This is a genomic window from Maribacter spongiicola (assembly GCF_052119685.1).
In the GTDB taxonomy this organism is placed as follows: Bacteria; Bacteroidota; Bacteroidia; order Flavobacteriales; family Flavobacteriaceae; genus Maribacter; species Maribacter spongiicola_A.
Genome location: NZ_JBGQOO010000012.1, coordinates 57672 through 115342 on the forward strand (window position 1 = coordinate 57672; position 57671 = coordinate 115342).

The following is a 57671-nucleotide window of genomic DNA, read 5'->3' on the forward strand; positions in this document are numbered from 1 at the left end:
GGTCGCTCCAGGTCCAGAAGTTGCTATAGCAACCCCGACTCTACCAGAAACACGAGCATAACCTTGAGCAGCATGTGTAGCACCCTGTTCATGTCTGGTTAGTATGTGCGTTAGTTTATCTTGAAATTTATATAGCTCGTCATAAACGGGCATAATAGCACCACCTGGGTAGCCATACATTGTTTCGACCCCTTCGGCCAACAAACAATGAATTATTGCCTCTGCTCCAGAAATCTTTATAGCTTTCTTGGAATCTGTACCTTTTTTCTTCTCTTTTACTGTTTCCATAATTAATGATCAAATTCAAGCATTGCATTCAAGAGTTACAAATACCTGATATTATATTTCGCATAGAATCTAAATAAGATCTAGCGCGGTTATTTAAAACTCATCGGTTACACAACCTTTAGAGGCAGAAGAAACTGTACGAGCATATTTATACAAACTACCTCTTTTTACCTTTAATTCTGGCTGCTTCCAATTCTTTTTTCTTTCAGATAATTGCTCATCCGTTAGGTTGACCGAAATTTCATTTTTTTCGGCATCTATGGTAATGATGTCTCCGTTTTCTAGAAGTGCGATAGCACCACCTTCTTGTGCTTCAGGAGAAACGTGACCTACTACGAAACCATGTGTACCACCTGAGAAACGACCATCTGTAATCAATGCCACATCTTTACCAAGACCAGCACCCATTATGGCTGCAGTTGGCTTCAACATTTCTGGCATACCTGGACCGCCTTTTGGACCTTCATAACGAATAACCACAACATCACCTTTTTTCACCTCACCTCTACCGATACCGGCATTAGCAAGAAACTCGTCATTATAGACTTTAGCCGGACCAGAGAAATACAATCCTTCTTTACCAGTAATTTTAGCCACAGCACCTTCAGTGGCTAGGTTGCCATAAAGAATACGTAAGTGACCTGTTGCCTTAATAGGATTGCTCAATGGCTTAATAACTTGCTGATGTTCTAATAAACCTGGAAGCTCAGCTAAATTTTCAGCTATTGTTTTACCAGTAACGGTAAGACAATCGCCATGTAACATTCCGTTTTCAAGCATAAACTTCATAACGGCAGGCACACCACCAACACGGTGAACATCTTCCATTAAAAATTTACCGCTTGGCTTTAAATCTGCCAAGAATGGCGTTGTATCACTAATTTTCTGAAAATCATCTAAGGTGAATTCTACATCTGCAGCTTTAGCAATTGCCAAGAAATGTAGTACGGCATTCGTAGAGCCCCCTAAAAGTGTAAGCAAACGAATAGCATTCTCCATTGATTTACGGGTAATAATATCGCTTGGCTTAATATCTTTCTCTAAAAGGTTTCGTAAAGCCTTACCAGAGTTTATAGCATCGTACTGCTTATCTTTTCCTATAGCTGGGTTAGAAGAGTTATAAGGCATTGCCATACCCAAAGCTTCAATAGCCGATGCCATTGTATTAGCTGTATACATACCACCACAAGCACCTGCACCAGGGCAAGCGTTTTGAATTACACCTTTGTAATCCTCCTCATTCATAGTCCCTGCAACCTTTTCACCCCATGCTTCAAAAGCAGAAACAATATCTAAGGTTTTATCTTTAAAACAACCTGAAGCTATGGTGCCACCATAAACTAAGACAGAAGGTCTATTTAAACGAATCATTGCCATAAGTGCACCCGGCATATTCTTATCGCAACCAACAACAGTAACCAAACCATCATAATTCATTGCCTGCACCACAGTTTCCATAGAATCTGCGATAATATCTCGAGAAGGTAATGAATAACGCATACCATATGTACCCATTGATATACCATCGCTAACACCGATAGTATTAAAGACAAGACCAATTAAGCCACTGCTATTGACACCAACTTTTACCTCTTGGGCTAAATCATTTAAGTGCATATTACAAGGATTTCCCTCATAACCTGTACTACCAATACCTATTAATGGTTTCTTTAAATCTTCTTCAGTTAAACCAATAGCATATAGCATTGCCTGTGCTGCTGGCTGTGTTGGATCTTGGGTTACATTTTTACTATGTTTATTCAATTCCATAATATAATTCTCGTATGCTTATCTTGATTTATTGTGTACTACTTAACCAAAGATAAAAGTTTATAAAAATTTCTAATTTTAACAATAATTGACAATACAAATTCACTTTATAGAAAAACTACATAAATAACTGATTTAAAGACACTTAAAACAATGTTTTATCCCATATTCAATACTTCAAAAACAGTCTTTAATTATGCGTAAAACATAAAAAAACCTGCATCAAATATATCTGATACAGGTTTTTCTACATAATGAAAAGCTATATCATCCCTGATTAGGAATGACCATGACTACATCAATAAATAAATTCGGTAATTTCATGATACAATAGTAGTGAAAATATAGATAACAAAAAATACATTCACAAAATCGCTCAAAAAAGCATCAAACTACAACAATTTGAAACTTATAGAATCCCCTCCTTTTTTTTGAGCCAAAATACAGATTGATTTATCGGTCAATTGAATTACCCTAGGATAACCACCAGTAGTTTGCCCATCTTTCATGAGCACCATTAATTTACCTGCAGGTGTCAATTGTACGGTACCTGGTATCGTAGCAGATGTCAGCATTGAAATTGAATGCGTTTCTATCGTCTCGGTAAGCTGATACGCCATTCTATTATTTTCGTGTGCTACGGTAAACGTTTTAGAAAAAATACCTTCTAGTTGCTTATCATTTAACAAATCGAACTCCGGACCCTTACCTACTTCTAAAACTGAATCATCTAAAAATGAGGAAACCTTTATTTCTGATATTTTTGGTTTAAAAAGCTTTTGCACTTCAAAAGGAACCATATCATTATCTGCAAGTCTATTTGCCTTTGTGATTGGCTTATAAAATGATTTACTACCTAAGACCTCTTTTGTAGTAAAACCGTCTTTTACCCCTAGATAAGCCCGAAAGCCCTTTTCTAATCGACCAAAAGATAAAATATCGCCCACATTTATCTCATAAACCTTATAATTCTGAATAGGTAGATTATTAATAGTTGCAGACATTTTTGCACCACCAAGCGCCATATATGTTTCTTCTTCAAAAATAAGCGTTGGTCCGGTCATGGTAATTTCTAACACGGCAGCAGACTCTTTGTTTTCTAACAATGAGTTTATTTTAAATACAGACATTTCGTCCATTACCCCAGAAACGGGTACTCCTTTGTTTCTATAATGAAATCTGCCCGAATCTTGTACTGTGGTATAAAAACCTGCTTTTAGAACTTTAAGCATCTATTTTAATTTTTTCAGGTTTGTAAATTCCCACTTCTGCCTCAATTTTATGCAGGTTATGTTCTGCTTTTGATATTTGATAAAATTCAATTTTATCGCCAACACTTACAAAACATGGATTCTCTTTCGTAGCATCAAAAATGGGTACTGAGCAATTGCCGATAATATTCCACCCACCGGGCGATTCTTGTGGATAAATACCTGCCTGCTTACCTGCAATACCAACAGCACCCTTAACCACTTTAGGTCTAGGTGTTGCTTTTCTTGGTAATTCTAGATCTTTATGTATTCCGCCTAAATACATAAACCCTGGTAAAAAGCCAATACCGTATACCGTATATGTTACTCCTGTATGCAAGGCTATGATTTCTTCTTTTGTTTTATGTAAAGTATTCGAAACTTCATCAAGATCTAACGCATACTCCACATCATAAGAAACGGGTAAACGCCATAAGTATCGATCAGGCTTCGGTGACTCTTTTAATTGTGTATACCAATTATTGATATCATTTGAAATTTTTTCAAAATCAATCTGTTTCGTCCTATTAATTAACAAAAGAGAATTATAGGCGGGCACTAACTCCCACTCCTTATTAGTAAACACCTCTCTGCTTAAAAACCGTTCGAAGTGTAATATTTTTTCTAAGATGAGCTCACTTACCTCGTTTGGCCATTCAATTAAGACGGAATGTACTCCAAATGGCTTGATATGTATTTTAGGGGAATTCACTATTTTACTTGTAAATTATGTTCAGAAAGATGCTTTGTAATATACGTCAAAATTTGCAATGCCGACGGTGTATCGCCATGAATACAATAGGTATTTGCGATAATAGGAATTTTATCTCCACTAACCGTTTTCACCTCATTTTCTTTATACATTGTTAATAGATGATTTAGCACCTCTTTACCATCAGTTATTAGGGCATTGCTCTCTTTTCTAGAAACCAAACTTAAATCAGTATGATAATTTCTATCTGCGAAGGCTTCAACTAAAACTTTAAATCCATTTTCTAATGCCAATGATTGAATGACACTACCATAAGGAACATATAATACTACCCCTTTTTTAAATTCTTCTATACCAGTTAAAAACGTTTTCGCTAGATGTTCATCTTTTGCAATATCATTATAAAGTGCCCCATGAGGTTTTATATGATGCAATGCTACATGCATCTGATCACATAAAGCAGTAAATATTTGCAATTGTTCTTTTATACTTTGGATTAATGCTGCGCTGGATATATTCATAGAAACACGACCAAAATTTTCCCTATCAGGATATGATGGATGCGCACCTACCTTTACACTATACTTCTTTGCTAACTCTAAACAGAATAGTATACTCTCTCTAGAACCGGCGTGACCACCACAAGCAATATTACAAGAACTAATAAGCGGAAATAACTCTTCTTCATTCCTTACACCTTCCCCTACATCACAATTAATATCAATAGTTCTTTTCGCCATTTACAAAACACCTAATACTGTTAGTATACTTTTAGCACCCAATAAAACAGAAAGCAGAATAATTAATCCTCCGAATATATTCTGCATCATGTTATTCTTATATTCTCCCATAACTCCCGCTCTATTTACAACCCATAGTAAAAAAACCGCTATTATAGGTAGCAACAAGCCATTAGTAATCTGTGCAAATTTTATTATCTCAATAGGTTTAATTCCGAAGGATAAAAAGAATACCCCTAAGATTAGAATCATTATCCATATCATTCTAAACTTGGCATCTTTAAAGCCTACATTCCACCCAAAACAACTATTTGCCACATAGGCAGCAGCTAAAGGTGCTGTTATCGCAGAGGTGATCCCAGCAGCAAACATCCCTATTCCTAAAAAATACAAAGCCGCAGTACCATATAAAGGTTCTAAAGCCTTTGCCATATCCATAACATTATTAACGTCCTCAGAATTGATGGCAGCAGCAGATATAATTATACTGACAGAAACGAGTCCGCCTAAAATAATTGAAACTAGTGTATCTCGCTTAGCTAATTTTAAATCGTCTTTAGATTTCCATTTCTCACTTACCAATGCAGCATGTAGAAAAAGATTATATGGTACTACCGTAGTACCCACCAAAGCAATTATGGTTAAAATGCTCTTCTCAGGTATGGTCGGTATTAATAGCCCTTTAATAAGTTCCCATATATCCGGCTTTGTTAAAATAGCCGTCATTACAAACGATAAACTCATGACAAGTACAAGTACTATAAATACCTTCTCCAAAGACTTATAACTACCCAAGTATAATAATATGAAAGCCAAACCACCCAATATTAAAGGGTACAGATTACTATAGGTCATACCAAATAAAGCTTCCATACCCAAAGTAGCGCCACCTATATTACCCGCTTCATAAGAGGCATTACCTATTATAATGGCAGAAAAGATAAGCGCTATGACACTATTACGAATCCAAGGGTTATGCAGTTCTTGTTTGATAACATCTGCCAATCCCTTCTGGGTTACGATACCTAAACGGGCAGACATTTCTTGAAGAATATAGGTTGCTATGATAGATAACAACATGGCCCACAGTAAACTAAATCCAAAATTGACTCCTGCCAAGGTACATGCCGTAACCGTACCAGGACCAATAAACGCTGCGGCTACCAGTACACCCGGACCTAATTTCTTAAACATCTAGTAAAATTATCGTTCTGGTAAATATAATTGGATAATCTGAATTTTCTCACCATACCCAGAATCAATTTCACCACAATTTTAACATTTCAAAATGCAGTTTATCTAAAAAAATGCAGTTCGTCTAAAACTTGGATGTCATTCATCGAGATTACATACTAATCCAAAAATAACAGGGTTATAGCTATCCCCAAACCTTAAACTTAACCTATTAATGATTTGCTTAGAATGTAACAAAGAACTCGGTTATTTAGATCACAAAAATGCAATGGAGAGTGCTGGCGTAGAGCTTTGCATGAAGCACCATGAACGTATTAAGTTATTGATCAATAAACACAACACACCCTTAGAAGCTATTCAGCTTTATTATGCGCTGAAAGAAGCTGGTGTAAACCCCATGTTAGAATGGTGGGATGGTAAAAAATCTATCGATATCGCCATTTCTCGTGTAAAACTTAATATTGAAATTGACTCTGAATATGATAAGCTGACCGAACATGAGGCTATCAATAATTTAGAAGAAGCGATGCACTCCTTTAAAAATGGATTTACAACCATTAGAATTCCGCATATCGTAGTACGGTATTACCTAAATGAAACCGTAAACAATATCATCGGAATAATGCAAGGTCTAAAAGCCAACATTAAAGTTATTAATTAAAAAACCAGATATGGAAAATTCTAAAAAAGCATTTAGAAATCCGATTAGAGCAGCAATAGCCAGCCTTTTAATAGGTATGGTGATGCGAATACTTGACTGGCCGTTTTCTAAAGGAATAATTTTCATCTCCTTTGCAGCGATTCTTATTCTATATGGATTGCGCTTTTTGAAAAAGGAAGAAAAAAAGACCGTCGATTTAATTAAAATGGCATTGGTACTTTTTTGGACGACCAACGGACTATTAACCATTTTAGATTTTACCCATACCCTATTTTTTCAAATCGGTACCGCATTTACTTTCATTGCATGGTTTGCGATGGAAGGCACCTCTTACTTTATGTCTAAAGAAGATGGTGTTAAGAATAGTACCACCGAAATTATCTGGAATTTCGTAATGGTAATTGGTGTAATTACCCTAATCTGTGGTGGTCTCATGAAGCTTTTAACATGGGATTACGCAATACCGACCCTTACACTTGGTCTTACCATTGTAACCAGTTACATACTTAAAGATATTTTTACGGCTCCAAAAAATAACGAAGACGATATTAATAATGAGGAGTTATATTCTTAAATGAATATCTCATTACAATAGAAGATTTTACCCCAACCAACCCTCTCTGTCGAGTGATCGATATTGAATGGCTTCTGAAATATGATCTCCGTTCAATTCCGTCTCATCGGCTAAATCAGCAATAGTTCTTGCCACCTTTAGAATTCTATCATACGCACGAGCCGATAGATTTAAACGCTCCATTGCATTTTTCAACAAGGCTTTAGACTTATCGTCCAACTTACAATATTGACGAATCTGTTTCGTATTCATTTGAGCATTGTAGTGCACATTCGCCATTGCTTCAAATCTAGCAGTTTGCAATTCTCTTGCTGCAGTGACCCGCTTTCTTATATCAACACTGCCCTCACCTTTTCTTTCTTCGGATAACTTTTCAAACGGAACCGGGGTAACCTCAATATGAATATCGATACGATCCAAAAGCGGACCAGATATTTTACTCAAATACCTTTGCATTTCTGCAGGTGATGAAGTTACGGGAGCATCGGGGTCATTGAAATACCCACCCGGACTAGGGTTCATACTAGCCACTAACATAAAACTACTTGGGTAAGTTACGGTAAAACGAGCTCGAGAAATTGTCACCTCTCTATCTTCTAACGGTTGGCGCATAACTTCTAAAACACCACGTTTAAATTCTGGCAGCTCATCTAAGAATAACACTCCGTTATGAGAAAGAGATATTTCTCCCGGTTGTGGGTATGAACCTCCGCCAACCAAAGCAACATCTGAAATTGTGTGGTGGGGACTTCTAAATGGTCGTTGACTCATTAATCCCATATTCTTGATTTTACCAACTACACTATGTATTTTAGTGGTTTCCAAAGCTTCATGCAAAGTCATTGGTGGTAAAATAGAAGGTAAACGCTTAGCTAACATAGTTTTACCAGCACCTGGTGGACCAATTAATATAATATTATGTCCGCCTGCTGCTGCAATCTCCATACAGCGCTTAATACTTTCTTGTCCCTTAACATCTGAAAAATCAAATTCTGGGAAATCTAAATTCTTATAAAATTCTTCTCTTGTATCAATTATAGTCTGCTCAAGCGGTGTGCCTTGATCAAAGAAATCTAAAACTTGTTTGATATTATCTATGCCGTAAACTTTCAAATCTCCAACAATAGCAGCTTCTTTTGCATTTGCCGTTGGTAAAATAAATCCGGTAAATCCTTCTTGTTGCGCTTTTATAGCAATTGGTAGTGCACCAGTTATAGGTTGTAAGCTACCATCTAAAGACAGTTCGCCCATGATGATATACTTCTCAATATCTTCAGATTTTATTTGACTAGATGCCGCTAAAATTCCGATGGCCAAGGTAAGATCATACGCAGAACCTTCTTTTCGAAGATCTGCAGGCGCCATATTTATAGTGATTTTTTTACCGGGAATTTTATAACCGTTATTCTGTAATGCAGCTGCTATTCTATAATTACTTTCTTTAATAGCATTGTCGGGCAACCCTACTAAATGATAACCGATTCCCTTATCAATATTTACTTCAACAATTATTGTTGTTGCCTCCACGCCAAATACTGCACTCCCGTAAACTTTTGTAAGCATTCTAAAACCTTTTAGGTTTTTAAATGTAACGTTTTTATTACAAAGGTTTCAACCATACTAATTAACCGTGAATTTCTTTTTTAAAGAAACAGGAGTACCTTGGTCTGTAAAACCTTCTAAAGAAACCTCGAATTCACCAGTGATATCAGAACTGTAAAATTCAATATGCTCCACTTTTTCGGTCATTTTAAAAGATGGCAACCAAACTAGCTGATATCTAAAATCTGGCAAACGTGCATACTTTTCAGTAAAACTACCATTATACGATTGTTGATAGTAATTTTTATTCTCTCTAGGCTTAAATAATTTTTGAGTCAACACATTTGAGTTATAATAATTCTCAAAATAATTTGCTTTAAATGTCATTACGTCCACCACACCCTGAAAAGCCTTGGTACCATAAAAATGTTGATTTCTTGAAATATTTATAAATGCTACCTGAGCAGAAGAAAGATTAATTAGTCTATCATGGTCTTGAACTAAAATGCCATCTATAAATACCAAAGGCAACTTACCTGTGTCAATGTATGGTAAAAGTGGGCGTACATGAAATTCATTTTCGCCTTCTCTATTTTGCTGTATCCAAACATGTTCGACCACCTCAACGAAAGTTTCCTTAATTGAAGAAAACCTTGTATACTCATCAAGCACATAATTCATAGTACCCTCACCATAAAACCTTTTATTAGATTTACCAATTAGTATAGTATCTGGCTTACTACTATAATATGCATTCTCTATTTGGTTGAATATACTCCGTTCTTGAATTATATTTTCCATATCTCTAATGATATAAAATTTATCAAATTTTAAATTCGACAAATTTAAATCAGTTTCTGTTTGCAGTCCGATTTCATAATTCTCAGGTGTTTCATCAATTACCTGAGCATAAACATCTTCGGTAGTATAATCTTCAGCAACACTGGTATAAAAACGCCCATCCTTATCTGTCGTTGCTATTTTAAAAAGATAATCCTCTCCTGGAAACGAAAGACCTACAGTTTTATTCTGAATGGATATTGAATCACTAGTACTCGATATTTCACCAACAAATAACTCTCCCCTTAATTCTGGTAAAATAATAGTATCAATTTTATTTTTTTGTGGATATACTTTCTTATAATCGACAGTAGTCACACTATTCTTTGTTTCAAGCTCATCCAATTTACGAACTGAAATTGAGTAACTACCTAAACCAGCTGAAGATTTCGATTCAATTGCTAAATTTATAGGCTGACGCGTTGAAAAACTAGTTTGGTCTAGCTCTAGTTTCAAAGGTGCATTACCAATAGTATTACTTGTATTTTGCTTCGGCACATTAATGGAGTTTTCTGACAATTCAGTACTCTTGCCTCTAAATACAGCTTGGTCACTCGTATATGGGTTCAACACAGTGATGTCAATATTATAAAAGTAATTATGCCCATTATTAAGCATCCACTGAGTATAGGCTATTAACTTATAATTTCCTGAAGCTATTGTTGAGGGTATAAAAAAGTTACTATTCCCCTTACCATTAATCAGCTTTATTTTTTGATTTAAAACGATTTCTTGATTTTCGTTAACTAATTTTAAATAGGCAATTTTACTAACATCACTCAGTACCCCTGTATTATCTTTTAAGCAATAAATGGAGTAGTAAATATATTCCCCCACAAAAGCCAATCTAGAATTAGCATGTACAAATACTTGTTCTTGATGTGGAACCAGCATATTATTTTTAACAATATTAGTTGCCGTACCTTGCGAATTCATCTGTAAATATGTAAAATGAATTACAACGAATGTTATTAAACTAATTATTTTTTTCATATCTAAATATTGTTATACTCTATTATTCTACCCAAAACTCTGGCACTTCAGCACTACCATAAAATGTGCTATTACCACATGGTGCAGCAACCATTAAAAAAGGACCAAATTCACTTAAACTTAAAGGATTGGTTTCTTGGTCATAATCTTCAACATACTTTAGTATCTCCAATTCTATTGCAACAAGTAATGGCGAAGCACCTGCTTCATTTATAATAGGTGGTGAAACCAAGGTACAATCTACTGGATATTTAGGTAAATTTTCTCCAGGGAAAAAATCGGTGTAATTAAAAAATATTCTTTTCTCAGTAACGGTACTTACTTGAAAAAACCCAACAACATCTTCATCCGCATTGGTATCTGATTTTATGTTGCCTTCTAAAAAACCTGATTGTCTTTGGGAAAACAAACTTTCCGTTCCAGAGAGTAATTGAAGTGTTTCATAATAAGAATATGCTGCCCTATTCTGTACAAATTGTTTAACTAGAATACTATACCTGTGTGATAATATAAAATTCTCGCGATTTATAAAACGAACTGGAAATTTGTTAATGCGATCTTCTCCTAAGTCAGTAGTGTTTTCCTGAATAATTGAATTTGATAAAACAGTATTATATGCAACTTGCTCCTCTTTTGTTTTTGATCTTGTTGCAACTTCGGGAGATGGCAAAGGAGAAACAATATATGCATCTGAAGCGCTCCAATTAGGGGCTATAATCTTATATGTTTCTTCATATTCATATCTATAGTATTTAGATTGACCAGTAGCGTCGTAACTATCTACATATATAAACATACCTTCTTCTGCACCATTATCTTTAAAATCTCTAACGGCATACAAATTATCCAAGTTTGTCTTTGCTGGAACTGCAGTTTCTTCTGATGTATAACTATTACCATCTGCTGTTTCAACTTTTAGAGTATAAGAAACCCCAGATATTGCTGCAAAAGGACTGTTAGACTCATATTCCCCAGATGATGCTTCACTAAAGCTAAAAACCCCACCATTGCTATCTACCACATTAACTTTCGCTGAACTTAAACCTGTCATTAACACCGTATCTAATGGAAAAGTTCTAGAAACCAAAATACGCTGTGTTTCCAACTGGTCAGTAATGGTTCCTTCAATTACCAACGCACTTTTAAATTCTGTAGTTTCTATTTCAAACGGGTCTATACAATTCTGCATCAATAGTCCCATAATCAACATCACAACTATTTGTTTAATTGTTTGCATGCTTCCCTTTAATATCATTCTATTTATCATCTCTATTCAACAACATTATCTTCAATTAATCCATCCAAAAATCTGGTTTTATAATACTTCCTAATTTAGTACAATCTCCACATTGCGAGTCTACGAATATCCAAGGCGCCGGCTTCAAGAAAGCCCCATACTGACCGTTGTTTTCATCCCAATACGTTGTCGCATCTCTTTCAATATCTGTTACTAATGCCGCCACATTGGATAAATATGGGCATTCAATTACAAAAGGAGGTAATTCTTCTCCTTCAAAAAAATCAGTATAATTAAAAAATATTCTCTTCTCAGAAATCGAACTTATCTCAAAGTAGCCAATTACCAACTCTTGTCTATTATTTACCGATATAATATTCCCTTCCAAAAAACCTGTTTGTACTTGGGAAAATAAACTTTCTGAACCTGACAGTTTTTCAAGATCTTCATAATAATTAAACGCCTGTAATGATTGCACATACTGCCTTACAAGAATACTATATCGATGCGATAATATATAATCATTTCTATCAATGAACCTCACTGGAAATTTAGAAATACGATTTTCAGAAAACTGAACTGTACTAGCTATAATTAAATTGGTTGAATAACTGGTATTGTAGCAAACTTCCTCTTCTTTTTCTCGTAATCTTACATCTACCAATCCCTCATCAGTTAAATAAGTTTCTTTATTGGTCCAAAATGGAGCAATAATCTTGTAAGTTTCCTCATATTCATATCTGTAATATTTATTATCTCCAGTTGGGTCAAAATTATCTATATAAATGAACATACCTTCATTAACACCATCATCCTTAAAACCGCGCTTAGCATAGAGGTTATCAATTTTTGTTGGGTTGGGAGTTACAAATACATCTGATGAATAAAGATTACCATCTGCCGTAGTTACAGATAAGCTATAGCCTAAACCTGCCTGTGCTGCAAATGAACTATTAGAAACATACTTACCCTCTTCTTTTTCTTCAAAATCATAAACGGTGCCATTGGTATCGGTTACTGCTACTTTTGCGCCACCTTCACCATAAATACCTGTAGTATCTAAAGCAAATGTTCTAGAAATCAAAATCTCTTGGTATTTGTTCTCGTCGGTAACTGTAGCTTCTATCACTATGGCACTTTTAAAATCTATAGCTTCTGGTTCAAATAGGTCTATACAACTAGCCATAGAAAGCCCAATGATCAATGCCATTAGCCCTTTTTCTATTATTGCTGTATACACTTTCATTAAAAGATTAAAATTTAAAATTATAGGTAATCGTAGGTACTGGAATTGAAAATATTGAACTTTGATATGCTTTCAACTCGCCATTTTCTGTAACAAAGAAAACCGAATATGGGTTGTTTCTACCTAAGACATTATAGACAGAAATATTCCAAAAACTATGGGCTAACTTGTTTTTCTTATGGTTCCCTTCTATATTCACACCTAGGTCTAATCGATAATAATCTGGTATTCTAAACTCATTACGGTTACTATACACTACATACTCTGAGTTATTAAAATTATAGCGTGCTACTGGGTATGTTACAGGTCTACCTGTTTGGTAAGAAAGATTTGCAGAAAAACTATATCTCTTTGTTAGTTTATAGTTCATTACTGCGCTAAAGTCGTGAGGCTTATCATAATTGGTTGGAAAGTACTCTCCGTTATTTACACGCTCTTCAGCAAAATCACTATCTAATTTTAAGAAAGATCTAGAGTAAGTATACCCTAACCATCCATTAAGTTTACCTGAATTTTTTCGAATTAGAAATTCTACCCCATATGCTTGACCATCGCCTTGCAGGGTTTCTGTTTCTATAGTTTCATTCAATAGCAGTTCTGAACCAACTTTAAAGTCCAAAAAATTATCTGACTCTTTATAATACCCCTCTAAACTTATCTCGTATTGATTACCTTCTAGATTCTTATAAAACCCAAGACCGAATTGTCTTCCTTTTTGTGGCTTTATATTATTATCAGATAGCTTCCATGTATCTATAGGGCTAATCGTTGTTGTATTCGATAACCTGTGTATATATTGGTATGTAGTGTTATAGCTAGCTTTTACAGATAAATCTTGTCCTAAAAAATACCGTGCAGAAAGTCTTACTTCCGGTCCACCATACGTTTCTACCACTCCATTATTATCATAAGAAACAGTTTCCACTAAGGTTTCATCATTCTTAGGCATATTCTCTTCATAAATGCGAACATTTGCTACACCCAATGATGTAAACATAGAATACCGCAAACCTATATCTATGAGGAGCTTATCGTTAATTTCAAAATTATCTGAGACATAAAGTGCCGCTTCAATTGCTTTTTCAGAAGGAATAATCTTTTCCTCTACGATTGAACTTTCCCCATTTGGCTCTAAATTACCAGGTTGTACCTTATATAATTTAGCAGAAAGACCATAATCAAACTTGTGTGCCTTACTATGTAAATAAGTAAACTTAAACTTGGCCTCGGTTTCATCAACTACAAAACCCAAGTCAAAATTACTATCAGAATTGCCTTCGTAGCCAATATTAAATTTGTAGTTACTATTGGCAACAATTAAACTACCCGTATTCTTTTCATTAAATTGATGATCCCATTGAAAAGAAAGAAGTCTATTGTTATACCCATAAACAGAATCTGATGTTATACTAAAAGCATCATCACTATAATACCCCATGGCTTTTACGGTATTTTTGTCGTTTACGACATGCGTATACTTAGCAATGGCATCATAAAATGAAGCTTGACTATTACTTAAAGATTCATCTTTTAGTGATCTTAAAATCCAACCAGAATAGGTTCCTCGACCACCGACCAATAAACCAGATTTACCTTTTACAACAGGTATTTCTAAAGCTACATTAGATGTTACCGGCCCCACAGCTGCTTCTCCTGCAAATTTCTCATTATTTGCATCTTTAGAAGTAATATCAAAAACAGAAGAAAGACGCCCTCCATATTGGGCTGGTATACCACCTTTTAATACTTTAAGATCCTTGGTTGTAAATGGATTTAATGCTTGAAAAATACCAAAAAAGTGAGATGGGTTATACATTACAGCATTATCTAACAAAATTAGGTTTTGATCCGTACTACCACCACGAACATTAAAACCTGCAGCTCCTTCACCAGCGGTTGAAATACCCGGTAGTGTCGTTGCAACTTTTAAAACATCACGCTCGCCAAGAACTAACGGAATATTTTTTGTTTCTTCTACATTCAATTCTGTACTACCAGATAATGCTTCTTCTACATTTTTTGCTGCATTTGCCTCAACAACAACTTCATCTAAAAATTCAACACTTTCATTTAAATTAAAATTTAAATCACCATCATTAAATACAATCACTCTGGTGGTAGAAGATTCTATACCTAAAGAGCTAGTTTTAAGAATATTTGTACCCATTGGTACTTCTAATTCATAATAACCATTATCATCTGTAACAGTACTAGAGTTTCTTCCGTTTAAAATGATTGATAAATTTGAAATTGGTTGACCTTGTTCTGCCGTTCTTGCATACCCTTTAATAGTATACGCACTTTTTGCATTTGTCAAATTTTCTTTACCAATACGAACCGTTCTAGTAATTGAATTTTTATTAGAAGCTTCGATATTCGAAAACACGGGATTACTAGTTATTCTAGTGTAGTTTTTAATCTCTTCTAATGTATCTAATTCTCTTCCAAAAAAACCTTCGGGCAACTCTTTATAAATGATATTATTTTGAGTTAGAATTATTTTGGTCTCGTTCAATTTAAAAAAATTTAAATTTGTTTCTTTAAACATCGTATCTAAAATAGTTTCGATACTTTCATTAGTGAAAATTCCAGAATAATTTTTTTCTTCTAACCACTTTTTATCAAAATAGAAAGTGACACCAGCTTTATTTTCAATTTCTTCAAGAACATTTAAAATACTCTTATTCTCTATTTGAAAACTATACTTTACCTCATTTTCTTGTGCAAATACCCCAACACTTAATAAAAGCATGAGTAATTTTATAAACTTTCTCATATACCTTATTCTTCGTTTTGGGTATTAAATGTAACTGCTAATTTTTCAAAAAAACTAATCCAAAAATTATCTTCATCAGCCTTTTTTAAAGCCGAATTAAAATATTCATTTATATAGTCTTTCTTTTCAGGCAACATTCTAATAACATCCCCTTTCGAACCTATTGGATAAAATTTCTCATGATACTCTACATAGTAGCTATTATCATAATCAAACTCATAATACACTGTGTTACCCTTTATTCGCTTAAAATGTTTTTTCTTGTTCTTTTTAAGTAGTTTTAATGGCAGTTTTTTTAATAAAACTTGGTAAAAACCATTCATTTCAACATTATCTCCAATAGTATTAATTTGGATAAAATTACTCTTATTGATTTGAAAACTTTCAATTTTAGATTTATGAAGAATTAAAGTCGGGTAATCATAATTATACCCTACATTAAAAAGTATGTCATCAGTATTTAAGTCATACTTTAAAGGAACTTGATTATAAAATTGATAATCATAAACAATTGATCCAAATTGAAATTCACTACTATCAAAAAACTTATGTCTTTCGTTTATAGTTCTAAATAACTCTATATATTCGAGTCCGTTGAAGAGAGAAGTATTATATCTAACAACATTATCATCGAACCAATTATAAAATTTCGGTTCTTTTTGCAAATCTTGACTAATCACATTAATAGTTGTCATTAAAGCCAAAATCAGCAAAGGTATTAGTTGGTTGGTTTTCATAGGTTTGGTTATTGTTTTAAAATTAACAATAAATTAGAAATACCTAAACCAAATCACGTTTTTAAAATTAAAAAATAAGAATATTCTAAAGTTTAATGATTTCACTAAATTAAGTTCATAAAATTAACATAAATGATACTTAATTAATTACTTTCTGACCTAAACACAAGAATTGATTTGGCAGTATTTTTAATCTCAACCTCATTCATCATCATTTTACGAAACTCCCCGTTGATATACATTTCTGCTTGATCTCTATAGTGCTTACTAAACGGATTACCAGACTGCCCAGTAGGCAGAATGCTAATACTATTCTCCACATCAGAGAAATCTATAAGTCTTCTAGTAGAAGGACCCGAGGTGGTTTTATAAAAACCAGTAGCATCATAGGAAAACGCCATATTATTAATAACTTCCCTCGTACCATTCACCGGAAAAGGACCTACATTAAAGAAAGAACGCAAGGCTGCTATTTGACCAATAGGATGAGGATGCTCAATACTATGCACTCTATCCCATCGCCAATAATCCATATTATTGCCAAAGTCTTTTTCTAAAGACTCTACTGCTTCCATGAAAGAGCTATTTACGATATCCGCCATGGTTTCTTGAACATCGGTAGTATTTACATTATCTAACCAAACAGACTCCTCGTCCTTAGATAATGGTGCTATTAATCTTTTGGTAAAATGGGTCTCTAAAAACTGATTAAAAAGCTCTTTATCCAATTCATCTTCAAACGTATTCTCTAGAAAGTAATACACCCATCTATTATAAATAGTAGCCTCTATTGATGATAACTCATAATCACCTGTCCACATTTTTAAACTGTCGATAGCTTTTAATCCGTTTTCACTTAATAATGAAACATCTAGATATTTAGATAAATTGGTAACTATTTCGGGATCTACGGCTGAAATAACATCTGTAATCATTTCACTTGCAGCATTTAAATCCCAATCATTCTTGGGTTCTAACAACTGTACAATTCGCTTTCCTCTATTTTCAGGCAGATAGTAACCTGGGTATAACATACCTGCAATAGAATCTGGTTGATTGTTGGCTGAGTATACATAATTATTCGGTGGATTTATTGCCTGCGGATTCTCATTAAAACTAATGAATTCTTTTTCTACCGGAAGTCCCTCACCTACTTCAAAAATCAATTTTGTATTTATCGAATCGGGAATTTTATAAAGCTGGGCTGTGGCAAACCATGCAACATTACCCTGGTCATCACCATACATTATATTTAAACCAGGTGCATGAATTTTTGGTAGAGCGGTCTTAAATTCCGTAAGATTATTAGAATGGCTTAAACCGAATAAAGCGTCTATAACTTTATTATCTATTTGAGTATATAACCATGACATGGCAATTGGTCTTTCACCTTGCACTTGATCTGCAATTCCGTTTAAAATTGGACCGTGATTCGATTTTTTATATGAAAATTCAACTTCAGACGAATCTTTTACTTTGAAACTCTTTGTAATAATTTCATAATCTACATATCCATTTTCAGATAAGTATTGATTCTCGTTTTCTGGATTGTTCTGCTCATAATAGAAATCCACATCATCATTTTCGAACATGGTAATACCGTAAGCGACCTTTCTATTATGCCCTAATAGCGGAAATGGTATACCTGCAATATGATACCCGTACTTTGAGTACGTCGGTGTTTCAATATGAGCTTCATACCAAACAGACGGCTGAGCGAAGCCAATATGAGGGTCGTTAGCTAAAATAACCTTGCCGTTCTTAGTTTTTTCAGGTGCGATTACCCAACTATTACTGCCCTCAAATAACGGAATATCTAATGCACCTAATGCTTTATTGACCGCTGCAGTTAGGTTATTCTGAATAGAGTCTGACTGCGACGGATTATAATTCTTTATCCATTCCGTTTCAACATTTGAACTAACATGTAAATCATTCAAGTATTCAGTCCCAAGTCTGGTGTTTATGGTAGTCAAAAGAGGATCTGTCTTGTGCGCCATAGCAAAACTAAAAGCCATATAGCCAATAGTATTATAGACATCCTCTAAAACAAATTCTTTCTTTTCGATACCTGTCAGGTAAAACTCAACAGGTGTAGGTCCTTCTTTAATAAATTGATTAATACCGTCTAAGTATGCTTTTGATAATATTACTCCGGCATCACTTAAATCCGCATTAGCGGCAGACGTTTTAGATGCATCTGCAATACCAAGTGATAGAAAGAATTTGTCTGTTCCAATTAAATCTGCACCAAAAACTTCTGATAAACCACCACTGGCAATTCTTCGTAAAAGTTCCATTTGCCACAAACGATCTTGCGCATGCACATAGCCTAAAGTTCTAAAGGCATCTTTTTCATTTTCACCGTAAATATGGGGAATACCGTATTCATCATAGTAGACGGTAACCTCTTTTTGAAGGTTTACCAATTCTTTTTCACCAGAATAATTTGGTTTTAAAGTATAGGCAAATACTCCGACAACAATGATCAGAAGGGTAACAATAACCAACAGGAACGCTCCTATTTTTTTTAATGCTTTCATAGTTCAGTTTGGGGGAATCGGTCCCAAGTTAAAACTATTTTTTACATTAAACACCTCGCAGCTCTGCTTTTTATTGAGAAGTAGTTAACACCTTACAAAATCGATCTATCAATTATTATTTTTCAAACCCTCTAGCAACCAGTTTTTATAGGTTGGTACATCTGAATTTTGAATAGAGGTATTCAACACTTTCAAATCTGGAGAAAGCAATACGTAAAATGGTTGAGAGATAGAGCTGAAATTTACATCTTGAAAGGTTCCCCATTTTTGGGCAATGTTAGAAATTTCCTTAACTCGACCGCTATCATACTGAAAATTAAATTGTTCAGCTGAGGGCAGCTCTTCTCGATCATCAGTGTACAATGAAATAAGCACATAGTTATCTTTTATAATTGGGAAGACTTCGGCATCACTCCAAACATTCTCTTCCATTTTTCTACAGTTGACACAAGCCCAACCCGTAAAATCTAATAAAATAGGTTTATCTACCTCTTTCGCATACGCAAGACCTTCATTAAAATCTTTAAAGCAATCAATACCTAGTGGGCAATCGCTTTCTTGCTTAAAAACGCTATAGAACTCTGGTGGCGGAAAGCCGCTTAACAATTTTAGGTTCGTAATATTAGTTACACCCAATATCATATAAATAGTAAATGCAGCACTTATAAAGGCAGCAACTTTTCTACCCATAGATAACTTTTTCACCGGACCATCATGCGGAAATTTATATAATCCGAACAAGTACAATGTCATTGCTATTCCTAAAACAATCCAAATACCTAAGAATACTTCTCTTTTCAGAATACCCCAATGACCTACTAAATCTGCATTCGACAAGAATTTTAATGCTAAACCAATTTCTAAGAAGCCCAATACTACTTTAACCGTAGTCATCCATCCGCCAGATTTTGGAAGTGAATTTAACCAGGCAGGAAATAATGCAAATAAGGCAAAAGGCAATGCTAATGCAACACCAAAACCGGTCATACCCGCAGTAAGATTCGTAGCCACTTCACCTTCTGCCAAAGTAGTACCTCCTAATAATCCTCCTAAAATAGGACCGGTACACGAGAAAGATACAATAGCCAATGTAACGGCCATAAAAAATATTCCTAACACTCCGCCAACCTTAGACGATGCATCATCCATTTTATTTGCCCATGAGTTTGGTAAGGTCAATTCATAATATCCAAAAAACGAAAAAGCGAAGAATATGAAGATCACGAAGAACAACAAATTCAACCAAACATTTGTAGCTATGGAATTTAAAATTTGAGAATCTACTGAGTCGAACAAATGAAATGGTAAACTCAGTAAAAAGTAAATTAGAATAATAAAAAAGCCATAAAGCAATGCATTTACAATCCCTTTGGATTTATTCTGAGAATGTTTGGTAAAGAATGATACCGTTAGCGGAATCATTGGAAACACACATGGAGTCAACAAAGCTATTAATCCGCCAAGAAAACCTAATCCGAAAATCACCCAAATATTAGTAGTCTCGGCAATGTTATCTTGCCCCTGATTTAGTAATTCTCTGTTCTTGAGATCTAATCGTAATTCTTGCCCTAATGCTAAACTTCTATCATCAACAGTCGCTACAACTGCTTCAGCTGCAGATCCATCTAAAGTAAAGATGAACTTCATATCCATAGGAATACAAACCTCTTTACATACTTGAAAAAACAAGTCAACATCGATTTGATTTATTGCTGAATCTACAATTCTAATACGCTGTGTAAAGATTGCATTATCCTTAAAATAGGTTTCTTCAACCTCAAATATTTCACTGAATTCTTTTATAGTTGCACTCTCTTCTGTACCATCAATAAGTTCATATATAGTGCCATTTCCGTTATAGGTAAACTCGCTTGGCAAAGAACCATATTCTGATGTAAATTGAGAATACATGTGCCAGCCATCTAAGATTTTGGCTTGCATTACCAGCTCATATTCCGATTCAGATATTTTATTAATCTTCTGTTCCCAAACGACAGGCTCATCTTCTGTTTGTGCAAAAACACCTAACGGCAATACAATAGCAAACAGTAATAAAGTAAAAAATCTCATCATGTAAATTCTATTTTTAAAATCTCTTGAGTGGTATCTGCAACTCTAAAACGATGATCTGCGCGCATACCAATAACCCAAATAATTTGCCCTTCAGAGCATAGTATCCAAGTTTCTTCTTTAGACAAAACATCAATTTTCTCATCCTTAAAAAACTTTGACAATTTCTTTTTTCGATTTAAACCTATCGGATAAAAATAGTCGCCGGTTTTCCATTTTCTTACTATCAGCGGATACTTTAATGCATTCTTTTGAACGAATATTGCAGTATCTGTATTATCATAACGTTCAGGCACCACCGAAAATTTCAAGTTTAACGGAAGGTTCAAAGGTACTTCATCTACCGTAATCAAATACTCCAGATCATACGATTTGCTTTCCTTGTTCGAAGTTAAAATCAATACATCTCGATTCTTAACCAAAACATGTGAACTCGAAGCTAATTGCTTACCCGAAAGTCCGTCTAGCAATGCTTCAAGATTATCCATTTCTTTGAATCCGTACTCCTTAAACAATCCATGTAAATAGGTAGAACGCGGACGTAAGTCTTTCAGTTTTGCGATTTCAATTTCAAACCTACCGCCTTTATCGATAAAGAGTTCTTCTTTTAATTTGCTAAGGTATGCCGAAGCAATTGTTTCGGTCTGCTGTAAATAATCTAGCGTATTTTTAAAATTTTCTGAAAAGGTAGGATGCAATTCATTCAACTTCGGAATTATCTCTAATCGAATTTTATTACGTAAATATTTAGCATCAGCATTACTTGCATCTTCACGCCATTTCATATTTTGCTCGCTTGCAAAAAATTCCAATTCTTGCCTTGTAAACGGCAACAGTGGTCTTCGTACATAATTTATTTTAGCAGGTATACCCGTTAATCCATCGATTCCTGTACCTCTCGATAAATTGATTATAAACGTTTCTAAATTATCATTGGCATGATGAGCAGTTAGTAGATAAGTACCCAAATTTTCTTTTAATAATTGCTCAAACCAAGCATAGCGAAGCTCACGAGCTGCCATTTGCACAGAAACTTTATGCTGACTCACATAACCAAGCGTATCGAAATGGGTTACAAAGACCTCATTTTCTATCTTTTTGGCATAATCACGTACAAAAGCCTCGTCACCATCACTGGCTGTGCCACGCAATCTAAAATTACAATGTGCTATAGAAAATTTCAAATTTGCTTGATGACAAAGCTCCACAAGCACAGTACTATCTAGACCTCCACTACATGCGATGATGAAGTTACTATCTAATAATTCTGAAAAAGAATCTTCAATATGTTTTTTGAATGCCTCTAACACGCAATAAAGGTAAGGAAGTCCCCCTGTTTAATAGGGAAGCCTAAGGTTTATTTAACTTATGCCGAATTTTATATAGTTAAGAAATAGACTTTACAAAAGAAGCTACTTTCTCTGCATGAATTTTGGCCAACTCGACATTTGTAATCCCTTTTAATTTATCAAAGTTCTCACTATATCGGGGTAAAGAAAAAGATTCAACCACAGTGCCTTGAAATCTAGCAACCATTTTTTCTGCGACTTCTAAAGCTCCCATAGCTCCGCGACCACCGTTAGAAGTAGCCATTAATAAAATTTTCTTATCCGTCAAAAACTTGATGTCTAGTCGAGACAACCAGTCCATCGTATTCTTAAAATATGCAGACGGGTAGCTATTATGCTCATTTACAGAGATGATTAATCCTTTAGAATTGGCTATTTCATTCTTAAATTCTACCAAAGAATTAGAGAATCCGCTTTCCTTTTCAGTGTCTTCACTATACATCGGAAAAGGATATTTAGAAAGATCTCTCAATCTAACTTCTTGCTCTTTTAGTAAGGTAGTTGTATACTTAACCAACTCAAAATTAATGGAAACTGAAGAATTGCTACCTGCAAATGCTAAAACATAACTCATAAACCTATTTTAATGTATGATTGCGAATTTAATTCAAATAGGGTGAACGTTAGAATATTTTATCTAATTTTGCCCCTTGAAACATCCAAACATACTGTTTTATAAGTATATAGGATATAATTGTGATAATGAGCAACTCTAATTCAAGATTGTTTTTTTTAGACGCCATTAGGGCATGGGCTATCTTAATGATGTTACAAGGTCATTTTATTGATGGTCTGCTTGATAATGCTTTCAGAGACGACTCTAATATGTTGTTCAATACCTGGAAATATTTTAGAGGAATTACAGCTCCGGTGTTCTTTACCGTCTCGGGATTCATCTTTACTTTTTTGTTAATTAGATCTAAACAAACCGGTTGGGCGAATCCTCGTGTTAAAAAGGGAATTAAACGCGGATTTGAATTATTGGTCATCGCCTACCTTTTACGAATGAACATCTTTGGCTTGTTCAAAGGTGAAGTGTATGATTCTTTCTACTTAGTAGATGTTTTGCATTGCATAGGGTTATCACTATTATTCATTATCGGATTTTACATTCTGACTTTTGCAAAACAAAAATGGATTTTTCCAACCATACTAGTATCTACTACCCTACTGCTGTTCATTTTAGAACCTATGTATAAAGCTTCAAGTTTTGAGTTTTTACCGCAAGTGTTCGCAAATTACTTAACGAAAGCAAATGGTTCAGTTTTTACCATTATACCTTGGTTGGGCTACGCTACAATTGGTAGTTTCATGTCCGTACTATTTTCTAAATATCAGGACAACAAAAATTTATACAATTTCATAGTACCGACGTACATCGCTACAGGATTGATTCTTATGTTTCTTTCTTCAGATTTTTTCCTTGCGGTTTATGATGTTACGGGTATACAATTGTTTCAGGCTATAAATGACAATAACTATCTGTTCATTCGTTTGGGTGATGTTTTAATTGTTTTCTCCATATTCATTTTACTAAGAAAAGTTTTAATGAATGCAACGTGGTTAAGAATAGGTCAAAGCACCTTATCTATCTATATTATTCATTTTATTATTTTATACGGCAGTTTTACTGGTGTAGGTCTATATCGCTTTTTTCATCATTCATTGAATCCGTATTTTATTGTACCAGGTGCAATTTTATTTATGATTGCAAGCACCTATTTAGCTTTAAAATATGAAGACCATAAAGCGGAATTAAAAGTAAACATACGTTCAATTTTATCGTCTACAAGAATATACTTAGAGCAATTTGCAATCATCGCCTATGAAGTTTTAAGAACGGTAACAGAGAAAATATTACGTGTTCTGGGTTTAATTAAAAACTAGACTCCCAAAATATCAAAAAACAAAAAGGCAGCCAATTGGCTGCCTTTTTTATTTCTAAACTATTCTATATTATTTAAACATGCAATGCACGATCATCTGTCGCCGCTAACGCAGCTTCTTTAACCGCTTCTGCATAGGTTGGGTGAGCATGGCTCATTCTAGAGATATCTTCAGCAGACGCTCTAAACTCCATCGCAGTTACTGCTTCAGCAATTAAATCGGCACAACGTGCACCGATCATATGCACACCTAATACTTCATCGGTCTTTTTATCGGCAAGAATCTTTACAAACCCATCGATATCCAAACTAGCTCTAGCACGACCTAAAGCACGCATAGGAAATTGACCTACTTTATACTCCACTCCTGCTTCCTTCAGTTCTTCTTCTGTTTTACCAACAGCAGCAACCTCTGGCCATGTGTAAACTACACCAGGTATTAAGTTATAATCGATATGTGGTTTTTGACCCGCTAATATCTCAGCAACCAAAGTACCCTCTTCTTCAGCTTTGTGAGCTAACATAGCACCTTTAATAACATCGCCAATAGCGTAAATGTTATCGGCACTTGTTTTCAAATGCTCATTAACAATTACTTTACCTCTTTCGTCAAGTTTTACACCTGCAGCATCAGCATTCAATCCGTCGGTATATGGTTTTCTACCTACGGCAACCAAACAATAATCACCTTCAAAAACAACCTCTTGACCTTTTTTATCGTCAGCCTTAACAATTACCTGATCACCATTTCTTTCAACCGACTTTACTTTGTGCGATAATGCAAATTTTACTTTTTGCTTTTTCATCACCTTCGTCAACTCTTTAGAAAGCGCAGCATCCATACCAGGTATAATGCGATCCATATATTCAACTACAGTAACTTCTGCACCAAGTCTTTTGTAAACCTGCCCTAATTCAAGACCAATTACACCGCCACCAATAACAATCATATGTTTTGGTATTTCTTTAAGCTTTAAAGCTTCTGTAGAAGTAATTACTCTTTCTTTATCTAATTTTATAAAAGGTAAAGTAGATGGTTTAGAACCTGTAGCGATGATGATATTTTTCGCTTCAATTTCTTCTGTTTTACCGTCGTTCTTTTTGATATTGATATGCGTAGCGTCTTTAAAGCCACCAATACCTTCATAAACGGTAATTTTATTTTTATCCATCAAGAATTCAATTCCCTTGGTGGTCTGATCAACAACGCCTTGTTTGCGTGCAATCATTTTCTCTAAATTTACTTTAATCTCACCAGGAATTTCAATACCATGCTCTTCAAAATGCTTGGTAGCATCTTCATAATGATGAGAAGAATCTAACATCGCCTTAGAAGGAATACAACCAACATTTAAACACGTACCACCCAAAGTGGAATATTTTTCAATTATTGCGGTTTTCATTCCTAGTTGTGCACAACGTATTGCTGCTACGTATCCTCCAGGTCCTGAGCCTATAATGGCTACATCATATTGATCCATAAAATATTTGTTTTCTAATGTATTACAAAATTAATACTATTTTTAGTTTTAAAGGGGTATAGCAGTAGAATGCTTTACCTCTTTTATAGTAAAAGAGCTTTGGGTACTACCGATATGATTCATAGCCGTTAATTTATTGACCATAAAATTTCGATACGCCTCCATATCTTGAACGTGTATTTTTAAAAGATAATCGTAATCGCCACTTAAATGATGACATTCTACCACTTCTTGTAAACGCATAACCTGAGCTTCGAATTGTGCAATATTATCCTTCACATGCTGTACCAATTTAACATGGCAAAAAACAGTGAAATTTCTATCAACTACTGCCTTATCTACCAAAGCCACATAACTTCTTATCGCCCCTATTCTTTCTAACCTTTTAATACGCTCGTAAATCGCGGTTGTTGAAAGTCCTAATCTCAAAGCATATTCTTTCGTCGTTTTCTTACTATCTGCTTGCAAAAGGTCTAAAAGACTATTATCGGTTTGATCTAGCTTCATAGTGATTGAAATTCTTATTAATCCATCAAATTTAAGAAAATACAGATTAAAATTCTAAATAATTTTAAATATTAGTTTTAAAATCTAATAAAATAAGTTCATATTGACAAATTTACTACCAAACGCTATTTTTACTTAAAATAATATCTCATGAGCCAAAAGAATAGCAACGACTTACAAGATTTACAATACTTCGGAGAATATGGCGGAGTAAATCCCTCTATTTCCGATTCATCAACCTATACCTTTATATCGGCAAAAACAATGTTCGATACGTTCGAAGGTAATACCGAGGGTTGTTATTTGTACAGCAGACATTCTTCGCCATCAAATTTGTATTTAGGCGAGGCATTAGCCGCGCTAGAAGGTACCGAAAGTGCCAATGTAACCGCAAGTGGTATGGGTGCTATAACAGCAGTGATTTTACAATTATGTAATGCGGGCGACCATATTATTAGCAGTAGAACTATTTATGGTGGCACGTATGCATTCATGAAGAATTTTTTAATCAAATTCGGAATCAAAACTACCTTTTTAGACATTACCGATCTTGATGCCGTAGCGAAAGCGATTACACCAAAGACCAAAATGATCTATTGTGAGAGTGTAAGTAATCCGCTTTTAGAGGTTGCAGATATTTCAGCACTTTCACGCATTGCGAAGAAAAATGAATTACCATTAATAGTTGACAATACTTTTTCACCTTTAACCGTTTCGCCTGCCAAATTAGGTGCAGATATTGTTATTCATAGCCTTACCAAATTCATAAACGGAACCAGCGACTGTGTTGCGGGTGTTGTTTGTGGCACTACAGAATTTTGCCTTAGTCTTAAAGATGTAAACAATGGCGCAGGAATGCTTTTAGGCAGCACACTTGACAGCATGCGTGCAGCTTCGATTCTAAAGAACATGCGCACACTTCATATACGTATGAAAAAACACAGTGAAAATGCGCAGTATTTAGCCGAGAATTTCGAAAAAGACGGATTACGAGTTGTCTACCCAGGACTCCCTTCTCACCCAGGACATTTAATTATGGAAGATCAAATGAATCCGGAATACGGATATGGCGGATTAATAACCATGGATGTAGGTACACTTGAGAATGCCAATGCATTGATGGAATTAATGCAGGAGAGAAAATTAGGTTATTTAGCTGTTAGCCTTGGGTTTTACAAAACATTGTTCAGCGCACCCGGAAGCTCCACTTCATCAGAAATTCCGCTAGAAGAACAAGAAGAAATGGGACTTGGAAATGGATTAATTCGATTTTCAATCGGTTTGGATGATGACATTCAAAGAACCTATACGTTAATGAAAAAATGCCTGACAGACCTTAATATACTGGATGTCAAAAGCATAAAAGCCTAAATTTTCAATAATAAAATGAGTTTGCACAACCGTTACAGAAATCGTAATATTACGTAGAAACCAAACTCACTTTTTATGTCAGACCATAGCACCAACGAACACAGGGAAAACGAGCATATTGTAGCTAACAAGGAACTTAACCTATTAGAAGCGCTTATTCCCGTGGTGCTTTTAATGGCGATGTTGGCCTATAATATATTCTTTGCAGATGCTGAGTGGTTCGGCGAATACTCTAATCAAATTATTTTGCTTATTGGTGGTGTATTTGCAGCAATTGTTGGCTTTCTAAACAAGACAACATTTGCAAAAATGGTCACAGAAATTTACGAAAACCTTAAAAGTGTTTTTGTTCCTATTATGATTTTGTTTCTCGTTGGTGCTTTAGCTGGTACATGGTTAGTAAGTGGTATAATACCCGCAATGGTATATTACGGATTAAAAGTATTGAGTCCGTCAATATTTTTACCTGCATCGATAGTTATCGCAGCTATTATATCTATCGCTACAGGTAGTTCTTGGACAACCTCTGCAACAGTAGGTATTGCACTAGTAGGCATAGGTACTGCTTTAGGCATACCGACAGGCATGATAGCAGGTGCCGTTATTTCAGGAGCTTATTTTGGTGATAAAATGTCGCCTTTAAGCGACACTACTAATTTAGCCCCGGCAATGGCAGGTACAGATTTGTTTACGCATATTAAATATATGTTCTACACCACGGGTCCAACAATTCTAGTAACGATTATAGCGTTTTCAATTATTAGTTTAAATATAGATACTACCGGTAATGCGGATGTAACCGGATTACTAGACACTATTGCCCAAACCTTTAATATTACACCGTATTTATTTATAGTTCCAGTAGCGGTAATTGCACTGATCTTACTTAAGACCAAGCCCTTAATTGCATTAGGAGCTGGGGTGGCACTAGCTGCCATATTCGCAATAATCTTTCAACCTGAAATTTTAGCTACCATTTCAGATTCAAACGTAAGTGCAATCATAAACTCCATATTAACAGACACCGCTATAGTAACCGATAACGAGAAGCTTAATGAGCTTTTTAGCTCTGGCGGAATGAACGGTATGCTTTGGACGATTTATTTAATTTGCTGCGCAATGGTATTTGGTGGAATTATGGATGGTATTGGAGCATTATCGAGAATTACACAATCTTTACTTTCTGTTGCAAAAAGTGTCTTTGGTCTTTTTTCAAGTACTGTTCTTAGTTGTATAGGATTAAATGTTATTGCAAGTGATCAATATTTGGCTTTGGTAATACCTGGTAAAATGTTTAAAAAAGCATATCAAGATAGAGGTCTTGCACCTGAAAATTTAAGTAGAACATTGGAAGATTCTGGTACAGTTACTTCAGTATTAATACCTTGGAATACTTGTGGAGCCTACCAATCTGGAGTACTAGGTGTTAGTGTGTCAGAATATTTTGTATTTGCCATATTTAACTGGTTAAGTCCTATCATGACATTGATATTTGCTGGCTTTAATATCAAAATTAGACAACTTGCCAAAAAAGAATCTTAATTAAATTTTCTTTTTGTAGGCTTATACTTCATAAACCTTGCAATCTGCTAAAAATAACCCCCAGAATTTAACCCTTTCACATTAAACCAGGGCTATTTCTTGCGCTATTCAAAATAGTTATTCTACCATTGAAAATTCTAATTTAGAAAGTCTTTTAACGCGCCATCAAGTCTTAATTTTGCTTTATAATTAATTACAAAACGAAAACTTATTATGGCATTTGTAGGAAAAAAATTCCCAAATATTAGTGTTAATGCAATGAACGACATGGGCGATACTTTTAAGATTAATGTCTTAGAAGAGGCTCAAAAGAATAACAAAAAGGTTGTTTTATTCTGGTACCCAAAAGATTTCACTTTTGTATGCCCTACTGAACTTCACGCATTTCAAGCCGCTATAGGTGAGTTCGAAAAAAGAAACACCTTAGTAATCGGTGCTTCTTGTGATACTCCAGAAGTACACTTCGCATGGTTAAGTACTGAAAAAGACAATGGTGGTATTGAAGGTGTTACATACCCAATATTAGCAGATAGTAACCGTAACTTATCTAGTGTCTTAGGCATTTTAGATATTCAAAATGAAGTGTACGATGAAGAAACAGGTACAGTACAAGTAGAAGGCGACAATGTTACTTACCGAGCTACTTATATTATTGATGAAGAAGGTGTGGTACAACATGAAAGCATCAACAATATGCCGTTAGGTAGAAACGTTGGTGAGTATTTACGTTTGGTAGACGCTTTAACGCACGTACAAGAAAAAGGTGAAGTTTGCCCAGCAAACTGGGAAGAAGGGAAAGATGCCATGTCTGCAAATAGAGACGGTGTTGCTAGCTACCTTTCTGCACACGCAAACTAATAAAAATTTTAAACGAACATGAAACATTTTGCTCCATGTTCGTTTTATTAATCCTTAAATAACTTCAATTATGTTATTAGAATTAGAACAAGATAATTTACAGGAAATCATAGATAACAATCCTAATGTTGTAGTTCAGTACTCAGCAACTTGGTGTGGCAACTGTAGAATCATGAAGCCAAAATTTAAAAAAGAAGCTTCTCAAAATGAGAACATAACTTTTGTGTTGGCAGATGCAGAGAAATTTCCAGAATCTAGAAAACTGGCAGATGTTAGCAACTTACCTACTTTTGCTTCTTTCGAAAAAGGAAAAATTAAAAATCAGGTTCAGACAAATAAGTACGACCTATTAAAAGATTTGATCAGTGAGATTACCCCTAATTAAATTACTGACAGAGTTTATTGAAGAAAAAGATAGCGATTACATTCTAGAGACCATCGAAACTTTAGAAGCGTTAACAGAGTTACCTTCTTTAAAAGATGAAGAGCTAGACGTAATCGGTGAACTTATTTCAAATATGTATGGCGCCATAGAAGTTGCAAACAGCATAGAACAAGGGGTACCTAAAAAAGATGCTATGAATCAATTTATGCAACGCGTTCTAGGTTCCATAGATAAATAATAGCTTTCAAAAAAGCATAAAGTCCTTTCAAATTCGAAAGGACTTTTTTTTTACCCTATTCCCTATCGTTTCAACTTTATATTTTATAATTTCACGCTTTCAATTTTAAAAAGATAAAAGTTATGGCTTCGGTTACACTAAAAGGAAATGAAATACACACCTTAGGAACTTTACCTGCAACAGGTGTAAAAGCTCCGGAATTTCAATTAACTAAAAATGATCTATCTACAGTAAAACTTTCAGATTATGAAGGTTCAAGAGTAGTTTTAAATATATTCCCTAGTGTTGATACTGGCACTTGTGCACAATCTGTTCGTCAGTTTAATAAAGAAGCTGCAGAACTTGACAATACAATCGTTTTATGTATTTCAAAAGATCTACCGTTCGCACAAGCAAGATTTTGTGGTGCAGAAGGAATCGAAAATGTTGAAATGCTTTCTGATTTTAAAGATGGTAATTTCGGTAAAGGTTACAGCGTAGCATTTTCTGACGGACCATTGGCTACATTGCTTTCAAGAGCAGTTGTTGTAGTTGATGAAAAAGGAAATGTATTATACACTGAGCAAGTAGCAGAAACTACCGAAGAGCCAAATTACAAAGCAGCGTTAGAGGCGTTGATGAACTAAAAATAAACGACACTCATGCCAAAAGAATCCTTTTTGGTCAATCGTATTAAAAGTGTTGGCTTTGCCTTTAAGGGCGCCATGCTTTTAATACGTACTGAAGCAAGTATAAAAATTCAAGTTTTCATTGCCATTGTAATGACTGCTCTAGGCTTTTATTTTGATATATCCCACACTGAGTGGATACTTCAAATCTTTGCCATAGCCATGGTTTTAGGCATAGAGGGCATGAATACTGCCGTCGAGAAAATTGCAGATTATATTCAGCCAGAATTTGACGTTAAAATCGGATTTATTAAGGATATTTCGGCAGGGGCTGTTATGTTAGTCTCTATTGCTTCAACTATTATTGGCCTTATCATTTACTTGCCTAAGGTTATGTAAGCCTTCATAAAGTCTAACATAGCTCATCGTAAATTTGTAATTTAGCATCAGAATTAAGTTTTAATGGCAAAAAAGGCAACTAAATCAAAGCCAAAACCTACTAAAAAAGGATCACCGTTTAAATTATCCAAACAGAATAAAATCATTTTGGGTAGTTTATTGATGCTTTTTAGTATCGCATTGTTCTTCTCGTTTATATCATTTTACTTTAACTGGCAAGATGATCAAAGCTTGTTGTCTGAATTTAAGGACCGTAATGAACTTGCTAAAAACTTATTGAACAAATTCGGCGCCAGCATTAGCCACTTTTTTATGTACAAGGGCTTTGGGTTAGCTTCGTTAATTCTACCTTTTCTTATTTGTATTACAGGTATCTACCTTTTCTTGGGTCTTCCTTTAAAAGCATTATTCAAAAAATGGATTTGGGGGTTGTTATTTGTCATTTGGATTTCAATTGCCTTAGGTTTCTTTGCTACTTCAAGTCCGCTACTTGGCGGATTGGTTGGTTTTGAAATGAACGATTTCTTACAAGACTATGCTGGTAAAATTGGAGTGCTTTTGTTATTGGTATTCGGACTCATATTTATTCTTGTTAGACTCTTTGAAGTAACTCCTGAAGGAATTTCATCATTCTTTAAATCAAGAAAAGAAGCTATATCAACAGAGTTCAAAGCAACCCAAGAACGAAAGGCTAACAGAAAGAAAGAGCAAGAAGAACAAGAGGAAGAAGATTTACTAATACGTTCGTTAAAAGAAGAAGCTCCTGTAATTATAGATACCTATACTCATAAAACTGAAATTCCGCATTTAGAAAAAGAAGTTTCAGACTTTGAAATTACCGCTCCAGAACCCGAAGAGACATTGGCAATGGAGGTTGAGCATGTTATTGAAGAACCAGAAGAAATTGATATTCTTGCCAATAAACTTGTAGATGATTTTGGGGAGTTCGACCCTACCCTAGAATTGGGCAACTACAAATTCCCTACGCTTGATCTTTTAGACCCTCATGGAGCTACTGGTGGCATTACCATTAATCAAGAAGAATTAGAAGAAAACAAGAACAAAATTGTTGAGACCCTAAAAAATTATAAAATAGGAATTGCCCAAATTAAGGCAACCATTGGTCCGACTGTAACATTATACGAAATAGTACCAGAAGCGGGTGTTAGAATATCGAAAATCAAAAACCTAGAAGATGATATTGCACTATCACTAGCGGCATTAGGTATTCGTATTATTGCCCCAATACCTGGTAAAGGAACAATAGGTATTGAAGTACCTAACAAAAACGCGTCTATTGTATCTATGCGTTCGGTAATTGCATCTAGCAAATTTCAAAAAGCAGAAATGGAATTACCTATCGCCTTCGGTAAAACGATTAGTAATGAAACCTTTGTTGTCGATTTAGCTAAAATGCCACACTTACTAATGGCAGGTGCTACCGGTCAAGGTAAATCGGTTGGTTTAAATGCGGTACTTACATCGTTACTATATAAAAAGCATCCGGCAGAGGTGAAATTTATTTTGGTCGATCCTAAGAAAGTTGAACTTACCCTTTACAATAAAATTGAGCGTCATTTCTTAGCTAAACTTCCAGATTCTGAAGAAGCGATTATAACAGATAATACAAAAGTAATTCACACACTGAATTCACTTTGTATTGAAATGGATAATAGGTACGAATTGTTGAAATTAGCCATGGTACGTAACCTAAAAGAATACAATACCAAGTTTAAGGCGAGAAAACTGAATCCGAATGACGGACACAAATTCTTACCCTATATAGTTTTAGTTATTGATGAGTTTGCCGATTTGATCATGACCGCCGGTAAAGAGGTAGAAACACCCGTAGCAAGGCTAGCGCAATTAGCGAGAGCAATTGGTATACATTTGATCATTGCGACGCAAAGACCTTCTGTAAACGTTATTACAGGTATTATCAAAGCCAACTTCCCTGCGAGGTTAGCGTTTAGGGTAACGTCTAAAATAGATTCTAGAACAATTTTAGATACCGCAGGTGCCGATCAATTAATCGGTAGAGGAGATATGTTATTTACGCAAGGTAACGATGTCACCCGTATTCAATGTGCATTTGTTGACACACCTGAAGTAGCCAAAATAGTTGATTTCATTGGTAGCCAACGTGCTTACCCCGATGCGCATGAATTACCTGAGTACGTCGGAGAAGATTCTGGCACGAGTCTTGATAATAACGTCTCTGAAAGGGATGCAAAGTTTCGAGAAGCTGCTGAAGTTATCGTAATTGCCCAACAAGGTTCAGCCTCATTAATTCAACGAAAATTGAAATTAGGCTACAATAGAGCCGGTAGAATTATTGATCAGTTAGAAGCAGCAGGCATTGTAGGTCCGTTTGAAGGCAGTAAAGCAAGACAGGTTTATGTATCTGACATGGTTGCCCTTCAACAAATTTTGGATAATGAATAATATTAAAAAGATGAAGAAAATTATTATTGTTTTGACGATTATGCTTACCGCAACCTTTGCAAATGCACAAGGTTCAGATAAAGCAAAAGCATTATTAGATGAAGTTTATAACAAAGTACAGAACTATGACAACATCTTTGTAGACTTCAAATTTGATTTAAAGAATGCAGATGCAGGTATTAACCAAGAGACAAGAGGCGATGTTACCCTTGCAGGCAATAAATACATGTTCAACTACTTAGGTTCTCAACAAATTTTTGACGGGAATAAAGTATATACTATCGTACCAGAAAACGAAGAAGTTACTATTGAAGACAAGTCTGATGATGAAAATGCGATGACCCCTTCAAAGATGCTGACTTTTTATAAAGAAGGACATAATTATGCTTGGGATATTCTACAGGATATTCAAGGAAGAAAAATACAATATGTAAAATTGACACCAATTGATTCTGATACCGAAATTAAATCGAGGTTATTAGGTATTGATATGGGTACAAAGCACATTTACAATTTAATTGAGACAGGTAAAAACGGTACAAAAACCACAATCACTGTTAATTCTTTTAAAACAGATCAAACATTGTCCAAAACCTTATTTACTTTTGATGAAGCTAAATATAAGGGTGAAGGCTATTTCATTCTAAGAAATTAGAACTATTGAGAATACTAGACCGATATATCCTATCAAGGTTCGTCTTTAATTTTGTCAGTTCGTTTGTAATATTGATGTTCATCTTCATATTTCAAACGATTTGGCTTTTTATTGATGACCTCGCGGGTAAAGGTTTAGATATTGTTATTATAGGTAAGTTTCTCTTTTATTTAATGCCTGATCTTACTGAAAAAGTACTACCATTAACCGTACTTCTATCTTCTATATTAACTTTTGGATCCATTGCCGAGAATTATGAATTCGCTGCCATGAAGGCATCGGGTATTTCGCTGCAACGATCTATGTTGAGTTTAATCATATTCGTGACCCTCTTAGGCGGAGTCACTTTTTTCTTTGCCAATAACGTCATCCCACTATCACAACGAAAAATATATAATCTCCGTAGAAATATTGCCAAGGTAAAACCCGCAGCAGTAGTATCTGAAGGAGTTTTCAGTGATTTTGAGGGCATGAACATTAAGGTAGATGAGAAATATGGTGATAATGACCGTTTTCTTAAAAATGTAATTATACATAGAAAATCTGCAAACAACCTAAACACCACCGTTATTAAATCTAAAACGGGAGAATTAATAAGTAGCGAAGAATCTGACCTTATTCAATTGGTATTAAAAGACGGTCATTACTATGAAGATATTACTTCTAAGAGTAATGACAACAAAATGAAATTCCCTTTTGCTCAGGCAGATTTCGATACCTACACAATGAATATCGAAATACCTGAAATCAATAATGACGAGTTAGAGGAAGAGCGAGATATTAGTACCGATAAAATGAAAAATATTTCTCGCTTATCGAAAGATATAGATTCATTACGAGGCGATAATTATCGGGTGGTACGTGCATTTTCTAAAAATGTAGAAAGCAGAACAGGTATGTTCGTACCCCTAGTTGCTAAAAATCTAGATTCGACAAAAAGCCAGACTATTACCAAAAAAGATAGTCTCATTAATATAAAAGCCGAAAAATCAAAGGCTAATTTAGTTTTACAAGACTCAATTACTGAGAATATATTAATGCTTTTCCCCGATTGGCAACAGATACAAATTTTAAGCAGCGCTAAAAATGCCACCACAAGTATATTGGGTACCGTGAGTGGAAAAAAAGAAGAAATGCAAAAGAGATACAAAATCTACAACATGCATATTCTTTCGCTTCACAATAAATATGCATTAGCATTCTCTTGTATCATTCTATTCTTCGTAGGCGCTCCGTTAGGTGCAATTATCAGAAAAGGAGGATTAGGCTTACCCATGGTAATCGCCATAGTACTCTTCTTAATCTATTATTTTATAGGAGTTTTTGCAGGCAACTATGCCAAAGAGGGCAATATACACCCAATGTTAGGTGCCTGGCTCTCTACGTTAATTATGCTGCCACTAGGGTTCATTTTAACCAAAAGAGCAACAGAAGATAAAGGAATGATGGATTTCGGATTTATAGCCGATTTCTTCAAAAAAATATTTAAGAAAAAAGATAAAGCTGATTCTTAACCATGACAGATCTTAGTACAATACAATTGAACAGTATAGAAGAAGCGATTGAAGATATTCGCGCCGGTAAAGTAATTATCGTCGTTGATGATGAAAATCGCGAGAATGAAGGAGATTTTTTGGCGGCTGCAGAACTTGCTACACCAGAAACGGTCAATTTTATGGCTACTCATGGTAGAGGGCTAATTTGCGCACCTTTAACCGAAGGTCGTTGTAAAGATTTAGGATTACATATGATGGTTAGTACCAATACCGATCCTTTAGAAACGGCTTTTACGGTATCTGTAGATTTAAGAGGAAAAGGAGTTACCACAGGTATTTCTGCAGGTGATAGGTCTAAAACTGTTATAGCATTAACCGAGAGTGATACAAAACCCCATGATTTAGCTAGACCAGGACATATATTTCCGTTAGTAGCTAAAGAAGGCGGAGTTCTAAGAAGGACTGGGCATACCGAAGCTGCTATTGATTTTGCGCGATTGGCGGGATTACAACCTGCGGGAATTATCGTAGAAATCATGAATGAAGACGGTACGATGGCACGACTACCCCAATTGGTCGATGTTGCGAAAAAGTTCGATCTTAAAATTGTTTCTATCGAAGATCTTGTTGCCTATAGAATGGAACATGACAGCTTAATCGACAAAGAAATTGATTTTGATATTACCACTCGTTTTGGCGAATTTAGACTTCGTGCGTATAAGCAGACGACAAACAACCATATTCATATTGCCTTAACAAAAGGCTCATGGTCATCTGAAGAAAAAATACTGACCAGAATCAACTCTACCCTTATCAACAATGATATTTTAGGAACGTTGACACATAACCCTGACGAAAAGTTAGAAGATATGTTCAACAAGATTAATGAAGAAGGTAAAGGAGCAATTGTTTTTATTAATCAAGATTCAGAATCGCTTAATTTACTATCTAGGTTAAAAGAGTTGAAAGAATTGCAAAAACAAGGCGTTCACAAAGCACCTAAAATTGAAATGGATAATCGTGACTTCGGTATCGGAGCGCAGATTTTACATGATTTAGGCATTCATAAAATGAAACTAATGACCAACAGCACCCAAGCGAAACGCGTAGGTATTGTCGGATACGGATTAGAAATTTTAGAATACGTAAAGTATTAATGTTTTAAACAAACTTTTCTAATACATCTTTCATTTTAGTTGCACGTTCAGCTACCTGCTCATCTGTCCAGCTTAGTTTAACAAGACAAGAGATGGTTCTGCCAATCCACGCGTCAGATTTTGAGAAGTCCGATTTTGAATAGTCAGGCAATTGATTAACAACCTCTTGCGGTAACTTACCTAAAGATCTTTTATGGGTTAAATGCTCCCACTTTTTGTAATAATGCCAGTTATTATCGAACCAATAAAAACAAGCATCTATACCCGCCTCACCTAAAGCTATGTGCGCTTTTTTTGCTAATTCTGTAGTTGGCAAGAAGAAAGAAATAAATGAATAATTCTCTACTCCCCCTTCTGGCACTTTTCTAAATGTAATATTAGAAAGCGGTGATAATGCATCTCTTAAAACGGTATAATTTTTATTTTGGATAGATAAGAAATCATCCAATCGCTCAATTTGCGCGCAACCAACAGCTGCATTTAATTCTGATATTCTAAAATTATATCCTAAAAAGGGATGCGTTTCCGTACCGCGATTGTTACCCACATGATCATGGCCATGATCGGAGTAATGGTCGGCATTCAATTTATATTTTTCATCATTGGTAATGATTGCCCCGCCTTCGCCACAAGTAATTGTTTTTACATAATCGAACGAAAAACAGCCTAAATCACCATAACTACCCAAAGGTTTACCGTCATAACTACCCCCTATAGCTTGACAGGCATCTTCTAACAGCAATAAATTATATTTATTACAAATAGCCTTCAATGCACCCAAATCTGCCATCGAACCGCACATATGAACCGGCATGACTACTCTAGTTTTAGCAGTGATAGCATTCTCTACAGCTTCAGGATCTAAGGTTAAAGTATCATCAACATCAACAAGAATGGGTATGGCACCAATAGCCAAAATAGATTCAAAACTTGCTACAAATGTAAAGGTCGGCATAATCACCTCGTCACCTGCTCCAACACCTGCACTTGCGAGCGCAACCGTTAAAGCGGCAGTACCACTACTTACCAATTGTGCATACTTTGTTTGCATTCGTTTCGATAAAGCAGCTTCAAGCTCTAATGCCTTCCAATGATTATTTCGCATTCCGTCAAAGCCGTAACGCATTAATACCCCAGAATCTAAAACATCTTGAACTTGACTTTTTTCACTCTCTCCAAACAACTCGAAACCTGGCATGCTATCTTATTTTATATTGTAGTACAAATTTTGCTTAAATTATTGGTAAAACCAAAGTTTTACGGCTAGTATCGATACCATAAATATTAAGAACTTTTTTATGAAGCCATCACCCATATTTACAGATACTCTTCTCGCCACCCAAGCTCCAATACCATTACCTATGGCCAATATTAAACCAATTTTCCAATTCACTTGATCGTTCCAAACAAATACAATCAATGCTGAAACCATATACATAAAAACAACAGCAACTTTGGTTGCATTAGAACGCACCAAGGTCATTCTATTTACATAATGTAGAAATAGAATTATTATAAAGCCAAGTCCCGCATTAATAAATCCCCCATAAATTCCGAAAAAGAAAAAAGCGACAATACCCAGCCACAAGTATTTACCGGTAAGTCGTTCTTGAATTTCTTTCATTCCTATTTTTGGTCCGAATGCTACTATAAGCACGACGCAAATCATAACAATGGCGAGTATTCAATTAAAAAGTACCCCACTGATATCAATCGCTAAATGTGCTCCGATAATAGAACCGAAAAAAGCAGAACATCCTAAGTATATATTGAAAGGAAATATAGAAACCCCTTTACTTTTAAACCCAGCAGTAGCCATAGCAGTTTGAAAAATTACCGCTACCCTATTTGTACCATTTGCTAAAGTTGATGGTAACCCTAAAAAAATCAAAATAGGCAACGAAAGAAGTGAACCACCACCAGCGACCGTATTGACAAAACCAACAATGAAACCAACTAGAATCAGCAACGGATAAGCGTACCATTCTTCCATACAAAAAGCGCTATAAACTCAAATAAAATAGCAATAAAAGCTATTAAAGATCAACTAATCATACACCTATCTAAACCCCTGATAACCAAAAGATCTCATCTGACCAAAAGCATCAGAAACTGTTTTTACAGGTAATTTGCAAGTGTTGTTCTGACAAACATAAATAAAGGTTTCATCATCATTAAAACGATCTTTAAAAAGAGAAATATCACTCTCAATAGTAGAGCCGACGATAATTGAATTGACTAGGTATGTTCCACTCATTTCTGACAGAATACCTTTCGCATCGCTACCAACAACCACTATTTCATAAAAAGGATATGCTTGTTGCAAAAGCAGAGATCCCCATGCTCCGTAGCTTACAGCATGATTTTCAAAATCACCTGTAATCAATGCTCCCATTACCTCTGCCTTTTTTAAATAGTCGGTATTGTATTCTAAATGACCAATTCGTAAAAAATTCTGCGCCATAATAGCATTTGCAGAAGGCACCACCCCATCAGAAGTATTAATTATACTCGGCACCAAATCATTGGAAACATTATAATAGAACAGCTCAGAATTACTCTTGTACTTTTCTGAGCCAATAGTCATTAACTCTTTTGAAATCTTTAGATACGAGACATCTAAGGTAACTTCGAACAAAGTAAAAGCACTTTTAGCCAGAAAAGCATAATCTTCTAAGAACACCTCTTTCTGCTTGCTATCTTTTGTATAAGAATGCACCAATTTTGCATCTTTATAATTGTACTCCTTTAAATAATTAAATACAGACACCGCCTCAGTTAAATATTTTTCATCACCAAAAGCCCTGTACGCTTCTAATAGTCCGTCAATTAAAAGTGCGTTCCAAGATGTCAAAATCTTATAATCTTTGGTAGGTTTTTCTCTTTTTTGTCGCGCTTGATGTAAAGTCGATTTCCAATTCTCCTTTTTCTTATCAAAGGCTTCTTCACTCAATTCGAACTCCTTCAAAATTTCACCTTTAGAAATGGTGTTGTTCAAAACAAAGTTTCCATCTTCCCAAACCTGACGATCCTCTATATTGAAGTACTTAAAGAATAATTCAAAGTCATCACCTAATAATGACTGCAATTCTTCCTTCTTCCAAACATAATAAACTCCTTCTTCCCCATTAGTATCTGCATCCATAGCACTGAAATAACCTCCATCTTCATTTCGCATTTCAGACTTCAAAAATTTCAGCGTTTCTTCCACCTTAATTTTGTACTCTTTATTTTTAGTCAACTTATAGGCTTTTGAAAGTAAATACACGAGTTGCGCGTTATCATACAACATCTTTTCAAAATGAGGTACCTTCCATGTATCATCAGTGCTATATCTAAAAAAACCGCCATCTACGTGATCATATATTCCGCCATGAATCACCTTATCCAATGTATTGATAACATGATTTTCAGCTTCTTCATTTTGTTGCATCACGGCATAATCTAATAACATGGTCAAATTAGGGGGTAGTATAAATTTCTGCTGCCCGAGGTTACCACCCCATTGTTTGTCCCAAACAGTAGCCCACTCCATAATACCGTTTACAAATTTATTTGGTGTTATCTCATTCGACAATTGTTTTGCCGGCTCTTCATAAACTTCTTGTACACCATCTGCCAACATCGTAGCATACTCCGTAATTTTCTCAGGGTTCTTTTCGTATTCAGAGCTGAATTTGACTAAAATATTCTTCCATTCTTCTTTCTCAAAGTATGTACCCAAAAATACCGGACTCCCATTAGGCAAAATAATAGCGTTCATGGGCCAACCACCCGTTCCGTTTACCAATTGCAATGCAGTTTGGTAGACCATATCAAGATCTGGCCGTTCTTCGCGGTCTACCTTAATACTAACAAACTTATCGTTCATTAGTTTAGCAACTTCGGTATCTTCAAAAGATTCTTCTTCCATAACGTGACACCAATGACACGTAGAATATCCAATACTTAGAACAATTAATTTGTTTTCTTTTTCCGCATTCTTAAAAGCACTATCTGTCCATGGTTTCCATTTGACAGGATTATGTGCATGCTTAAGTAAATAGGGACTAGATTCATGAATAAGTTCGTTTGTATACTGAAAATTCTGATTAGTAGTTTTATTCTGAGAATTATCTTCAGTTCTTGTAGACCCGTCATTTTTACATGAACTAATCATTACTACACTTAAGAAGATTAAAAAACGCATAAAAATTTTCATAGAATTATTGGGAATGATTTATAAGTAAATCACCAAAGATATATTTATTTCGGTTTAGGATATTCTGAACTAAAGATTTGGTTAGAGAAAATTTCTAAAATGAATAAAGGCTATGAACGTGTACAATTTCTACTCAAGAATGATAAAATGATTAATGTCACTTGCAAAAATTAAAGCAACAACACTTATTAAATTATCAATTTCATAAATCTATCATTAGTATTTCCTAAATCTAACAATAAAATAGGTGTTAAAATGCCGTATTCCTACTAATTACATACATCCTGCATCATAATTACTAGTGTTCGCTTCATTTCTTTTACTTCTTCGAGGTTACCCGATTTATATTTGTTTCGTTAGAACTCAACAAAAGAAAGCACTAACAAATAACAACTTAAACTTAATTAATTATGAGTAAACTCAAAATTACATTCATTGCATTTATAGCAATGTTGGGGCAATTTGCCTATTCACAAACAACCACACTTACCGGTGTTGTTTCTGATGAAACCGGCTCACCACTACCTGGAGCTTCAGTGGTGGTTTCAGGCACAACGAATGGAACCCAAACCGATTTCGATGGAAATTTTTCGCTCGCAAATGTTTCTACCAACGGTACGTTAACAGTTAGTTACATTGGTTACCAATCGCAACAAGTTCAAGTAAATGGGCAAACATCGTTCAATATCTCAATGGCTATTGACGCACAGGCCTTAGACGAAGTAGTAGTTGTGGGTTATGGTGCTCAAAGTAGAGCATCTGTCACCGGGGCTATTTCAAGTGTAAAATCTGAAGAATTAAATGCTGTACCCGTAGCAAATGCAACAGAAGCCTTACAAGGTCGTGCAGCAGGTGTATCTGTAGTTAACACAGGTGCTCCTGGAACTGAGCCTTCAATTACCATTAGAGGTCTTGGAACATTTGGCAACAATTCACCATTATTTGTTGTTGATGGAGTTATTGTCGGTAACCTTTCAGGGATAAACCAAAATGACATTGAAAGTATTAATGTATTAAAAGATGCTTCAACTACTGCTGTTTATGGTGCACAAGGATCAAACGGAGTTATTTTGGTAACTACCAAAAAAGGTAAAGGAGGCAAAACTCAATTATCATTTAATGTTCATACTGGTTTTCAACAAAACTCAAAACGATATGATGTTCTAAATACTACTCAATATTTACAATATGCAAACGAAGCTTTTGGTATTGTGCCAAATACACCATTATCATCCTCTGGTTTAAATACGAATTGGCAAGATGAAATATATACAACAGGACTTATAAGAAACTACGACATGGCTGCTTCCGGTGGTGGAGAAAATAGCAACTTTAGAATTTCTGGAGGTTATTTTGAAAGAGAAGGTGTAATTATTGAAACAGGATTTCAACGCTATTCCTTCAGGGCTAATAGTGATTTTACTTTCGGAAAGTTAAAATTAGGCCAGAATATGTCGGTAAACTTTAATAAGCAAAACCCCGACCCAACTGGCGTTGGTGGTCGTTCGCTTTTAGAACATGCTATAAAAGCTGCGCCATATTTACCGGAGTACAATAGTGACAATCTAGGTGGTTTTCAAGGACCCAATAGTGCCGGTGATGGTCAAGATGCAGAAAACCCTGTGAGAATATTAAAACATGGTAATGCATTGAATAAAACCTTCAGTTTAGTTGGTAATATTTTTGCTGAATATGATATTATCGATGGGCTAAAATTTAAATCTCAAGTAGGTCTTGATTATTTTAATGGTAATAACAATCGATTCATTCCTTCTTTTAATGATGATAGTTTAGGTGCCACGCATCAACAATCATTTGCTGCAATTACAAAGAATTCTTCTTCTGGACAAACTATTATTTTCACCAATAGTTTAACCTATAATAAAACATTTGCCGAAGTACATAATTTTGAAGCATTATTGTTAGCTGAAAAATTTGAAAGTAAAGGAAATTCGGTTAATGCAAACAGTAGAAATTCAGTTTCAGATGATATCAATGAATTATCGAATGAAGATTCAAACCTAGAAAGCAATTCATTTGTATATAACAGATTAGGATTCTTAGGTAGATTAAACTATAACTATGACGATAAATATATTGCTGCAGTATCGCTAAGACGCGATGCATCTTCAAAATTCGGTTCTAATAACAGATGGGGCTGGTTTTCTTCATATGCATTAGGATGGAACATAGCTAAAGAAGCTTTTATGGCCGATACAAATGTTAGCACCCTAAAACTAAGAGCTAGTTTAGGTTATTCGGGTAATGATAGAATTAACAACTATTTATACAGCGCAACTTTAGTCAATAATTTTTTATATCCTATTGCTGGCTCTAATGCAGTTGGTACTACGGCCTTCGGATTAGCTAATCCTGATTTAAAATGGGAAGAGACAAAACAATTAAATATTGGTTTAGATTTAGGCTTCGATAATGATAAATTCACCGCTGCTTTAGAGTATTACGAAAATCAGAGTGATGATTTATTAATAAGAGTACCTACTTCTACTTCTCTAGGTATTAATGAAGGTAGCCAAGTTAGAAATGTTGGATCGGTAGAAACAACAGGTTTCGAGTTAAGCTTGGGATTCAATGATTTTGAAGGTGATTTTAAATGGTCTGCTAATTTAAATCTTGCAACTAGTTCAAATGAGGCCTTATCTTTAGGAGGTGTTGATGAATTGGTTGGTGGTAATTTTGAAAATCAAAATATCACTAGAGTTGCAGAAGGTGAATCACTATTTCATTTTTATGGTTTAGTAACTGACGGTATATATCAGAATCAAGCAGAAGTCGATGCTGTATTCACTGCAAATCCAGGACAGACTACTGTACAACCCGGTGATATTCGTTTTAAGGATGTTAATAATGATGGCGACATTACATCAGACGATAGAGCAATTATCGGAAATCCTTTACCTGACCTTACGTATGGCTTTAACTTAAGTGCTGATTATAAGAATTGGGATTTTAATATGTTCTGGACAGGTATATATGGTAGAGACCTTTACAATACCAACATTTATGACCTTGAGGGAATGCCTAGATTATTTAATGCCGGAGTTGGTGTTTTAGATAGATGGACTCCTACCAACCCATCTAATACAGTACCAAGAGCAGGGGGCGCGCCTCAGAACATTCAATTATCAGACAGATTTATTGAAGATGGTTCCTTTTCAAGACTTAAGAATTTAACCATTGGTTACACCTTACCTAGTGATACATTCGGTAAAGAGATGTTCTCTAAATTCAGATTATATGTTAGTGGTCAAAACTTAATTACAATTACTGATTATACTGGCTTAGATCCAGAAGTAGGTAATGGCGATTTGTTTGAATTTGGTATCGACAGAGGTGCCTATCCACAGCCAAAAACGTACTTAATAGGTTTACAAGTATCATTTTAATTGCAAAAAAAAAGAAATATGAAATCAACAAAATTTATTCTATCAATTTTCACTGTATTCACCGCCATGGTGATTATAAATGCATGTAGTGAAAATGATTTGGAGTTAGTAAATCCGAATGGATTATCTCCAGAGACATTTTTTAAAACCGAAGCACAAGTGCAATCTGCAGTAAATGCAGTTTATGCCAATTTACAAACAAGAGGTCTTTATTCTCGTCACATATTTTTCTCTCAGGATAATATGTCCCATGAGAATGCCGGAAATCCGCAATTGGAAGCAGATAAAAAGCAATATCTTGATTTTTCTTTTGACTCAAGTCACGGGCCAATTGCAGATTATTGGGAGAGTTGTTATAGAGGTATCAATAAAGCGAATTTTGTTATCGGAAACGAAGAAAGAATCAATGCAATTGATGAGTCTGTAGTGAATCAAGCTACCAAGCAAAAATTTCTAGGTGAAGCCAAATTTTTAAGAGCCGTATATAACTTTCTACTAGTAACTAGATTTGGCGATATGCCTTTAATTACTGAAATACCTACTACAACAGAAGGTATAGGCAAATCTCCGGCAAGTGATGTATATGCACTTATAATTTCAGATTTACAGGCTGCATCTACAAGTTTGTTAGATAAAAGCGAAGAAGATAATGGTAGAGCCACAAAAGGTGCGGCTATTGCTCTTTTAGGTAAAGTATATCTATATAGAGGTGAGCATGCACTTGCATTAGCTGAATTTAAAAAATTGACCGGCTACGCATTAGAGCCCGACTATTTTGATAATTTTAAAGAAGAGACTGAGCACGGTATAGAATCAATTTTTGAAATTGAATATGATGATGCTTTGGGTGCTGGCGCAAAATGGGATTCTTCGGTAACAGGAGCAGGTCCTAATGAAGCAACATTTAGAGGTCAAGAATATGGTTTTAACGATTGGTTTAACGTCTACCCTTCAGATGATTTAAAAAATGAATTTGAAGATGGTGATTTAAGATACGATGGCAACTTTTATTATGAAGGTTCAGAATCGGCTGTAGGTACAGTCAGAACGGGTCCAATACCAGACGTAGTACCAGAAGGTGAAATTTACATTCCATTAGAAAGAGAAGTTGCTTGGAAAAAATACCAGAATTACTACAAAGATGCCAATGAAGACCAAGAGTCTGGCATCAACTTTAAATTTTTACGCTATGCCGATGTATTATTAATGATGGCAGAATGTGTAAATGAAGTGGGCACCCAAGATGATGCTATAGATTATATTAACGAAGTTAGAGATAGAGCTGATTTAGATGATTTGCCATATGGGTTATCTAAAACTGCAGTTTTCGATGCTATCGTACATGAAAGAAAAGTTGAATTGGCTGGAGAACAAGTCCGATTTAACGATATATTACGTTGGAACCTTGCTACTACCGAATTAGCTGGAACAAATTTTCAAGTTGGAAAAAATGAGCTTTGGCCTATACCTGACAGAGAAATTTCTTCTAATGAGAACATGACTTCAGCAGATCAAAACCCAGGGTATTAAAAACAATAGTTTTGAGTTAGTTTAGTTTGATTTGAGCAGCATGTGAAAACATGCTGCTTTTTCAATAGTATTGCCTAGCTTATACCTTTAAATCGTAAAAAACTTTTCATATGAATATATCGATTGTACTTAGACCACTTATCTGCTCAATAGGTTTGTTGGCTGTAATCAATTGTTCACAAAAGACAGAACCTGTACAGGGTAAAATATTTACAAGTTTACACGCATCAGACACAGGCATAGAATTTAATAACACACTTACAGAGAACGACTCACTTAACTATTTCACCTATTCCTATCTCTATATGGGTGGTGGTGTAGCCACTGGCGATATTAATAATGACGGACTTTTAGACCTATATTTTACAGGTAACCAAGTCAAAAACAGACTCTACCTGAATAAAGGCGATTTAAAATTCGAAGATATATCAGAAAAAGCAGGTGTTACTGGTGATGATCGTTGGTATACAGGTGTAACCATGGCAGATGTTAATGGTGACGGGTATTTAGATATCTATTGCTCGGTTGGTGGAAAATTCTCACCCAAAGAAAATCAATTATTTATAAATAATACCGACGGCACCTTTACTGAGAGAGCTGCAGAATATGGTATAGCTGATACTGGCAACAGCGTACAGGCCACTTTTTTAGATTATGATAATGATGGCGATATAGATATGTATGTTGCCAATTACCCACCTACCAACTTCAAATCTCCTACGTTCTACTATTCTTTTAAAATGAATAATCCTATTGCTTCAGAGTCTGATCACTTATATAAAAATGATGGTAATAAATTTAGTGATGTAACCGAAGAAGCAGGACTCACGAATTTTGGGCTAACCTTAAGTGCAACCGTTGGTGATATTAATAATGACGGCTGGCCTGACTTATATATTTCTAATGATTTCAATTCTCCAGATTTCATGTACCTCAACAACCAAAACGGTACGTTCAAAGAGGTAATAAAAGAAGCAACGGCACATACGGCTTTCTATGGTATGGGTACCGATATAGCAGATATCAATAATGACGGAAACTTAGATATTTTTCAAGTTGATATGGATGCTAGAAGTAATCGAAGAAAAAAGGCAAACATGGCGAGCATGAATCCTAGTTTGTTTTGGGATGTGGTGAATGCAGGTTTTCATTATCAATATATGCATAATTGTATGCAATTGAATTCAGGAATTTATACTGATGGTATTCCCCACTTCTCTAATATATCTAGAATAACGGGTACCTCCTCGACCGACTGGAGCTGGGGACCTTTATTTGCCGATTTTGATAATGATGGCAACAAAGATTTATTTGTATCGAACGGTACTAGAAAAGAAATCAATAACAATGATTATTTCAAGAAACTAGGTAATATTAAGATTGAAAAAGACACACTTTTAGAACTCAGTAAAAGCATACCGTCAGAAAAAATAGAAAACTTCATTTTCAAAAACAATGGCAATTTAGATTTTGAAATGGCGAATGACATTTGGGGAATTGACTATAAAGGATTTTCTAACGGTGTTGTTTATGCCGATTTGGATAATGACGGTGATCTTGAAATAGTAACAAATAACATTGACGACAAAGCATCCATATTTGAGAATAAAAGTTCAGAAACAAATAATTATATATCTATCAAGTTCTCAGGTAAAAAAGGCAATACTTCTGGCTTGGGCAATAGGGTCTTTGTTACCACAAAAGGTATAACCCAAACACAAGAGTTAACTCTTTCTAGAGGTTTTCAATCATCTGTTGCTCCAGAATTACATTTTGGCGTAGGCAAACACACTAAAATTGATGAAATAAAAGTAGTTTGGACAAATGGCACGGTTCAAAAGCTGAACAACGTAGACAGTAACCAACAATTAACCCTATCTCCCTTAGATGCGCAAGAAAGTGCAATAGATGTGGTAGATGCTTCAAGAATATTTGAAACTGACACTACAGGAATATTTCCTAAATATCGACATGCCGAAAACTACTATGATGATTTTGCTACTCAAGTACTACTACCCCACCAAATGTCGGCTTTTGGTCCGGCTTTGGCGATTGGCGATGTAAATGGAGATGGACTAGAAGATTATTTCATTGGCGGTTCTGTAAGTACAACCGGTAGTCTTTTTCTACAAGAATCTAACGGATTTATAAAAGCAGATACCTCTTTCTTAGATGAAGATATATTAAGCGAAGATACTGGTGCCATATTTTTTGATGCAGATGGTGATGGTGACAATGATCTTTATATAGCAAGCGGCGGTTATGAATTTACTCTAAACGACAAAAAATTGAAAGATAGATTGTATGTCAACAATGGCACTGGTAATTTCAGTAAAGTGTCTGATGAAAACATGCCAAATTTGACTATTAGCGGATCTAAAGTCTATAATGCAGATTTTGACAAAGATGGTGATGACGACCTATTGGTATTAGGCAGACAAGTTCCAGGCAATTACCCTAGCCCAACTGATAGTTATATATTAGAAAACATCAGCACTAAAGACAAAGTGGCGTTTCAAATTAATGAAAAATTACAACCTACAGCATTTAAAAACTTAGGTATGGCTACCAGTGCAGTTGTTACAGATTACAACAATGATGGTTGGCAAGATATTATTGTAGTGGGTGAATGGATGCCTATTAGAGTATTTAAAAATAGCGCAACAGGATTTTATGAAGTTTCTGAAGACATGGGCTTAACTACAGACACTACCGGCTGGTGGTGGAGTATTGAACAAGGTGATTTTGACCAAGATGGTGACATGGACTATATTGTTGGCAATAATGGATTAAACTACAAATACAAGGCAACCAAAGATGAAACCTTCGATATTTTCGTGAACGATTTTGATAAGGATAGTAAAGCAGATATTGTGTTAAGCTATTATAATGATGGCAAACAATATCCATTAAGAGGGCGTGAATGCTCTTCTCAGCAAATCCCTGCAATAAAACAAAAGTTCCAGAATTACGAAAGTTTTGCCGAAGCTACGCTTGAAGATGTATACACAGAAAAATCGCTTGAGTCCGCTTTACATTATCAAGTGAAGTCTTTTGCAAGTGTGTATTTGGAAAACAAGGACGGAAAATTCATTATTCACAAACTACCTGTAGAAGCACAAATATCAAGCATCAATGAAATTTTGGTGAATGATTATGATAAAGACGGATTTTTAGACCTCCTTATTGCAGGCAACTTATTTGTTTCTGAGGTAGAAACTCCAAGAAATGATGCCGGTTATGGATTGCTTTTAAAAGGCAACGGTAAAGGAGATTTTAAAAGTGTTACTGCCGAAGAAAGCGGACTATTTATTCCTGGTGATGTAAAAGCAATGAGCATTATTCATAGAAATAAGAAAACATCTTACTTAATTGCTGCTAAAAATAATGACTACTTGCAATTTGTAAGGTGGAATTGACGAAAAGGTTATCGTAATTACTTTATAGATAAAATATTTAAAGAATTACGCCACTGGCCTATTGTAAACAGTGACTGTTTTAAAACGACGGAAGAAGAGTGTACACTTTAATGAAGGTAAGCATCATTATATGATAGCTAAATCAGCTGCATCTAAGTAGAAATATGGCTATTTTTAAAGGAAGCCCCACATAACACAATTATCAAATATGAAACAGAAAAACGTATTAGTTCTATTCTTTTTTTTAATGATTACTGTTGCACAAAGTCAACATGTAAGTGATTATGACCTTTGGTTAAAGTATAACCTCATAGATAATTCAGAACTATCAGATTCTTATTCTAAAATTACAAACTCCATAAGTATCTCATCTAAAAGTGAGGTTCTAAAAAATGTAAAAAAAGAATTAACCCTGGCATTACCCAAAATGCTAAATAATAAAAGTAAGTTTCAAAATGGCTTTACAGATGAGACAACGCTTTTAATTGATACTTTCAAAAATCTACCCACAGATTTAAAACCAAAAATTCAGAAAAGTATTGATTCGGTAAATGGAGAAGGCTTTATAATCAAGTTCTTAACTTTTAAGAATAAACCATTAATAATTATCACTGCAAAAAAAGAGGTCGGATTGTTGTATGGTACCTTCAGGCTTTTAGAGTTTATGCAGCTGCACAAACCACTAACTGGCATTGATGTAGTTGATAGTCCTAAGATCCAACTAAGAATGCTTAATCATTGGGATAATCTAGACCGTAGCGTAGAACGTGGTTATGCAGGATTCTCACTTTGGAATTGGCAAAAACTACCAGAACATATAGATGAACGTTATATAGATTATGCTAGGGCAAATGCCTCTATAGGTATCAATGCTACAGTTCTTACTAACGTAAATGCCAATGCATTGGTATTAACACCTATGTATTTAGAGAAGATAGAAGCGTTGGCAAATGTATTCAGAGGCTACGGAATTAAAGTCTATTTAACAGCAAGGTTTTCCGCACCTATTGAAATCGGAAACTTAGAAACAGCAGATCCACTTGATTCAGAAGTACAAAAGTGGTGGGCAAATAAAGCTTCTGAAATTTATAAACGAATTCCAGATTTTGGTGGATTCTTGGTTAAAGCAAACTCCGAGGGACAACCTGGTCCTCAGAACTACGGTCGCAACCATGTAGATGGTGCCAACATGATGGCTACTGCTTTAGAACCTTTTGGCGGAAATATAATTTGGAGGGCCTTTGTATACTCAGAGCATGATGATACAGATAGAGCTAAACAAGCCTATAATGAATTCCTGCCCTATGACGGTAAGTTTAAGGATAATGTAGTAGTACAGGTTAAAAACGGACCTATAGATTTTCAGCCAAGAGAACCTTTTCACCCTATGTTTGGCGCTTTAAAAAAAACTCCCTTAGCGATAGAGTTTCAAATAACGCAAGAATATTTAGGGTTTAGCAGTCACTTGGTATTCTTACCTAAATTATTTGAAGAAATATTAGACACCGATACTTATCAGAAAGGAGAAGGTTCTACTGTAGCAAGGGTTATAGACGGCAGTTTATATGGCAATAAAATCACTGCATTGGCCGGTGTATCTAACATAGGTACAGATATCAATTGGACAGGACATCCTTTTGCACAAGCAAACTGGTATGGCTTTGGCCGTTTGGCATGGGATCCATATATAAGTTCAGATCAAATTGCTGAGGAATGGTTACGTTTAACCTATAATACAGACATAGCATTTGTCGAACCTGTTAAAAAAATGATGCTTAGCTCTCATGAAGCTGTCGTAAATTACATGAATCCGCTTGGACTACACCATATTTTTGATACAGGTCATCATTATGGTCCAGGTCCATGGGTAGATAATTTAGGAAGACCAGATTGGAATCCCGTTTATTACCACAAGGCAGACACCGAAGGTATTGGTTTTGACCGTACAACCTCTGGTAGTAATGCAACAGAGCAATATGCTCCTCATGTACAAGACATGTACAATGACGTTACCGCCATACCTGAGGAGTACCTACTTTGGTTCCATCATTTATCTTGGAACTATAAATTAAAAAATGGAGAAATTTTATGGAATGCAATTGCTCTTAAATATCAAGAAGGGGTTGATCAGGTAAAGACTATGATCAAAACTTGGGATGCTTCAAAATCATATGTGAGCGAGCAAGAGTACAACGATGTAAAAATGTTATTGCAAATTCAATTAAAAGAAGCTCAGTGGTGGCGAGATGCCTGCTTATTATATTTTCAGACATTTTCTAAATTACCATTGCCTGACAAAGTAGAAAAACCGGCCCATAACTTAGAATACTACAAATCGCTTAGGTTTCCATTTGCACCAGGTATAAAACCACAATGGGACTAGTATACAAATTATAGTTTAAAAGGTTAAGCGATTTACAACATAATGAATACATAAGATTTTAGTATAATGAAATTCAGCATTCGGTATATAATGGTAATACAATTGATCATGAGCTTCGCTTTTAAAGTCAATGCTCAAACCGTTGCTGAAACCTACAGTTTTGTAACCATTGATGATGGTATACCAAAGAGTGCTATCACCAAAATAATTCAAGATAAGGAAGGTCTAATTTGGATTGCCACGTATGGCGAAGGTCTACTGAAGTATAATGGTACAGATTTAAAAAAGTACAAACATGATGACAGCGATAGTAGCTCAATAAATAACTCTATAGTCAATACACTATTTATTGATTCCAATGATAATATTTGGGTAGGATCAAACGAAGGTTTAAATAAATACGATAAAAAATTAGACCTATTTCATAATATTCCTATTTCTAAAAATGAACTTACCGATAAAGATTTACCTGTATTTTCTATAGGTGAAGATTTTAATGGATCTTTGTTCATAGGTACTCCGGCACACGGTCTATATAAGTTAAACGTAATCGATAATTCAATTGAAGAAATAAAAGATGAAGCTGGCTCATTAGGTACCCAATCAGTAATAAATACTATTGTCCCTTTAAAGAATGGTGACATGCTTATTGGCTCAACCGCAGGTTTATTCAAATATGATAAAGGTGATAATGTTTTAAAACCAAAAAAAATAAATACCGAAAATGGTGTTCTTTTAACTGACTACGCCATACAATCAATTATCATTGATGCTAATGAGAATATTTGGCTAGGAACCTTTACTAAGGGATTATTTAAAGTAAGAAAAGAGATAAACGACCGCTATACCGCTGGTATTTTCAGTTTTACCGACAAACGTATTTTTGATATAAAAATATTACCAGATAACACGGTTATTTGCGCTACAGAAAATGATGGCCTTTTTGTTTTAGATAGTAAAGGGAATCCGATTTATAATTACACCTATGACAAATCTGATCCAAAACGAATACGTTCAAATTCTATTTGGTCAATATTTGTAGATAGTCAAGAACGTATTTGGCTAGGCTACTATAACAAGGGAATTAGTGTATACGACAAATATTATGATAAATTCTCAGATATAGAAAGTTTACCCTATAGTAACAACTCCTTACAATCGCCTTCTGTAACTGGTATTGCACAAGGCACTGACAATCAACTTTGGATAGGAATGGACGGTGGTGGTATTGATAAATACAATTTAGATACTAAACAATTTATACACATCTCAGACAACTTCACTACTAATTCTGAATCACTAAAAAGCTTAGATGTTCAAACTTTATTTTTGGACAAACAAGAAAACTTATGGGCAGGCACCTGGAGTTCTGGCATTTTCTACCTACCTAATGGCGGAAAATCGTTCAAAAAATTTTCAATTGAAACTACCAACCAATCTCTGACCTCTAATAGCATTACTAGTTTTTCTGAAGATTCTAAAGGTGTTATTTGGATAGGCACCTATTTTGGGGGTTTACATTCATACGATCCTAAAATAAGAGAATTTAACCACCACGCTAGTGATTCTCTTAATACGCCATTAGGAAAAGAAGGTCATATAAGAACTGTACTGGTAGATCACCTAGATCAAATTTGGATTGGTGGTCCATACGGTATCGTGAAAGCAAATTGGTCTGATGATAATAAACTTCAATTCACTGTATTAAATAATTTAATCTCTGAAAATTCTGATATTCAAGGTACCATCAATGCCAGATCTTTATTTGAGGATAGTTCTAATAATATTTGGCTAGGTACTTACGGCAAAGGGTTGTGCAAAATTAGTTTAGAAGAAAACAAAGTTAATTGGTTTGATGCGGATGATGGCTTGTTATTAGACAATATCTCATCAATCATTGAAGATAATAATCAGAATATTTGGGTAAGTGGCGAAACAGGACTTGCCATGTTAGACACAAAAACAAAGAAATTTTCTAATTATAATAAAGAAGATGGTTTACTTGCAAACAACTTTAACTACAATGCCGTAACCAAAGATAAAAACGGAATCCTTTATTTTGGTAATTATGAGGGTATTGACTATTTCAACCCGAATAATATATTACAGAACACGAACAAACCATTAGTATATTTTACTGATTTTAAATTATTTAACAAATCTGTAATACCATCAGAAAAAGGAGCTCCAATTCAAAAAACAATCGCAGAAGTCGATAATCTAACTTTAAAACCTGACCAGTTTGTTTTTACACTTGAATATGCTGCAGTAAATTTTACAAGGGCAAACAATAACCAATATGCTTACTACTTGGAAGGGTTTGAAGATGACTGGAATTATGTTGGAAGCTCAAGAAGTGCCACCTACACCAACCTATCTGCCGGAGATTACATCTTTCACGTAAAAGCATCAAACAATGATGGAGCATGGACTGAGAATCCGCTTGCACTACCTATCACCATACTCGCACCATGGTGGGCGACCAACTGGGCAATTTTCGGTTACATCCTATTAATTAGTTCTCTTATCTATTTTATCACTTGGTTTTCTAACAAAAGAATTGAGGAAAGAAGAATTATAAAATCTGAAAGAGACCAAAGACAACAAGAAGAAATATTAAATGAAAAGAAAATACAATTCTTCACCAATATATCTCATGAATTTAGAACACCACTTACGCTTATCATAAACCCCATAGTAGATATTATTGAATCAAATCAGTACAAACAAAGTAAAGGTTTAAAAGAAAAACATAGAATTATTCATAGAAATGCACAACGTCTAAAAAACCTGATAGACGAATTAATGGATTTTAGAAAATTACATTTAAACAAGTTGATTCTAAATGCATCTAACATTAACGCTTACAAATTTATTAAAGAAATAGCAGAGCATTTTGAAGAGGAGGCATTTGAAAAAAACATTTTACTTTCTACAGAAACAGATGATAGAGAAACTAATTTTTGGGGTGACCCAGGCTTATTAGAAAAGGTAATATTTAACCTTTTATCAAATGCGTTCAAAGCTACACCTGAAAATGGCGTAATTACTTTGGGCATATACTCTAGTACGAACAAAGTAGTTTTCCCTTTAATTGACAAAACTAAACCACAGAATGCTTTAGAAATAAGTATCGAGGATACTGGCTCAGGTATTAGTAAAGAAGATATTGAGCACATTTTTGAACGTTTTTACCGTGCTGCTGGTAGAAATCAACAGTATTATGGCGGATCTGGTACTGGTATTGGGCTAGAGTTAGTACAAAGTTTTGTTGAATTGCATAAGGGTAAAGTTGAGGTAGAAAGTGAAGAAGGTGAAGGCACAAAGTTTAAACTCTACTTCCCTATGGGTAAAGAGCATTTGCAATTATCAGAACATTTATCCATCAAAGAGTATGCACCTATAGAAGAATTGAACGAATCACCTTTAGAAATCACAGAAAAGGCATATAACGATGCAAATAACTTTAATTTAGAAAACAAGAGAACTATACTAATTGTTGAAGATAATATTGAACTTAGAAACTACCTTAAAAATAAACTTCGGGCAGATTATTTAGTAGTTGAAGCAGAAAATGGCAAAGCTGGACTCCAAATGGCATTAAAAGGAATTCCAGACATCATTATTACCGATGTAATTATGCCAGAAATGGATGGATTCGAATTCTGCAAGCACATTAAAGAAGATTTAAAGACCAGTCATATTCCTGTTATAATGCTTACTGCAAAGGCAATGAGTAGCGATAAAGTTAAAGGTATTGACTCTGGCGCCGATGCTTATTTAAATAAGCCTTTTGAAATGAAAGTACTACGGTCGTATCTAAAACGACTTATTGAAAGTAGACAACAATTTTTGGAGAATAATTTTAACGATAAAAATAAAATTACACTATTAGAGAACACTACCCGTATTGACAAAACCTTTATGCAGAAGGTATTAGACTATATAAATGAAAATATTGGTGATGCAAATTTAAACGTAGAGCATTTAGCCGACGACATGTCTTTAAGTAGAAGTCAACTGTACCGAAAAATCAAATCTATTACGGGCATGACAGCCAACGAACTCATCAGAAAAATACGATTAGAGCGCGCCAAACAAATGATTGAAAACGGTAGTGAATCAATTAGTGAAGTGGGTTTTAAAGTGGGTTTCTCTTCTGCATCTTATTTTAGTAAATGCTTTAAAACCGAATTTGGAATACTCCCCACGGAATTACAGAACAATTCATAGTAAGTAAGAATATGACTCTACACCAAGTATATAAATACCAATACCTTAATTTTTCAAACTCAAATCTACTAATTAAACAAATTTTACCACCTTTCTACCCCATTATGCTCCAAAATTATTATGTAATGCATCAAATATTACAATTCAAGATAGTTCTAGATTGTACATTTAAACCCCTACTAAAACCCAAAATCAACTAGAAAAATCATGAAAAACATTTTAGTATTTAAACATAAAACAAGCTTCAAATTCACCATATTACTTGCATCAATTTTAATGATTGGATGTGGTGAGAAAAAGGTAACTCCTGAGATAAAAAAGGAACTATCACTTAAAGAGGCTTTTAAGAATGATTTTTTAATTGGAAGTGCTGTTAACGACAACCTTATATCAAAAAAAGATAGTCTTGGGCAACAAATTTTACTATCAGAATATAATACCATTACGCCAGAAAATTCAATGAAATGGATGTTCATGGAGCCAAAACAAGCCGTATTCGAATTTGAAAACGCAGATAGGTATATAGATTTTAGCACCAAAAATGATATTGCTTTTATAGGGCACAATTTAGTTTGGCATAGTCAATTAGCAGGTTGGGTGGAAAAATTAGAATCAAAAGAGGAACTCTCAACCAGTTTAAAAAATCACATTCAAACCATTGCTGCTAGATATTCAGGTAAAATACATGGTTGGGATGTTGTGAACGAAGCGCTAAACGAAGATGGAACCTTAAGAAATTCATTTTTTCTAGAACAGTTAGGCCCAGAATATTTAACCAATTCTTTCAAATGGGCACAAGAGGCCGACCCAAAGGCAGAACTCTATTACAATGATTATAACATGACCCGCAAAGAGAAAAGAGCAGGTGCTATAGAACTTGTAAAAATGCTCCAAAAAGAAGGAGCTAGAGTCGATGGCATTGGTATGCAAGCACACTGGGGTCTAGAA

General features: G+C 34.9%; 40 protein-coding genes and 1 pseudogene (2 of these 41 cut by a window edge). 20 read left to right on the forward strand and 21 right to left on the reverse strand.

Annotation, left to right across the window (positions count from 1 at the left end):
• The 6 genes from ilvB to ACEN2N_RS15470 form a co-directional block, all read right to left on the reverse strand.
• On the reverse strand, nt 1–288 hold the 5' end (the start) of the coding sequence (gene ilvB / locus ACEN2N_RS15445) for a biosynthetic-type acetolactate synthase large subunit (RefSeq protein ID WP_441825156.1). Its footprint begins 1446 nt before the window's first position; only the first 288 of its 1734 coding nucleotides appear in the window; its start codon is at nt 286–288; its stop codon lies off the left edge, out of view.
• Nucleotides 289–381: 93 nt separating this feature from the next.
• Nucleotides 382–2058 (reverse strand): dihydroxy-acid dehydratase, encoded by a 1677-nt coding sequence (ilvD, locus tag ACEN2N_RS15450; RefSeq protein WP_423999269.1) that lies wholly within the window; start codon nt 2056–2058, stop codon nt 382–384.
• 392 nt (nt 2059–2450) lie between these two features.
• Complete coding sequence (locus ACEN2N_RS15455) at nt 2451–3290, reverse strand: biotin-dependent carboxyltransferase family protein (protein ID WP_441825157.1); 840 nt, start codon at nt 3288–3290, stop codon at nt 2451–2453.
• Nucleotides 3283–4020 carry a 5-oxoprolinase subunit PxpB gene (gene pxpB, locus ACEN2N_RS15460; protein WP_441825158.1) on the reverse strand — a complete coding sequence of 246 codons (738 nt, stop codon included), beginning with the start codon at nt 4018–4020 and terminating at the stop codon, nt 3283–3285. Before pxpB ends, ACEN2N_RS15455 begins: the two co-directional genes overlap by 8 nt.
• Nucleotides 4020–4760: a 5-oxoprolinase subunit PxpA gene (gene pxpA / locus ACEN2N_RS15465; RefSeq protein WP_441825159.1), complete on the reverse strand. Its 741-nt coding sequence runs from the start codon at nt 4758–4760 to the stop codon at nt 4020–4022. The genes pxpB and pxpA overlap by 1 nt, the downstream gene beginning before the upstream one ends.
• Nucleotides 4761–5954 (reverse strand): Nramp family divalent metal transporter, encoded by a 1194-nt coding sequence (locus tag ACEN2N_RS15470; protein WP_441825160.1) that lies wholly within the window; start codon nt 5952–5954, stop codon nt 4761–4763.
• A gap of 214 nt (nt 5955–6168) precedes the next feature.
• Here ACEN2N_RS15470 and ACEN2N_RS15475 point away from each other — a divergent pair, with 214 nt between their 5' ends.
• Nucleotides 6169–6615 carry a hypothetical protein gene (locus ACEN2N_RS15475; protein ID WP_133687347.1) on the forward strand — a complete coding sequence of 149 codons (447 nt, stop codon included), beginning with the start codon at nt 6169–6171 and terminating at the stop codon, nt 6613–6615.
• Nucleotides 6616–6625: 10 nt separating this feature from the next.
• Nucleotides 6626–7189 carry a hypothetical protein gene (locus ACEN2N_RS15480; RefSeq protein ID WP_423999259.1) on the forward strand — a complete coding sequence of 188 codons (564 nt, stop codon included), beginning with the start codon at nt 6626–6628 and terminating at the stop codon, nt 7187–7189.
• A gap of 27 nt (nt 7190–7216) precedes the next feature.
• Here the strand turns inward: ACEN2N_RS15480 and ACEN2N_RS15485 are convergent, their stop codons facing one another.
• From ACEN2N_RS15485 to ACEN2N_RS15530, 10 genes are all read right to left on the reverse strand, one after another.
• Nucleotides 7217–8752, reverse strand: a complete 1536-nt coding sequence (locus ACEN2N_RS15485) for a YifB family Mg chelatase-like AAA ATPase (RefSeq protein ID WP_441825161.1) — start codon at nt 8750–8752, stop codon at nt 7217–7219.
• 57 nt (nt 8753–8809) lie between these two features.
• Nucleotides 8810–10564 (reverse strand): hypothetical protein, encoded by a 1755-nt coding sequence (locus ACEN2N_RS15490; RefSeq protein ID WP_441825162.1) that lies wholly within the window; start codon nt 10562–10564, stop codon nt 8810–8812.
• A 22-nt stretch (nt 10565–10586) separates the two neighbouring features.
• A complete protein-coding gene (locus tag ACEN2N_RS15495; protein WP_441825163.1) occupies nt 10587–11801 on the reverse strand; it encodes a DUF4249 domain-containing protein in 1215 nt (404 codons plus the stop codon).
• Between the two features lie 55 nt (nt 11802–11856).
• Nucleotides 11857–13047 carry a DUF4249 domain-containing protein gene (locus tag ACEN2N_RS15500; RefSeq protein ID WP_441825164.1) on the reverse strand — a complete coding sequence of 397 codons (1191 nt, stop codon included), beginning with the start codon at nt 13045–13047 and terminating at the stop codon, nt 11857–11859.
• A 7-nt stretch (nt 13048–13054) separates the two neighbouring features.
• The gene (locus ACEN2N_RS15505) at nt 13055–15823 is read right to left on the reverse strand and encodes a carboxypeptidase-like regulatory domain-containing protein (protein WP_441825165.1); all 2769 of its coding nucleotides are present in this window, start codon (nt 15821–15823) and stop codon (nt 13055–13057) included.
• 5 nt (nt 15824–15828) lie between these two features.
• Nucleotides 15829–16560 carry a hypothetical protein gene (locus ACEN2N_RS15510; RefSeq protein WP_441825166.1) on the reverse strand — a complete coding sequence of 244 codons (732 nt, stop codon included), beginning with the start codon at nt 16558–16560 and terminating at the stop codon, nt 15829–15831.
• Nucleotides 16561–16703: 143 nt separating this feature from the next.
• Nucleotides 16704–19103, reverse strand: a complete 2400-nt coding sequence (locus ACEN2N_RS15515; RefSeq protein ID WP_441825167.1) for a penicillin acylase family protein — start codon at nt 19101–19103, stop codon at nt 16704–16706.
• 108 nt (nt 19104–19211) lie between these two features.
• The gene (locus ACEN2N_RS15520; protein ID WP_441825168.1) at nt 19212–21176 is read right to left on the reverse strand and encodes a protein-disulfide reductase DsbD family protein; all 1965 of its coding nucleotides are present in this window, start codon (nt 21174–21176) and stop codon (nt 19212–19214) included.
• Nucleotides 21173–22483 (reverse strand): tRNA lysidine(34) synthetase TilS, encoded by a 1311-nt coding sequence (gene tilS, locus ACEN2N_RS15525; RefSeq protein WP_441825169.1) that lies wholly within the window; start codon nt 22481–22483, stop codon nt 21173–21175. The genes ACEN2N_RS15520 and tilS overlap by 4 nt, the downstream gene beginning before the upstream one ends.
• 76 nt (nt 22484–22559) lie before the next feature.
• Nucleotides 22560–23096, reverse strand: a complete 537-nt coding sequence (locus tag ACEN2N_RS15530; protein WP_441825170.1) for an NADPH-dependent FMN reductase — start codon at nt 23094–23096, stop codon at nt 22560–22562.
• A 128-nt stretch (nt 23097–23224) separates the two neighbouring features.
• Here ACEN2N_RS15530 and ACEN2N_RS15535 point away from each other — a divergent pair, with 128 nt between their 5' ends.
• Nucleotides 23225–24409, forward strand: coding sequence for a heparan-alpha-glucosaminide N-acetyltransferase domain-containing protein (locus ACEN2N_RS15535; RefSeq protein WP_441825171.1), 1185 nt, complete (start codon nt 23225–23227; stop codon nt 24407–24409).
• Between the two features lie 73 nt (nt 24410–24482).
• Here ACEN2N_RS15535 and lpdA read toward each other — a convergent pair whose 3' ends face one another.
• A complete protein-coding gene (gene lpdA / locus ACEN2N_RS15540; protein WP_441825172.1) occupies nt 24483–25889 on the reverse strand; it encodes a dihydrolipoyl dehydrogenase in 1407 nt (468 codons plus the stop codon).
• Between the two features lie 48 nt (nt 25890–25937).
• Nucleotides 25938–26396: an Lrp/AsnC family transcriptional regulator gene (locus ACEN2N_RS15545; protein ID WP_441825173.1), complete on the reverse strand. Its 459-nt coding sequence runs from the start codon at nt 26394–26396 to the stop codon at nt 25938–25940.
• 150 nt (nt 26397–26546) lie between these two features.
• On the opposite strand from ACEN2N_RS15545, the gene ACEN2N_RS15550 reads away from it, so the two are divergent.
• The 11 genes from ACEN2N_RS15550 (at nt 26547) to ribB (ending at nt 37550) form a co-directional block, all read left to right on the forward strand.
• Nucleotides 26547–27767 carry an aminotransferase class I/II-fold pyridoxal phosphate-dependent enzyme gene (locus tag ACEN2N_RS15550; RefSeq protein ID WP_441825174.1) on the forward strand — a complete coding sequence of 407 codons (1221 nt, stop codon included), beginning with the start codon at nt 26547–26549 and terminating at the stop codon, nt 27765–27767.
• Between the two features lie 75 nt (nt 27768–27842).
• Nucleotides 27843–29309 (forward strand): Na+/H+ antiporter NhaC, encoded by a 1467-nt coding sequence (nhaC, locus tag ACEN2N_RS15555; protein WP_441825175.1) that lies wholly within the window; start codon nt 27843–27845, stop codon nt 29307–29309.
• 213 nt (nt 29310–29522) lie between these two features.
• The gene (locus ACEN2N_RS15560; protein WP_441825176.1) at nt 29523–30167 is read left to right on the forward strand and encodes a peroxiredoxin; all 645 of its coding nucleotides are present in this window, start codon (nt 29523–29525) and stop codon (nt 30165–30167) included.
• A gap of 70 nt (nt 30168–30237) precedes the next feature.
• A complete protein-coding gene (locus ACEN2N_RS15565; protein ID WP_423999237.1) occupies nt 30238–30552 on the forward strand; it encodes a thioredoxin family protein in 315 nt (104 codons plus the stop codon).
• Complete coding sequence (locus ACEN2N_RS15570) at nt 30533–30790, forward strand: DUF6952 family protein (RefSeq protein ID WP_441825177.1); 258 nt, start codon at nt 30533–30535, stop codon at nt 30788–30790. Before ACEN2N_RS15565 ends, ACEN2N_RS15570 begins: the two co-directional genes overlap by 20 nt.
• Nucleotides 30791–30912: 122 nt before the next feature.
• Nucleotides 30913–31416: a thiol peroxidase gene (gene tpx / locus ACEN2N_RS15575; protein ID WP_441825178.1), complete on the forward strand. Its 504-nt coding sequence runs from the start codon at nt 30913–30915 to the stop codon at nt 31414–31416.
• 15 nt (nt 31417–31431) lie between these two features.
• On the forward strand, nt 31432–31797 hold the full coding sequence (locus ACEN2N_RS15580; protein ID WP_441825179.1) for a diacylglycerol kinase family protein: 366 nt from the start codon (nt 31432–31434) through the stop codon (nt 31795–31797).
• A 63-nt stretch (nt 31798–31860) separates the two neighbouring features.
• A complete protein-coding gene (locus ACEN2N_RS15585; protein ID WP_441825180.1) occupies nt 31861–34242 on the forward strand; it encodes a DNA translocase FtsK 4TM domain-containing protein in 2382 nt (793 codons plus the stop codon).
• Nucleotides 34243–34252: 10 nt separating this feature from the next.
• Complete coding sequence (locus tag ACEN2N_RS15590) at nt 34253–34897, forward strand: LolA family protein (protein WP_441825201.1); 645 nt, start codon at nt 34253–34255, stop codon at nt 34895–34897.
• A gap of 26 nt (nt 34898–34923) precedes the next feature.
• Entirely contained in the window at nt 34924–36411 is a 1488-nt protein-coding gene (locus ACEN2N_RS15595; RefSeq protein WP_441825202.1) for an LptF/LptG family permease, read from the forward strand.
• 2 nt (nt 36412–36413) lie between these two features.
• Nucleotides 36414–37550 (forward strand): 3,4-dihydroxy-2-butanone-4-phosphate synthase, encoded by a 1137-nt coding sequence (gene ribB, locus ACEN2N_RS15600; RefSeq protein ID WP_441825181.1) that lies wholly within the window; start codon nt 36414–36416, stop codon nt 37548–37550.
• Between the two features lie 4 nt (nt 37551–37554).
• On the opposite strand, the gene ACEN2N_RS15605 is transcribed toward ribB, so the two are convergent.
• From ACEN2N_RS15605 to ACEN2N_RS15615, 3 genes and pseudogenes are all read right to left on the reverse strand, one after another.
• The gene (locus ACEN2N_RS15605) at nt 37555–38748 is read right to left on the reverse strand and encodes a DegT/DnrJ/EryC1/StrS family aminotransferase (protein WP_441825182.1); all 1194 of its coding nucleotides are present in this window, start codon (nt 38746–38748) and stop codon (nt 37555–37557) included.
• A gap of 39 nt (nt 38749–38787) precedes the next feature.
• Nucleotides 38788–39543, reverse strand: a pseudogene (locus ACEN2N_RS15610) (sulfite exporter TauE/SafE family protein).
• A gap of 66 nt (nt 39544–39609) precedes the next feature.
• Nucleotides 39610–41739 carry a thioredoxin domain-containing protein gene (locus tag ACEN2N_RS15615; RefSeq protein ID WP_441825183.1) on the reverse strand — a complete coding sequence of 710 codons (2130 nt, stop codon included), beginning with the start codon at nt 41737–41739 and terminating at the stop codon, nt 39610–39612.
• 422 nt (nt 41740–42161) lie between these two features.
• On the opposite strand from ACEN2N_RS15615, the gene ACEN2N_RS15620 reads away from it, so the two are divergent.
• The 6 genes from ACEN2N_RS15620 to ACEN2N_RS15645 form a co-directional block, all read left to right on the forward strand.
• On the forward strand, nt 42162–45158 hold the full coding sequence (locus tag ACEN2N_RS15620) for a SusC/RagA family TonB-linked outer membrane protein (protein ID WP_441825184.1): 2997 nt from the start codon (nt 42162–42164) through the stop codon (nt 45156–45158).
• A gap of 18 nt (nt 45159–45176) precedes the next feature.
• Nucleotides 45177–46688 carry a RagB/SusD family nutrient uptake outer membrane protein gene (locus ACEN2N_RS15625; RefSeq protein WP_441825185.1) on the forward strand — a complete coding sequence of 504 codons (1512 nt, stop codon included), beginning with the start codon at nt 45177–45179 and terminating at the stop codon, nt 46686–46688.
• Nucleotides 46689–46798: 110 nt separating this feature from the next.
• Nucleotides 46799–50107 carry a VCBS repeat-containing protein gene (locus ACEN2N_RS15630; RefSeq protein ID WP_441825186.1) on the forward strand — a complete coding sequence of 1103 codons (3309 nt, stop codon included), beginning with the start codon at nt 46799–46801 and terminating at the stop codon, nt 50105–50107.
• 208 nt (nt 50108–50315) lie between these two features.
• The gene (locus ACEN2N_RS15635) at nt 50316–52490 is read left to right on the forward strand and encodes an alpha-glucuronidase family glycosyl hydrolase (protein ID WP_441825187.1); all 2175 of its coding nucleotides are present in this window, start codon (nt 50316–50318) and stop codon (nt 52488–52490) included.
• A 108-nt stretch (nt 52491–52598) separates the two neighbouring features.
• Nucleotides 52599–56723, forward strand: coding sequence for a two-component regulator propeller domain-containing protein (locus ACEN2N_RS15640; protein WP_441825188.1), 4125 nt, complete (start codon nt 52599–52601; stop codon nt 56721–56723).
• A 207-nt stretch (nt 56724–56930) separates the two neighbouring features.
• Nucleotides 56931–57671: the 5' portion of an endo-1,4-beta-xylanase gene (locus ACEN2N_RS15645; RefSeq protein WP_441825189.1), read on the forward strand. It continues 414 nt past the right edge of the window; only the first 741 of its 1155 coding nucleotides appear in the window; it begins with the start codon at nt 56931–56933; its stop codon lies beyond the right edge, outside the window.

Excerpts from the sequence above, each read along its gene's own strand:
- ACEN2N_RS15505 (WP_441825165.1), bottom strand. The coding sequence starts at position 15,823 with ATGAGAAAGTTTATAAAATTACTCATGCTTTTATTAAGTGTTGGGGTA.
- ACEN2N_RS15495 (WP_441825163.1), bottom strand. The coding sequence starts at position 11,801 with ATGCAAACAATTAAACAAATAGTTGTGATGTTGATTATGGGACTATTG.
- tpx (WP_441825178.1), top strand. The coding sequence starts at position 30,913 with ATGGCTTCGGTTACACTAAAAGGAAATGAAATACACACCTTAGGAACT.
- ACEN2N_RS15550 (WP_441825174.1), top strand. The coding sequence starts at position 26,547 with ATGAGCCAAAAGAATAGCAACGACTTACAAGATTTACAATACTTCGGA.
- ACEN2N_RS15640 (WP_441825188.1), top strand. The coding sequence starts at position 52,599 with ATGAGCTTCGCTTTTAAAGTCAATGCTCAAACCGTTGCTGAAACCTAC.
- ACEN2N_RS15635 (WP_441825187.1), top strand. The coding sequence starts at position 50,316 with ATGAAACAGAAAAACGTATTAGTTCTATTCTTTTTTTTAATGATTACT.
- ACEN2N_RS15530 (WP_441825170.1), bottom strand. The coding sequence starts at position 23,096 with ATGAGTTATGTTTTAGCATTTGCAGGTAGCAATTCTTCAGTTTCCATT.
- ACEN2N_RS15515 (WP_441825167.1), bottom strand. The coding sequence starts at position 19,103 with ATGAAAGCATTAAAAAAAATAGGAGCGTTCCTGTTGGTTATTGTTACC.
- ACEN2N_RS15565 (WP_423999237.1), top strand. The coding sequence starts at position 30,238 with ATGTTATTAGAATTAGAACAAGATAATTTACAGGAAATCATAGATAAC.
- pxpA (WP_441825159.1), bottom strand. The coding sequence starts at position 4,760 with ATGGCGAAAAGAACTATTGATATTAATTGTGATGTAGGGGAAGGTGTA.
- ACEN2N_RS15560 (WP_441825176.1), top strand. The coding sequence starts at position 29,523 with ATGGCATTTGTAGGAAAAAAATTCCCAAATATTAGTGTTAATGCAATG.
- lpdA (WP_441825172.1), bottom strand. The coding sequence starts at position 25,889 with ATGGATCAATATGATGTAGCCATTATAGGCTCAGGACCTGGAGGATAC.
- ACEN2N_RS15580 (WP_441825179.1), top strand. The coding sequence starts at position 31,432 with ATGCCAAAAGAATCCTTTTTGGTCAATCGTATTAAAAGTGTTGGCTTT.
- ACEN2N_RS15490 (WP_441825162.1), bottom strand. The coding sequence starts at position 10,564 with ATGAAAAAAATAATTAGTTTAATAACATTCGTTGTAATTCATTTTACA.
- ACEN2N_RS15590 (WP_441825201.1), top strand. The coding sequence starts at position 34,253 with ATGAAGAAAATTATTATTGTTTTGACGATTATGCTTACCGCAACCTTT.
- ACEN2N_RS15625 (WP_441825185.1), top strand. The coding sequence starts at position 45,177 with ATGAAATCAACAAAATTTATTCTATCAATTTTCACTGTATTCACCGCC.
- nhaC (WP_441825175.1), top strand. The coding sequence starts at position 27,843 with ATGTCAGACCATAGCACCAACGAACACAGGGAAAACGAGCATATTGTA.
- ACEN2N_RS15620 (WP_441825184.1), top strand. The coding sequence starts at position 42,162 with ATGAGTAAACTCAAAATTACATTCATTGCATTTATAGCAATGTTGGGG.
- ACEN2N_RS15615 (WP_441825183.1), bottom strand. The coding sequence starts at position 41,739 with ATGCGTTTTTTAATCTTCTTAAGTGTAGTAATGATTAGTTCATGTAAA.
- ACEN2N_RS15480 (WP_423999259.1), top strand. The coding sequence starts at position 6,626 with ATGGAAAATTCTAAAAAAGCATTTAGAAATCCGATTAGAGCAGCAATA.
- ACEN2N_RS15470 (WP_441825160.1), bottom strand. The coding sequence starts at position 5,954 with ATGTTTAAGAAATTAGGTCCGGGTGTACTGGTAGCCGCAGCGTTTATT.
- ilvD (WP_423999269.1), bottom strand. The coding sequence starts at position 2,058 with ATGGAATTGAATAAACATAGTAAAAATGTAACCCAAGATCCAACACAG.
- ACEN2N_RS15500 (WP_441825164.1), bottom strand. The coding sequence starts at position 13,047 with ATGAAAGTGTATACAGCAATAATAGAAAAAGGGCTAATGGCATTGATC.
- ACEN2N_RS15475 (WP_133687347.1), top strand. The coding sequence starts at position 6,169 with ATGATTTGCTTAGAATGTAACAAAGAACTCGGTTATTTAGATCACAAA.
- ribB (WP_441825181.1), top strand. The coding sequence starts at position 36,414 with ATGACAGATCTTAGTACAATACAATTGAACAGTATAGAAGAAGCGATT.
- ACEN2N_RS15605 (WP_441825182.1), bottom strand. The coding sequence starts at position 38,748 with ATGCCAGGTTTCGAGTTGTTTGGAGAGAGTGAAAAAAGTCAAGTTCAA.
- ACEN2N_RS15520 (WP_441825168.1), bottom strand. The coding sequence starts at position 21,176 with ATGATGAGATTTTTTACTTTATTACTGTTTGCTATTGTATTGCCGTTA.
- ACEN2N_RS15535 (WP_441825171.1), top strand. The coding sequence starts at position 23,225 with ATGAGCAACTCTAATTCAAGATTGTTTTTTTTAGACGCCATTAGGGCA.
- ACEN2N_RS15485 (WP_441825161.1), bottom strand. The coding sequence starts at position 8,752 with ATGCTTACAAAAGTTTACGGGAGTGCAGTATTTGGCGTGGAGGCAACA.
- ACEN2N_RS15545 (WP_441825173.1), bottom strand. The coding sequence starts at position 26,396 with ATGAAGCTAGATCAAACCGATAATAGTCTTTTAGACCTTTTGCAAGCA.
- ACEN2N_RS15510 (WP_441825166.1), bottom strand. The coding sequence starts at position 16,560 with ATGAAAACCAACCAACTAATACCTTTGCTGATTTTGGCTTTAATGACA.
- ACEN2N_RS15455 (WP_441825157.1), bottom strand. The coding sequence starts at position 3,290 with ATGCTTAAAGTTCTAAAAGCAGGTTTTTATACCACAGTACAAGATTCG.
- ACEN2N_RS15585 (WP_441825180.1), top strand. The coding sequence starts at position 31,861 with ATGGCAAAAAAGGCAACTAAATCAAAGCCAAAACCTACTAAAAAAGGA.
- ACEN2N_RS15630 (WP_441825186.1), top strand. The coding sequence starts at position 46,799 with ATGAATATATCGATTGTACTTAGACCACTTATCTGCTCAATAGGTTTG.